The following is a 57,671-nucleotide window of genomic DNA, read 5'->3' on the forward strand; positions in this document are numbered from 1 at the left end:
ATGCTCTACATGTCAGAGCTGAGAAAGATTGTAGAGTCATGCAAAGATGCTTCTTCAACCGCCATCAAATCAGTGCAGGCAGAGAGTTTTGACGAGCTTATCGCCAAAGCTTGGATTGGCAGAGAGAGTCTAAATTACAGCACTTTTAAAAAGTGTTTTACTCCCGTGATGGATGAATTGTTATTTAAGATACAAGAGGCTCTAAAAAATCAAAACAGAGCCAAAGAGCAGAATTTCTTTGCAGCCCTAAAAGAGCTGAGTGACATATACAAAAAGAGCAAAAAAGCACTTTACATGGATGATAGCGAGCTTAGTTTTAGTGATGTGACATACCTTGTTTATGAGATTCTAAACCTTATAAACGACAGCGAGTTTTTATACTTTAGGCTTGATTCCCAGATTGAGCACATGTTACTTGACGAGTTTCAAGACACTAGCATTTTGCAGTATGAGATTTTAAAACCGCTTATAGATGAGATAACATCCGGCAAGGGCATTTTTGACAACGGAAGTTTCTTTTTTGTCGGAGATGTAAAGCAGTCCATTTACAGATTTCGCGGCGGGGTGAGCGCTCTGTTTGATACGGTAAGAAGTGAGAATAACACACATGTAGAAAAACTTCTGACAAATTACCGCTCACAAAAAGAGATTGTCGAATTTGTAAACAGTGTTTTTGTAGATAAAATAAAAAACTATACTCCTCAGTTAGTTAAGGCAGATGCAAACGGCGGCTATGTCGAGGTTATACAAAACGATGAGCTTTTAGAAGAGGTAACGACTCAGGTAAAGAGACTTATAAGCTTAGGTGCAGATATTAACGAGATAGCCGTTTTATGCGCTACAAACGGCGACGGCGAAGAAGTAAAACAGACGCTTCACTCTGTGGGCATAGATGTCGTGACCGAGACGACTACAAAACTTATCAATCAAAAAAGCGTTAAAGCCGTTTTAGAGTATCTAAAGTACCAATACTTCGGCGAAGATATCTACATGTACAACTTTTTTGCTCTTATCTCTGGGGAAGTAAAAAGCATTAAAAGAGTTGATTTTAACAAAGTAAAAATCTTAGATATTGTTAAAGATGCCATAAAAGAGTTTGGTCTTTTTAGCGATGATTTTAATCTTGTGAGATTTTTAAATGCACTCTCAAATCAGAGCGATATAGAAGCACTTTTGTTTGAGTACGAGAGGCTTGATATGAGTGCTGCGGCTTCCGAGTTAAGCGGCGTGCGAGTCCTTACCGTGCATAAATCAAAAGGTTTGGAGTATGAACATGTAATCGTTATGGACAGACTTAAAAAAGCTCCGCCTTCTCGTGATGCAATTATCTATGAGTATGAGGGCATAACTCTAAAAAATATCTATCTCCGCATAAAAGGAAGAGATGAGATAGACAAAAATTATGCAAATGCGCTCAAAAAAGAGAAGGCTCTTATTTACGAAGACAGTCTCAATGCTTTGTATGTCGCATTTACGAGAGCCAAAAAAAACCTGTTTGTTGTTTTAAAATCAAAAGACTCAATGTTTGATATTTTAGATTTAACCCTAAAGGCCTCATGTATAAAACTCGGAATTTTGACATGTAAACAAAAGAATACAAATTTAGCAGTTAAAACAGAGTTTCAGCCTTTAGATTATAAGCCGCTTTATTACGGAACTCAAAGCGATATTTTGGCACTTGAACAGGAACAGTATGAAGATTTAAAGTCTATAAACTTCGGTCTTGCAATGCACTACATGTTAGAGATGCTAGGAGAGTTTAAGGAGCAAAATATACCTCATGCAAAAGATATGATGATGAATAAATACGGTTATACTTTAGAAAATGATGAGATTGAGGAGATACTTGGCAGAGTAAAAATGCTTTTAGAAAATAAGGAGTTTATCTCTTTGGTAAACGGCGAGTGTTACAGAGAAAAGGCGATTAGATATAAAAAAAATCTCAGATACATAGATTTATTGGTAAAAAATGAATCACGATGGAGCGTTATTGACTATAAAAGCTCTCTATCATATGCACGACATCATGTAAAACAAGTTTCATATTACATAAACGCCGTAAAGGAGATTACGGGGGATGAGGTAGATGGTTATATCTGTTATTTATTAGAAAAAAGTGTAAAAATAGTTAAAATTTTTTAATTCGGTGTAATCTGTATCAAAGTTTTGTAAGTCTATAATTATCGGCAAATATAAAGAACAAGGGAGCAAAATGAGAAAAAAATATCTATTAATAGCTCTTTTTGTTCTTTTTGGAACTCATCTTGATGCTAAAGCGCATCATAAAACCCGCTTTAAATCCCCGTATCTTCTTATAGATAAGATAGAAGAGAAATCATCAGAAAAAAATAAAATTATTTCAAAAGCTGAAGAGTATTTAGGTGCATCTTATGGATTTGGCAGTAAAAATACTTCTAAAACAGATTGTTCCGGATTTACAAAACAAGTTTTTGAGCAGCTTGGATTGTCGCTTCCTAGGTCAGCGGCAGAACAGTCAAAATATGGTTTTAAAGTCGATGTTAAAGATTTGCAAGTCGGAGATTTGCTCTTTTACCGTACATATAAAAAGAGAGAACCATCACATGTAGCAATTTATGCAGGAAACGGGCAGATTATACATGCTTCGTTTAGAAGTAAGCGAGTTCAATACGATACGATAAATAAAAGATACTATAAACAACGCTTTATGTATGCAAAACGACTTGCTGTTGGTGAGCAAGAGTTATCAAGCAGACAAAACTAACTACACTCCGATAAACCTTAAAAAAACCATAAATTAAGTTTCTTATAAGCAAAAGAAGATATACTTTCGCCAATTAAACAGGCATTAAATATGTTGATGTTAAGAAAATTACTTGAAAGGTTCAAGAATGAAATTTACGAAAATTGCAACTCCTGAACAAATCGATCAAAAATGGGTTTTGATTGATGCTGAAGGTAAAACTTTTGGTCGTATTATTACTGAAGTTGCAACAATACTTCGCGGTAAAAACAAACCATGTTTTACTCCAAATATCGACTGTGGAGACTATGTAGTAGTAGTTAACGCTTCTAAAGCAAAATTCAACGGTCTTGGCAAAATTGCTAACAAAGAGTATTTTTCATACTCTGGCTACTTCGGTAGTGTTAAAAGTACTAAAATGACTGAACTTTTAGAAAAAAATCCTGAGAAGCTTTACAAATTAGCTACTCGCGGTATGCTTCCTAAAACTAAGCTTGGTGCTAAAATGATTAAAAAATTAAAAATTTATGCAGGTGCTGAGCATCCTCACTCTGCACAATTAGCTAAGTAAGGATAACCAGATGGCAAAAATATATGCAACGGGACGTCGTAAGGCATCAATAGCAAAAGTATGGTTAACTCCAGGTAGTGGGAATATGAGCATAAACGGTCTTTCATTAGATGCGTGGTTAGGCGGATTAGAGGCAAAAAAACTTCGTGTTAAACAACCTCTTGCTCTAACTAAACAAGATACATCTGTTGATATCGTAGCTACAACATTAGGTGGCGGTTTCGGTGGTCAAGCAGACGCACTTCGTCACGGTATCTCTCGTGCATTAGTTAAATTTAACCCTGAGTTGAAAGCTATACTAAAACCTGAGGGTATGATGACTCGTGATTCACGTGTTGTTGAGCGTAAAAAGCCGGGCAAGCGCAAAGCTCGTCGTTCTCGTCAGTTCTCAAAACGTTAATCGTTACAAGAACTTTTTTTACAGTGCTTTTTGCACTGTAAAACTTCTTTTTCTACTTTTCATTAACAACAACTCTAAATTATCTTTGGTATAATCACTCAAAAAAAGAGTAATTTTGCGATATCTTCTAATTCTATTTTTATCACTAAATCTTTTCTCTTCTACGCTTCATTTAGCTACATCTACAAATCCGGCAAGGTTAAACCCTATTTTAGCAACTGATTCAAGTTCATCAGAAATTACCGGCTTTTTATTTAACGGGCTTGTTAAGTATGACAAAGATTTATCTACGATTATAGGCGATTTGGCAGAAGAGTTCTATTTTGAAGATGATAAAACTCTTATTTTTAAACTTCATAAAAATGTTAAGTGGCATGACGGAGAAAAATTTAGTGCAAAAGATGTAGTCTTTACATACAGTGTACTTGTTTCTCCAAAAATAAGCTCACCGTATAGTGCAAGTTTTAGGTTTGTCCGTAGTGTAGAGGCGCTTGATGATTTTACGGTAAAGGTTAGATATAAAGAGCCATATTTTAAGGCATTAGAGACTTGGATGATGGGGATTTTACCGCAACATGTATTAAAAGATGAGCAAAACCTAATGAACTCAAGTTTTAATGCAAATCCAATAGGAACGGGTGCATATAAGCTAGAGCAGTTAGAACACTCTAAAAATATTATTCTTGGAGCATTTGATGAGTATTTTGAAGGCAGAACAAAGATAGACAAAATTTCTTTTCATGTCATAGCAGACCCGATGACACGTTTTTTGATGTTAAAATCATCCGCTTTGGATGTCGGAAGTATTGAACCTATGCAGTATGAGAGACAGCTAAGCGATGACTTTTTTAAAAAATTTAATATCTATGAAAATATTTCACAATCCTATACTTATCTAGGTTTTAATTTACGCTTAGAAAAATTCAAAAATTCAAAAATAAGAGAAGCACTCTCATTAGCAATAGATAGGGAAGAGTTGGTTAAAATTCTTTTTTTTGGTCATGCAAAAGTGTGTACAGGACCTTTTTTACCGGCAACAAAAGCATTTAATGAAGACGTAAAAGCACCTGTTCAAAATATAAAAAGAGCAAAAGAACTTTTAAAAGAGGCGGGTTATGATGAAGAGAATCCATTTACATTTGAGATAGCAACTTCAAACTCAAGTGAAATAAGACCTTATGCCGCTCAAATACTTCAGCATCAGTTAAAAAAAGCGGGTGTAATAGTTACACTTAGGGTTATGGAGTGGCAGGCATTTTTAAATATGGTGGTTTTTCCTCACAAATTTGACAGTGTGCTTCTTGGATGGGGACTTTCTCCTACGCCAGATCCGTACATGTTCTGGCACAGCGATAATGACAAGCAGGGCGGTTTTAATTTGGTCGGTTACCACAATCCAAAAATAAACAAAATGATTGAAGAGTCTCAAAGTATGATAGATGCTCAAAAATTATCTGCTCTTTGGAGGGAGATGTTTAAAATAATTACAGATGAAAATCCGTATCTTTTTTTATTTATTCCAAACTCGATAACTACTGTTAGCAAAGAGATAAAAAATATTCAGCCAAGCCCTAGTGGAATCTGGCATAATTACATAAAATGGGAGAAATAGAGAATTTATGATAATATTATTTGATTTAGACGGAACGCTTATTGACTCAACTGAAGCAATTTTGGAGTCGTTTCACCACTCTTTTGATTTTCACAAACTTCAAAGAAGAGATGATGAAGAGATAAAATCGCTTATAGGTTATCCGCTTGATATCATGTATGAAAATTTAGGAGTAGAAAAGGGTGTGATTTCTGAAATTATTTCTACATACAAAAAGCATTACAGCGACATATCAACTAAAAAAACTGAGCTTTTAAAAAATGCCAAAGAGGCTGTAGAATTGGCAAGTCAGTTTGCCACTTTGGGAATAGTTACAACAAAAACAGGACGATATTCAAAGGTATTAATGGAGCATTTTGAAATAATGCACCATTTTGAGGTACTAATAGGCAGAGAGGATGTGCAAAACCCAAAACCTCACGCTGAGCCAATAATAAAAGCTTTAGAAAAATTAGATACAAAAAATAGAGAAATTTGGATGATTGGCGATACAAAATTGGATTTAATTGCCGCTAAGGCGGCAAATATTAATTCAATAGGAGTTTTAAGCGGTTACGATAAGCTAGAAACATTGAAAATGTTCACAAATGTTATATTGAATGATGCACTAGAAGCGGTAGGATATCTTAAAAATAGGAAAAAATAACACACTTCATACAGTTATTAAAAAAGAGTAAAGTATCAAGCTATTTTTAAGAGCAACTTGTCTAAAATAAGGGGTAAAATAGAATCAAGGTTCGTATATATTTATTAAATAGAAGGAGAGTTTATGCTAGAAATAAGATGGCATAGTCGTGCTGGACAAGGTGCTGTTACTGGTGCTAAAGGTTTGGCGGATGTTATTTCTACGACCGGTAAGCACGTTCAAGCATTTGCATTTTATGGATCTGCAAAACGTGGTGCTGCAATGACGGCTTACAACCGTGTAGATGATAAAGTGATTATGAATCATGAAAAATATATGAGACCCGATTATGTTTTTGTTATTGACCCTGCATTAGTATTTACGGCAGACGTTACGATAAATCATAAAGATAGTACAAAATATATTATTACGACACATTTAACTACTGAGGAGCTAATTAAAGCTCAACCTAAACTAGAAGGTAAAGAGGTTTATACGGTTGATTGTATAACGATTGCAAACGAAACTATAGGTCGTCCAATTCCAAATACACCGATGCTCGGTGCATTTATGAAAGTTTCCGGAATGTATGAGATGGATTTTTTTAAAGAGAGTATGCAAAGAATTCTTGGAAAATTACCACAAAAGATTATTGATGCAAATATGATTGCTATTCAACGCGCTTTTGATGAAGTGAAATAAGGGATTTAAGATGACAAAAAAAGGGTGGGATGAATTTGAAATAGGGGCCATGCTTCGTACTTTCAATGGAAAAATAGATGATATAGCAGGAACTCAGCAACAAGACCGTGATTATTCACAAAGCAGTTCATATACTGCAAGTGTAGCTGATTGGAGACTTATTAAACCTATATTCAACAAAGATTATTGTATTGATTGTCAATTTTGTTGGGTTTACTGTCCGGATGTTTCAATCATCTCAAGAGATAAAAAATTAATAGGTGTGGATATGGATCACTGTAAGGGATGCGGTATCTGTGTAGAGGTTTGTCCTACAAACCCAAAATCGTTGTTGATGTTCCAAGAACAATCAGACGAAGAGTCAGAGATTGCAAACTGGCCTAAAAAAGATGAGGGGGAAGCATAATGGCATTTGATAAAATGGAACTAAAAGACATAGAAGTATGGGACGGTAATCATGCGGCTGCTCAGGCTTTGAGACAGTGTCAGATTGATGTTGTTGCTGCTTATCCTATTACACCATCAACTCCTATTGTTGAAGGTTATGCAAAGTTTCTAGCAGATGGTTACGTAGAAGGCGAATTTGTAATGGTTGAATCCGAGCATGCTGCAATGTCAGGATGTATAGGTGCAGCGGCAGCCGGTGGACGTGTTGCAACTGCAACATCTTCTCAAGGTCTTGCTCTTATGTCTGAGACTCTTTATCAAGCTTCAGGTATGCGTTTGCCAATCGTGCTCAATCTTGTAAATCGCGCACTTGCATCGCCGCTTAACGTTAACGGTGATCACTCAGATATGTATATGGTTCGTGACAGCGGTTGGATACAGCTTGATGCATTCTCTCCTCAAGAGGCATACGATTTAAACTTAATAGCATTTAAAGTTGCAGAAGACCATGATGTTAGACTTCCGGCAATAGTTAACCAAGACGGTTTTATGACTTCTCACACGGCACAAGGTGTTAGCCCGTTGAGTGATGATGTTGCTTATGGATTTGTAGGTGAATATAAACCTATGAATGATATGCTTGACTTTGAACATCCGGTAACTCACGGTGTTCAAACTGAAGAGGATTGGCACTTTGAGCATAAAGCTCGTCAACATAATGATTTAATGACAAAAGTTTTACCTAAAATTCAAACAGCTTTTGATGATTTTGAAAAATTAACAGGTCGTAAATATAATTTAGTAGAAAAATACGATATGGATGATGCAGATATCTGTGTCGTGTGTATGGGTTCTTCAGTGGAAACCGCTCGTGAAGTTGCAACTGAGATGAGAGCAAAAGGAATAAAAGCAGGTGTTGTAGGTATTAGAGTATTAAGACCTATTCCTTTCTTTGAAATCATCGATGCATTAAAAGATGTGAAAGCTATTGCAGCACTTGATCGCTCATCTCCAAACGGTGCAGCAGGTATGTTGTTTAATGAGCTTGCAGGCGCACTTTTTAATACTGACACAAAAGCTCTTTTATCTGGCTATGTATATGGTCTAGGCGGTCGTGACTTAACTAAAAAACATCTAGTTGACTTATATACTGAACTTCAAGCGAATGTAGATGCCGGTAAAGTTACCACAAAATTACAACAATTTATCGGTGTTCGCGGACCGAAATTAGCATATTTATAAGGAGAAAACTGTGAGTGAAATGAAAAAAATTAAAAACTTAAAAGAGTTTTCAACATCAGCTGACCGTTTTGAAGGTGCAAACCTTTTGTGTCCCGGTTGTGCACACTCCATTATCGTTCGTGAAGTATTAAATGCTACAAATGATGATATGGTTCTCTCTGCATCAACAGGATGTTTAGAAGTTTGTACTGCCGTTTATCCATATACTTCTTGGGATGCTTCATGGATTCATATCGGATTTGAAAACAGTTCAACTGCAATTGCGGGTGCTGAGACTATGTATAAAGCGTTAAAGAAAAAAGGTCGCCTAAAACAGCCTGAAAGAACTCCAAAGTTTGTCTCTTTTGCAGGTGACGGCGCATCATACGATATCGGCTTTCAATGGATTTCAGGATGTATGGAGCGCGGACATAACATAATGCATGTTGTTCTTGATAATGAAGTTTATGCAAATACTGGTGGACAGCGTTCAAGTTCGACCCCGATAGGTTCTTCTGCAACGACATCTCCTGAAGGACGTAATAGTTACGGTGAGAAGAGAAATAAAAAAGATATGCTATCAATTATGGCTGCTCATGGGATACCTTATGCTGCTCAAGTTGCTCCAAATAAATGGAAAGATATGGTAAAGAAAATTCAGCACGGTTTAGCAGTTGATGGACCTGTATTTATCAATGCTGTTTCTCCATGTACTACGGAATGGAAATTTGACCCAAAAGACACTATGAACATAGCCGATTTAGCAACTGACTCTTTAGTATTTCCTCTTTATGAGATTATTGACGGACATGAGTTAAACATTACGTACAGACCAAAAAATGTTGTTCCTGTTGAGGAATATTTAGCTGCTCAAGGGCGTTTTAAACACTTATTTAAAGATGAGTACAAATACTTAATTAAAGAGTGGCAAGAGCGTGTAGATGCTAAGTGGGCGTACTTGCAACGCCGTGAAGAAGCTAGAGTTTAAAAAGCTTTTATCTTCATCGCACTTTGCGCCTAACTCAGACACGGCATACTGGAGTATAGCCTTAGTCTGAGTTAAACACAAATTACACTAAATCTAAAACTTTTAATAACTACTTTTAAGTTTTAAATTGACTAAAAATCTTAAAACAAATCCGCATGTCCAAAAAATATTTCCTGATTTGGATTTTTACGCATACTTTCCAAAATCTCTTTAGCTTTTAGTTTTGTCTCTTTATCGAAATATATAAGCATATTTCTTGAAAATATAAAGTCAAATTTTCCAATATTTTTAAAGGATGAGTCAAATAAATTTGTAAGTTTAAATGTTACATGTGACTTTATTATATCTTTTAGGATAAATTTCTCGCCATCTTTTTGAAAGTATTTGTCAATTAACAGAGATGATAAATTTCTTACATTTCTCTCTTTAAAGAGAGCTTTTTCTGCTTTATCTAGTGCATCTTGGTTTATGTCTATACCGACTATATGAAAACTGTGTTGTGGGATGTCGGATTCTAGTAATGCAATAACTATGCTATAAGGTTCTTCTCCCGTTGCAGATGGTGCACATAAGATATCCACTTTCTTATCTGTTTTTTTGACCAGTTTTACAAGTTCTTCAATTTGTTTAAACTCTCTATAAAAAAATGTCTCATTTGTTGTTAAAGTATCAATAAGTTCTTGTTTAAGCTCATTGTCATGCTTAACATTATGCAAAAGTTCTAAAAATGATTTTATTCCTCTTCGTCTGCAAAAAGCAGTAACTTTATTTTTTAAAATAGATATCTGCTTTTCAAATGTTACGCCTGTCTCATTCTTAAAATACTCTGCTACAGGCACTACATCCGCATAATCTTCGTCTTTTGCTACTCTTATCTCAATATTTTCAATTGCTTTTTTTTTCTTAAATATACTAAACATTAACTGCAAAACCTCATAATTTTATCTCTAATCTCTACGATATCCAAAACTTCAATATTTGGTACTTCTGCTCTTGCTCTAGCAGTCATACCATCAACAATAGCGCTAGATTCTGTTTGTGTAACAGCTTTTGCTCCAGCTTGTGAGAGCTGTTTGCATCCATCTACTCCATCATCGCCAATTCCTGTTAGAATGACTCCTAGAATTTCTATATTTTTAGCAAACAAGACAAAAGAGTTAAAAATGGCATTTATATCTGGGTTATATTTATGTGCTTTTGAAGGGCTAGTTTTAAAATTTAGTATAGAAGCATTTTTTTTAATAATGGTACTCCCAAAACAGAGATAGACATTGCCGGATTCAAGCAGAGTGTTATTGTTTGCTAAGGTAACAGAGTTTAGGCTATGCTCTTGCAATCTTTTTGCAAAACTAGGTATAAAATCCATCGCCATATGTTGAGCAATTATGACGCTTGTATTTCTTAGTATGGGTAGTGATGAAATTATTTTTTCTATCTGTCCCGGACCTCCTGTAGAGGCTCCTATTAGGACGATTTTGCTAGGTATGGAATAGTTCGAGTTTTGCATGAAGCTCATCAGTCATGGTATTTAAATGTTTTGCCGCAGCAGCAATCTCTTCGACATTTCTTGCATTTTTAGAAGATATTTCGTTTATTTGTGAGACTTGAGATACCACATGCTCTATATCTCTTCCTGTTTTTTCAAAATCACTAACCGTTTTATCGCTTGCATCTGCCGCATCATTAACTATAGTAACACTCTGATTTATTTTCTCTTCAACGTCTATTGCACTGTTTGATAACTCTTGAATCTCCTGTGAATTTAAGCTCATTTGAGTGCTTACGTCCATAATTGATTGAACTATCACGTTTATAGTAGCATTAATTTCCGTAAGTGATTTTTGAGTTCTCTCTGCAAGTTTACGAACTTCATCGGCAACAACCGCAAATCCACGTCCGTGCTCTCCTGCACGAGCAGCTTCTATAGCGGCATTAAGTGCTAGAAGATTTGTCTGGTCTGCAATGTCTGAGATAATCTCAAGAACGTTCTTAACCTCATTTGCTTCATGCGAAAGAGACTGCATCTTGTCGGCTAGTTCAATTTCCAACTCTGCAGAATTTTGAACTTTATGAGTTAGATTAACTATCTCTTCCCTTGCAAACTTTAGATTCTCATTTGCCTTAACGATATCTTTTTTACTATCCTGTGCATCATAAATTGCTCTTTGGATTTCATCTTTTATTTGATTTGCTTTTTGTGTAGCTTCATTTATGACAACAACTGAGTTTTCTACATTCTCTCCAACACTCATTGCGGTAGTAGAGAGTTCATACGAGATAGATGCGTTTTCGCCGGAGCTTTGTTTAGAAGTTTCTATTAAGTTTTTTAGATTATTTAACAGTGCGTTAAAACTATGTGCCATTTGGGAGAGTTCAAGCGGAGTATTCTCGTTTGCAGGTATAGTTAAATCATGATTTTTACTTATTTTAAGCAGTGTTTCTTTAAACTCTTCTATCGGTTTAGATATAGCAGTTTTAGTTAGATATAGTATGAAAGTCGTAAAGATAATTATACCTACTGAAACAAGAGCAATAATCTCTATAATAGCATATGATGCATCAGAGAGCTTTTTTTCAATAGAATTATGAGTTGTTTTATAGAGTTTAAGCTCAACGTCTCTAAGCAGGTCTATTGAAGCAGTGACTGTTGAAAACCAGAGTGATGATTCTATCCCAAAATCGCCGTTCATACCTTTTTCTTTTGCAATATTCATCATTGACATTGTTTTATCTACAACTTCGCCTTTAAAGGTAGCTTCATAGAAGTTTTTTAATTCAGGCGATGTTAAATTGTTAAACTTGCGAATATTTACATCATAAGTATTAATGCGACCCAAAAATGCAAAATAATCTTTTTCTACAAAAGCATCTTTGTTAAAAGCAACATTTAAATTAGCTCTTATCTGCCCTAGAGACTCTTTGGCTGAAGCCATATGTGTATATGCTTGAATAGTATTTCTAATCTCTTTGTTCTCTATAAGAGATGGAGCATGTGTGGTTGTATCGATAAGAGTTATAATAATTTGTGTAAAATAAGTTCCGGTCTCAGGCGCACTTATGCTTAGGGAGTCAATAGAGGTTCTTTTTTTAGCTAATTCGCTAAAAGAGTCTAAAACAGAGCTATCGCCCTTTGTTTTCGCATAAACGTCTCTAACCTCTGTGATTGCACTGTCCACGTTTAGCCTAGCTGCTGGAATAGCATTAGCGTTATTGGTGCCTTGTGATGCCGCAAAACCTACACTAAGACCTCGCTCTATTTGCATATAATGAACTGCTTTTGCCAAAGACTCGGTTTCTAATACATAATTTTTCGTAGCTTCCAGACTGCTCTTTTCATCTACCGTTTTTGTGATTAAAATAACTGATAAAAATAATATGGCTACAGTAGGAAGAATTGTCAATAGTAGCAATTTGGATTTTATACTCGATTTTCTCATAACTCTCCTTTTAATTTAAAAAACAGATGTTAACATATAAAATTAACATTTAAGATTAATAACAAAAAATATTAATATATTTTTTTAAAAGTTAATTAATCTTGTATTGTTTTAAAAAAGGCACTTTAAATCAAGTAGTATAACTTAAGTATAAAAGAGTTCTAGTTTTACATGTAGTTCATCCGTCATAGAGTTAAGGTGTTCGGCTGCCGCGGCTATCTCTTCGACGCTTCTTGCGTTTTGTGAAGAAATTTGATTTATCTCTGAAACTTGAGATACTATATATTCTACATTTTTACCAGTTTGCTCAAAATCTCCTACTGTTTTATCGGTTGCCATAACGGCCTTTTTAACTATCTCAACGCTTTCGTTTATCTTTTGTTCTGCATCCGATGCATTAACTGCCAATGCTTGAACTTTATTTGAATTGGAACTCATTTGTGTGCTTACATCGACTATGGATTGAACTATCACATTTATGGTAGCATTTATCTCCGCTAAGCTTCTTTGCGTTCTCTCTGCAAGTTTGCGTACTTCGTCGGCAACAACTGCAAATCCACGTCCGTGTTCTCCTGCACGTGCTGCCTCGATGGCTGCATTTAGTGCCAAAAGATTGGTCTGATCCGCTATATCGTTTATTATTTCTAATATACTTTTTACTTCATTTGCCTCTCTGGATAGAAGCTCCATTCTTTGTGCTAACTCGATTTCAAGTTGTGCTGAATTTTGAACATTATTTGTAAGAGTAACTATCTCATCTCTGGCACTGTTTAAATTTTCGTTGGCTTTTATAATCTCTTGCTTGTTTTTTTGTGCTTCTTGTATAGCAAGAGTTATATTGTCTTTTATATCATTTGCTTTTTTGGTAGCTTCATCCACAACTGTTACGCTCTTTTCAACGTTTTTGCCTACCCCCAAAGATGTTGTAGATAGCTCATGAGAAATGGATGCATTTTCGCTTGATGATTGTTTAGAAGTTTCTATAAGATCTCTTAGAGTTTTTATAAGAGCATTAAAACTAGATGCCATTTCTGACAACTCTTGTGGAGCATTTTCGTTTGCGGTTAGAGTAAGGTTGTTCTCTTTTGCTATCAATATAACAGTCTCTTTAAAATTTTCTATAGGGTTTGTAATAGATGATTTTATAAACCAAAATATAAAAATCGTAAAAAGAGCAATACCGATAATCAATGCTACCGACAATACCGTTATGTTAAAAGATGCTTCTTCTATCTTTTTATCCGTTAATTTATAAAGATTATCATACAGTTTAAGTTCTACTTCCCTAAGTAAATCTATAGAAGCGCTTACTGTAGGAAACCATACCGAAGAATCTACTCCTAAACTTCCTGTATTTCCTTTTTTTAGAGCCGTATCTATCATGTTAAATGTTTCGTTGACACTCTTTCCTTTAAAGGTGTTGTCGTAAAAATCTTTTAACTCTTTGGAAGAAAGAGTTAAAAATTTTGTAGTATTTATGATATAGCCGCCGTAACTTTTTCCAAAAGCAAAGAACGTATCTGACGCAAATTCGTCTTTTATAAAAGCCCCGTTTAAAATTGCTCTTATCTGCCCTAAAGTCTCTTTAGCTTGTGCCAAGTGAGTATATGCTTGAATTATATTTCTAGCTTCTTTATCATTCATTAAAGAAGGGACATAGGCCGCATTTAAGAGCAAAGAAGCTATAGTTTTCGTATAGTACATTCCCACATCAGGCACGCTTATGCTAAAAGAATCTATGGAGTTTCTTGTTTTAGTAAGATCTTTTATGCTGTTAATAACTGAATTATCGCCTTTTGTATTTGTGTAAACTGTTTTTATATTATCTATAGTTTCATTGACTTTTTGTCGTATTTGTGGGAGTATATTTTTATTCTTTTTGCCTTGGCTTGCCGTAAACCCGACGCTTAAACCTCTCTCTATCTGTATATAGTGAATTGCTTTTGCTAAAGCTTCGACCTCTTGTACGCGATGCTTAGTCATAATTAGATTATCTTTTATGCTTATATCGTAAAATACTCTGTTTACGGATAGTGCTAAGATAACAAAAATAGGTATAACGGTTAGTATCAATAATCTTGTTTTTAAACTTACTTTTTTCATTTTTTTCCTTATAGGGTGCTTTTTACGGGAATGGTCAATGTATTTTTAGGCTCGGAGAAATAATAACCTTGTGAATAATCGATATCTAGCTCTTTTACTATATTGAAAATTTGTTTATTCTCTACAAACTCGGCAATAGTTTTCATATTTAGTTTCTTTGCAAACTCTACAATTGCCGAGACGACAAGATATGAGTTTTTGTCGGTAGCTATATTTTTTATAAGAGAGCCGTCTATTTTTAGATAATCTGCCTGAAGTTTTATCAGATACTCAAAGTTGCTATATCCTGTTCCAAAGTCGTCTATGGCTATTTTAGAGCCGTATGTTTTGACCTTCTTGATAAAATCTGAAACCTCTTCAAAATTTTGTATATACTCAGATTCTACTATTTCAAAAACAACTCTTTTGCCTATGTCATAGTTATCAAGCATCTTAAATATAAATAGTGTTATATTTTTGTTTAATATATCTTCAATTGTAATGTTTATAGAAAATTCTGCATTACTCTCTTTAAACATCTCAAAAGATTGTCTAATTACGATTTTTGTTATATCAAAATATTTTTTTGTTTTTTTAGCTACCTCTAAAAAGAAAAAAGGTGAAATTATTTTGCCATCTTCATCTATCATTCTTATAAGGGCTTCAAATTTTTCATGCTTTAAAGTATCATTATTTACTATAGGCTGGTAAAAAGTTATAAACTTATCATTTTGTAAAGCGGTTGTTAGTCTTTTTGCACACTTTATATTATTTTCATATTTATCATTTAGTGAGTTTTCTTCATCATAGACTACAAAGTCGCAGTTTTTTTGTTTCGCCATTTTTAGTGCCATATCAGCACTAATAAGAAGATTTTTTTTATCTTCAAAAGATATACCGCAACTACATGAAAGCACTATCTCTTTCTCGGCAAAAATAAAAGCATCTTTTAAAAGAACAAGAATATCTTTACATGTAAGCAAAAAACTATCTTTCACATCTACTGTGGATAAAATAGCAAATTCATCACCTTGAAGTCTATAAAAAAAGAGATTTTTTTCTTTGGAGATAAAATTATAAATCTTTTCCGCTACTGATTTTATGATACGGTCTCCACATTCATGTCCATAAAAATCATTTATCTGCCTAAAATCATCAATATTAAAAAGAGCAAGTGATAAGTTTTCTTTTGCTTTTATGTCACTATTTAACTTATATCTATTTCCATAATTTGTAAGAGCATCGGTTTTTGCTGCTTTTTCAAAAAGAGCCTTTCGTTCAACTATATTTGTTATATCTGTTCGTATTCCTATGTACTCTAAAATATCCCCATTATTATTTAAAATAGGTTTTATATATGCCTTTACCCAATAAAAGCTGCCATCTTTTTTACGGTTTTTTATCTCTCCGCACCATGCTGTTTTTTTATCTTTTATAGTTTGCCATAAATCTTCAAAAATTTCTTTTTTCATATCATGATGCTTAATAATACTATGAGGTTTTCCTATAAGCTCATGTTCTACATATCCGCTGATTTTACAGAATTCATGATTTACATAGGTTAAAATACCGTTTATATCTGTTTTTGAGACTATAGAACTCTCATCAACAGCTTCTTTGTATTGTTTTAACAAAGACAAAGAGCTAACATATTCCTTTTCCAATAAATCCGTAGAAGATAAGATTTTTTTCATCATTATTGTTATTAATACAATAATCATTATTATTGTTAAAGCAAAAAAAATCATAACAACGAAAATTTTATATGACAACACTCTTAATTTTTGAGTGATAGACTCATTTACAATCTGATATAAATCAAAATCTATTTTATGAAGGAAATCTATAGATTTAGTACTTTTTTCAAACCAAGAAGAGGGTTTAACATTGAAATTTTTTCGAGCTTCATGTTTAATGACAAAATCAATTATTTCAAATGTTTCGTTTATCTCTTTTGTGGTAAATCCTGTTTTATAAAAGTCCAGTACCTCTTTTGGGGCTATCGTCATAAAATTAAGTATATTTGCATTATATACTCCAACATTCTCTATAAATAAAAAGAAGTCATTATTTGTATATGAGTCTGCTATAAAAACTTCATTGAGTATAGCTCTGATTTGCCCTAGTGCTTCTTTAGCCAAAGTAAGATAACTGTATGATTGGATAAGATTTCTATTATCTTTGTCGTCAATAACCGAGGGTAGAGTTTTGATGATATTTATAAGAGATGCTATCTCTTTTGTGTAGTAGCTTTTTACATCCGTCGTAGAGAGATCTAAAAGATAGATTTGTTCCCTTTTTGCTTTTAGCTCTTTTATTATATTTTCTATAATATCGTACTTATCACTTTTGTTGGAAAAGGTTAATTCCGCATTTTTTATAGCATCGTCCACATTTTTTCTTGACAAATGAAGAGAGTCGTTTTTTTTAAAATTCGCTATGTATCCAACGCTAAGACCTCTTTCGATTTGCATAAAGTGAACTATTTTTGCTATTGCCCCGGCTTCTACTATATGTTTTTTTGAAAATTCCAGATTATTTTTCTCTTCAAAAATCTTATCTAAGATTACATATGAGAATATGGCTATGATTGTTAGAGGAACTAAAGATAAAAGAAGTAATTTAGATTTTATATTTAAACTTTTCATAAAGTTCTTTTAACCTCTAGGTATTAATTTTAGCAACAAATGCTCTAAAATCGATTGTATAAAATCTATAAAACGGTGCATATGAGCAATAGATACTCAATAAATATTAATCTACTTTTATATAAAATAGAATCATTGTTTTTTAATAAAATTAACAAATAACAAAGTGTCTTACAAGTGTCTTTTTAGGTACAGTGGATTATATTGAAATTATTTCACTAAGTCAATAGTTTTTTAGTGAAAAGATATTTTTTTGCTACAGTAGTGTAAATTGGAGGTTCGATGACGGGTGAAGAATTGAAAACAATCCGAAAAGAGTTGGGTTTCTCCCAACAAGCGCTATCAAAAGAGTTTGGGGTGTCTGCAAGACAAATTGTAAATCTAGAGAAAGGATTAACTCCTATCAAGGAAATATATATTGAAAAAATTTCACTATTAAAGATGAAATTAGAAGCTCAAAAAAATATGAAAAATCATATGGATGATTTAGAAAATTTGGATATGTCTGAAAAAGAGTATGATGGGTTAGTTGCATATAGAGAACTTGATGATGATGAACAAGATATTTTTTATTATGAATTAAAAGCTGCAGCAGCAAAAAAAAGGAAAAGGCTAAAAGAAACTTCTCTGTTATCATAAAATTATAACTTTTTTATTATCTTTAGAGAAATAAAAAAACGCTACAATAACTCAATTTTTAAAAGGATATTTTTATGCCATTATTAGACAGTTTTACGGTTGATCATACAATTATGCCGGCACCTGCAGTTCGTCGTGCCAAAGGAATGAAAACACCAAAAGGGGATGATATAACGGTGTTTGATTTAAGATTTGTTCAGCCTAACAAAGAGATTTTATCCTCTGAGGGTATTCATACTTTAGAGCATCTTTTTGCCGGTTTTATGAGAGACCATTTAAACAGTGATAAAGTAGAGATAATCGACATCTCCCCAATGGGTTGCAGAACAGGGTTTTACATGAGTTTGATAGGTACTCCGGATGAGAGAGTTGTAAGCGAAGCATGGAGAGCCTCTATGGAAGATATACTACATGTAAAAGAGCAAAAAGATATTCCCGAACTTAATGTTTATCAGTGTGGGACTTATAAGATGCATTCGTTAGCGGATGCAAAAGCAATAGCTCAAAAAGTGCTAGATAGAGGTATAGGCGTGATGAACAACGAAGATATTGCGCTTGATGTGACAAAGGTAAAATAGTACATGTATATTTTAATTCCGATGGATAGCGATAATTTACAAGACTCATCTATCTGTAAGATAAATGAGGCAAAATGTTGGACTCAAATCCTTTTAGAAGAGGGCAGAGTCGTAGAGACAAAACATAGCGAAGATAAAGATAGTTTTGATAATTTTAGTGAAGTTTTGATTGTTATGGATGAGAGCGAATACGTGTGGCCGTTTATTGAGCTTGGAATGATGATTTTAGTAGCTCACACGCAAAGAAGTGTTGATGACATTATGGAAGCATTTTTATTTAGAGAGTTAAACGAGCTTACCTACTAAAAAATGAAAAATCTAGAACAATTTAGAGCGTTGTTTAAGCCGCTTCCGGGTAATCATTATCTACATGTAACAACAAACGTTGATGAGATATCGCTTCTGTTTCAAGAGATGATGCAAAGAGTTGATGGTAGATTTGACATAGCTCTTTATGCAAAAGAGAGTATAAATGACATGTTAAAACTCTCAAGTTCAAATATTCAACATGTTGATGATTTTTCAAAACCGTTTCGTGCACTGCCGCGAGACCATGACATGGTTGTTTTAAAAGATATTTTTTATGCGCATAAAAACAAAAAGATGATTTTGAAGCACTCATATTTGACACTTGCAAACACTGCAAATATTATCATTATGGAGAAAAAAGGTGTTATGGATATCAAAGCAATTAAAGAGATGCTTGAAGAGTATGAATTTCGCGCACCAAATGAGATAGATATCGTTGACGGATATGACTTGGTAATGGCTAAAAAAATGCACATGTGGGGCAACGGTTTGTAAATGAAAAAGTTTGACGATGAACTTCATGAGATGGTTTTAAGCGAAGACGGAAGCTATACGGCTTACTCAAAAGAGTATGATGAGCATTACCATTCTACAAAAGACGGTGCGTTTAGAGAGTCGCTGTTAAAACATGTAAAACCAGCTTTTAAAATTAAAGAGACTTTAGCAGAGATATCTATTTTGGATATCTGCTTTGGTTTAGGTTTTAACACTTTGGCAACTATTTACTATCATAAAAAAAACGCTCTGGCTTCAAAACTCAATATTTTTTCTCCCGAGTTAGATGCATCTTTAGTAAAATCGTTGAGTAAATTTAACTATCCAAAAGAGTTTGATGAATTTAAACATATAATTACAAAGCTTTCAGATAACGGGTTTTATAGCGATGAGAATCTACATGTAGAGGTTTTTTTGGGTGATGCTAGAGAATATATACTAAAATTTAACAAAGAGACGTTTGACATAGTTTATCAGGACGCTTTTTCTCCAAGTGCAAATCCTGCTTTATGGACAAAAGAGTATTTTGAAGATATCAGAAATATCATAAAAAAAGATGCTATTTTGACTACATATTCAATTGCACTGCCTACAAGACTTGCCCTTTATGAGAACGGTTTTAATGTTTACGTAAATCAAGGGGATGGTTTTAGAGATGCGACGGTTGCTTCTTTAAGCGAGCTAAAGGAGTTTATACATGTAGATATGAAACATAAAATTTCATGCAATCCACATGTAAAATCTCTAAGGGATTAGGTTTTAAATTTATTGAGTTGGGTTTTTAGTGTTTGGCTTACACCATAGAGTTTGTTTGAGCTTTGAGAGATATTTATAGCATTGTCTCTGTTTTGACTGACAATTTTATCAATTGCAGCTATATTGCTTAAAACTAATTCGGCTTTTTCCTGAACAGCTTGCGTGCTTTGAAGAGACGATGTTGCCAAATCAGCCGTTGAGGTTATGATGTCTTTTGTGTATTGAAGCTTCTCTCTCATGATTTCCGAGTTGTCGCTTAACTCCCTTGTTTTTTCTACGTTACCGTTCATCTGGGTACTTGCATCTGTTATCGATTGGGTAATAACACTAATATTTGCATATATCTCACTGATTCCTTTTTGTGTACTCTCTGCAAGTTTTCTCACTTCATCGGCAACTACTGCAAATCCTCTTCCGTGTTCGCCGGCACGAGCCGCCTCAATAGCGGCATTGAGTGCTAAAAGATTTGTTTTATCCGCAATATCTTCTATTATTCCTAAAACATCGTTGATTTTTCGTGCATCATTTGTGAGTTGATTTAGGTGAGAGGCTATATCTTCCTCTACTTGAGCATTATGCTGAATTTTATCTACTATATCCAATATATCTGCTTGAAGCTCCTGAAGATTCTCCTCGGCTTTTGATGTTACCTCTTGAGTTTTTTGAACATTTTGAGCAGTATTTAAAAGCTTCGTTTTCATATCATCACTCATATCTTTTGTAGCATGTACAATTTCAAACTCTTTGTTTGATGCATCACTGATAGAAGACGCACTATTTTTCATCTCTAGCGTAAATACACCGTTTGAGTCTGATGAATTTTTTGCTTCATTAATAGCTTCTTGAACCTCTTTGATAAATGTTTTAAAAGCAGTGGAAACCTCGCCGAGTTCGTCACTGTTTTTATACCCTGAATCATTATCAGATAAATCGAGTGTTTTTACCGTAGAAACAATAGTATCTCTTATAGTAAGTATGCTCTCTTTTACAAATGCATAAAGTCTAAAGTTTAAAAGCGCAGAGACTAAAATGAAAAATATAATAAGTATCAAAATATTGTAAAAACTTTTTTCTAAAGATGAAAAGGTCTTGTCGTAAATAGCTCTAATCTTATTATTCACTTTTTGTTTTATGATATTAAACTTTTTATTTATTATGGCACTTGATAAAGCCCACTCATTGGATGCTATCTTTGCTAAAGTTTCCATGTCTTCTTTGTTATAGGCATTTTCTATACTATTTAAAATTTCTGTTGAATTTTTATATTCTGTTATGATTTCATCAAAAGAGCTTTTTATATTTTTATCTTGATAAAATGATGTTTTCACTACATTTTCAATAATATAATCCATATTTTTTCTTGTCTCTAAAAGAGCGATTCTAGCACCTTCAAAAGCAATAATTCCTGTTAATGCATTTGAAATATTGTTTTGAATAGAGTTGAAGTCATTGATAGCATGTAAAAGCTCATTTTGTGGTTTAAAGTTATCCTCATATATTATTTTTAGAGCATTTTCTCCGCCGTTTGAAGCTACGAGTGAAAAGTATCCTAAAAATGACATACTTATTATTACCACAAAGATATTGCTGACAAGCTTTTTTGATATAAGAAGGTTGTCTTTATAAATAAGTATTTTAAAAAGAAAAAAGAGTCCTATGACAATAACAACCGCTATTGATGACATCAAGATAATATATGTAGATAAATTCTCCTTTAAATACTCCTCTTTATCGATATTTATCTCATTAATACCGTCAATCTTTAGTCCATTCTCTTTCCACTTTGTTATTCCGTTTTGAAGCCAAAAGACATTTTTATAGCCGGCTTTTGCACTGAAAACGGCAGCCTTGTATGATTTCCAACACTTAACCCCGTTACAGTAAAATATAAGTTTCGTATCTTTGTCCGATGGAATTCTTGAGTTGTAAAAAGTATCGTTTGAAGCATCAAAGTTTTCAATCTTATTTTCATTTCCTCCTTTCTCATCATAGTAAGCGGAGAGAGCTCCATCGATTTTTTCAAAAGCATACTCCGGAACTTTTCTAGTATCTATAAACAAAGCACCGTTTTGCTGTAGTGACAAAGCACTTGCGGTATCTACTAATTTTACTCCATACTTCGCAGCGGTTTGAGCATCAGGAGTGTTTGGTTTTGCAAAAAGAGTAGTTAAAGAAAAAGCGATTAAAAGTAAGAAAAATTTTAAAAAGTACATAATGTAAGCTCCGATGAATTAAATTTACGCGTAGCCAATAGTATAGCAAAATGTAATTTAATTGTTTAATGTTTGTTAAATTTTTTCTCGTTTTTCATAAGCCATACAAAAACATCCACGACGGCACTATAAAGTTCGCTGGGTATCTCATGGTCTATTTCTAAATTTATAAGCGAGTTTACAAGAGCCTCATTTGCAAATATCGGAATATCAAACTCTTTGGCTTTTTGTACTATCATTTGAGCAATATTGCCTTTGCCCGAAGCTATGACTTTTGGAGCACCACCGCTTGTTTTATCATACTTTAAGGCAGCTGCTTTATCACTCATTTTCTAATATATCGCAGAGATAGATTCTACTTCATCCCATGTCAGAGAAGCTTTTTGATGTGAAATAATATGTGCAACGTATCTGGCAAACATATCGGTTTCGATATTTACATGTGAGCCTTTGCGGTAGTTTCTAAAAAGTGTCTCTTTCATCGTATGCGGAATTATAGTAAGTCTAAAACTATCCGCAAACACTTCATTTACGGTTAAGCTTACGCCATCAACGGTTATAGAGCCTTTTGGAATAATGTACGGGATAAATTTTTTATCTACATGTATAAAAACATCATATGAGTTGCCGCTGTTTTTTATCTCTTTTATCTCGCCGATACAATCAACATGACCTTGAACGACATGTCCTTCAAACCTGTCGCCCATCATCATGGCAGGTTCTATATGAACTTCGTTTTTGTAGTTTTCCATCGCCAATACTTTTTGACTCTCAGGAGAGAGCTCAACGCTAAAACCGTCGCTGTTTACTTTTACAACCGTTAAACATGCTCCGTTGATTGCGATAGAGTCGCCGAGTTTTGCTTTATGTTTTGCTCTGATACTCAATGTACTTCCGGCTAAACTTTTTACATGTGCTATCTCTCGTATTAATCCAGTAAACATCTACTTTCCTTATTTTCTGCCTCAAAGAGGCAAGCTTTAGTGCCTTAGCGGCTAGCGTAGTCAAGCGGGACTTGTTCCGATTGACGCATAAATATTAAAATACTATTTTACCCTCTTCTTGAAGACCTTTGATAATCTCTTTTGCTTTGGCATGTCCATTGTATGCGGCTTTTCTGCACAAGTCAAGTGCTTTGTCATGGTCTTGCTCGCATCCGACTCCCTGATCATAAAGCAGACCAAGATTATAAAGCCCTTCTGCCAGACCGCCATCAGCTGCTCTTTTAAAACATGTAAAACATCTGCTTTCGTTTTTTGCGACACCGTGCCCGTCTTTGTATAAAACTCCGAGATTGTTAAAAGACTCTAAGTGACCGCGTTTTGCTCCCTCTTCATACCAAAAAGCGGCTTCTGAAAAGTTTTGAAGACATCCCAAACCGCGCTCAAGCATAAGTGCTACCTCATACATAGCCTGAGGCACTTCTCTAATAGCCGCTTGCATGTAAAGTTCATGTGCCTTAAACTGGTCATGAGAAACTCCGCCGATTCCGTTCATGTATAAAATCGCCAAATTATAAAGTGCATATGGCTGTTTTAGCTCTGCCGCCTTTTCGTAAAGCTCTACTGCTTTTGCATCATCTTTTTGACAATATTGAGAATTTTGATACATGTAGCCAAGAGATGTCATCGCATCTGCATCATTTTTATCTGCCAACTCGGTATAGAGTTCAAAGGCAGTTTTAAAATCCTGCTTGTTGTATGCTTCATGTGCTTTTTTTATCATCTGTTTAAACCGTATTAAAATATATTATGCAAATGATACTCAAAAATGATAAAATTCGCTTTAATGAATCAATTAAATAAAAACTGGAACTATATATGAATTATGATGTAATAGTAGTCGGCGGCGGACATGCCGGAGTAGAAGCGGCTCTCTCAAGTGCTAGAATGGGTAGTAAAACTTTGATGATTTCTATGCTTGCCGAAAATGTTGGAGCAACTAGCTGTAACCCTGCAATAGGCGGTTTGGCAAAAGGACATTTAGTGCGAGAGCTTGATGCTCTAGGCGGCGAAATGGGGCTTATTACCGATGAAGCCGGAATTCAATTTAGAATACTCAATCATACAAAAGGCCCTGCCGTTCGCGGAAGTCGCGCTCAAATCGATATGGACAGATACCGTGTTATTGCAAGAAACAAGGTTCTAACAACTTCAAACCTTGATTTGGTTCAGGAGATGGTGGAGTCTCTTATTGTTGAAGATGCAAAAGTCAAAGGCGTAAAAACCAATTTATTAAATGTTTATATGGCTAAAAAAGTGATTATCACAAGCGGAACATTTTTAAAAGGCGTTATACATGTAGGCGAGATAAAGCAAATCGGCGGACGTTTCGGGGAGCAGAGCAGTGTCAGTCTTAGCGACTCGCTAAGAGAGTGCGGTTTAGAGATGGGCAGACTAAAAACCGGTACATGTGCCAGAATAGAGAGTTCGTCTATAGATTTTTCCGTTATGGAAGAGCAGGGCGGAGATGAGATTCCAAGTCCTTTTAGTTTTAGAACCGACAGAGAAAATTTTAGAAAAACTAAAAAACAGATTCCTTGCTTTATAGCTTATACAAATGAAAATACCCATAACATCATAGAGAGTAATTTTTACCGTGCGCCGCTTTTTACGGGACAGATTGAGGGAACGGGACCAAGATATTGCCCAAGTATAGAGGATAAGATAAATCGTTTCAGAGATAAAGACAGACACCATCTTTTTATTGAGCCTCAAACTATGGAAAATACCGAGTGTTATATAAACGGTATGAGTACTTCGCTTCCGCCAGATGTTCAACAACAGATGATTCACTCGGTAAAGGGACTTGAGAATGCAAAAATAGTTCGCTATGGATATGCTATCGAGTATGATTTTGTAGATCCAAGAGAGCTTAAACATTCACTTGAGACAAAAAAAATCAGCGGATTATATCTTGCAGGACAGATTAACGGAACAACCGGTTATGAAGAGGCTGCTGCTCAGGGCTTGATGGCAGGCATAAATGCGACACTTGCAATTCAAAATAAAGAACCGCTTGTCTTACGCCGTGATGAAGCATATATCGGTGTTTTGATAGATGATTTGGTAACAAAAGGGACAAAAGAACCTTATCGCATGTTTACATCTCGCGCAGAATACAGACTTCTGCTTCGTGAAGAATCAGCAGACACGAGACTTAGCCGTTACGGACATGAAATAGGACTTATTAGTGATGAGGTATATGAAAAAGTCAAGTTGAAAAATGAGCATATTCAAGATGGACTTAGAGTTTTAAATGAGACCGTATTTACGCCTAACAGAGAGTTTATAGAGTTTTTGGAATCAATCGGAGAAGAGAAGATAAAAGACACTATTACCGCTCAACAGCTAATCTCAAGAAAAACTTTCGATATAGAGAAGATGATAAAAATAGTGCCTGAATTAGACAAGTATGAAGATTATATAAAAGAGGAGATTTTAGTAGAGGGTAAATATGCCCGCTATGTCCAAAAGCAGAGCGAGGAGATAGAGAAGATGAAAAAATATCTCAAAGTAAAAATCCCGCAAAATTTTAACTTTAGAGCAATAAGCGGTTTGAGCAAAGAGATAGTTGAAAAACTAGAAACCTTCAATCCTCCTACACTTCAAGCGGCTTCTCAAGTTAGCGGTATAACGCCAGCGGCGATAGAGATACTTCATATACATATAAAAATTGATTCTAAAAAACAAAAGTAAATGAGAAAATACATAAGTTCTCAGGAGAATAAATTTATATGATTGAAATTTTATTATTGTCATTTGCGCTTTCTATGGATGCATTTGCAGTTTCAGTCGGGCTTGGTGTGAAATCACAAAATTTTAATAAAGAATTAGCTTTTAAAGCAGCACTTTTTTTTGGTTTTTTTCAAGCTTTAATGCCACTTGTCGGCTATTTGGCAAGTATTGGTTTAGGAACTTTTATAGAGTCGATAGATCACTGGATTGCATTTGTTCTTTTGTCGGCAATCGGCGGAAAAATGCTTTATGAAAGTTTTCAAGAGGGAGCTGAAGACGAGATAGCTCAAATAACAAATAAAGTACTTTTATTTTTAGCAATTGCTACAAGCATAGATGCAATGGCAGCCGGATTTACTCTTAATTTACTTGAACTTGATCCTTTTGTATCTATGGCACTTATTGGCATAGTGACATTTGCATTTAGTTATTTTGGAGTTTATATGGGAACAAAAGGCGGTTCATTTCTTGAAGATAAGGCTGAAAAAATCGGCGGAGTTATTTTAATAGGAATTGGACTGAAAATATTGATAGAGCATTTATTTTGAAACAACTATATTTTTAGTACGATATGTATTCTCGGATAATTTGAGTTTTACTAAGTATTATCATTCTTTGTTTAGTGTTTAATCTCTTTAATAGTACAATTCGCGAAAAAATTGAAAAAGAGATAGTTTTGAAAATATATTATTATGTACATACCGGGCACCGTATAGGGCTTGACAGATTTAGAAGAGCGTGTAGCATAATTCGTTTGCTAAAAGATGTGGATATTACCCTTCTTTGCTCTGATTTTCGCATTGCTAATGAGGCAAGAAACTTCGGAGTGGATAAAGCCGTAGGAATAGACGTTGTAAGAAATATCCCTAAAATTGCAAATCGCGGAGATAAAATAATTTTTGATTCAGATGAAGCAAATTCTATAATGCTTGAAGATATGCGTAGTTATTTTTCTACTTTTATACGTGTCAGCGATGATAAAGATGACGTAAAAGCGCCAAATGAGTTTCTAATATCTCCATATTTAAGCGGAGAGGGTATTTGTAATGCCATTGTTGTGGATGACAAATATTTTCAAAAAGAGGAAAAAAATATAAAATTGTCTTACTTCTTTGGAGATGATGATTATGAAAAAGATTTAGAAAAAAATATCTCTTTTATTGAAGAACTGAACCCAAATCTGCTTCTAGGTTTTTACTATTTTTTAGATTATGAAGACATGTTAAAAGAGAAGTTTATAAATCATCAAGAGTTTGAAAATTATGATGAAGTAATAAAAAAATCAGAGATTTTAGTAACAGCGTCCCCTCAAGCTGCTTTGGAAAATTTAGCATCCGGTGGAAAACCGATATATTTTCAAAGAGATGATTATAATTCAAATTTTCAAGAGTTGTTTAATAAATTAAATATACCTATAATAAAAAACTATGAATATTGTCAGCTTTTGACAACATTAAAAAGCCTTGAAAACCGCGAATATTCCGAAATGGAACATATTAGTAACAAAATCGAAAAATTCATAAAAGAAAGCTTAACTTTATAATTACTTAAATATATTTTAGTATATAATCAGCATTTAAATTTTACAAGAAAGAGAGAGCAAACATGCATAACAGTAGCCGTAGAGGTTTTATGGGTAAAGCATTTGGCGCCGTAGCAGGTGTTGGTGCAGTTGGTTCATTGGTTGCAATGAAAAAGACTTGGGATCCGCTTCCGAGTGTTAAAGCTGCCGGTTTCACAACTCTTGATATGACAATATATCCAGAGGGTGAGTTAATAACGGAAAAATGGAGAGGAAAACCAATTTTCGTTTTGAAAAAAACTCCTGAAATGGTTGCTAGTCAAACAGAGAGCCAAAAAGCCAGAGATGTCGTTGTAGGCGATTCTCATTTTATGTTAGCTATCGGTTTATGTACACACTTAGGCTGTATTCCAGGGTATAACGCTGCAGAGAAGTCTTTTTTATGTGCTTGTCACGGCGGTCAGTTTAACTGGGCAGGTGAAGTAACAAAAGTTCCACCACCACGCGCATTTGATATTCCTCCATTCAAAATTGAGGGTACTAAAATTGTTCTTGGCGAAGTAGGTCCGGAATATAAAGCTATGAAAGATAGCGGCATAACGCTTTAAGGGGGAGGAATTATGGCACATTTTACAAAAGCAACAAGTGTTAAAGATTGGTTGAACCAACGTTTAGCAGTTGAAAAAGTTGAAAAAGTTATGGCATCTGAGTATTGGATTCCAAAAAATATTAACTTTTTATGGGCAATGGGTATGGTTTTAGCGATAACTTTCGCACTACTGTTAGTTTCAGGTATTTTCTTGTTAATGTACTATCAACCAGATGTTAAAGATGCATTCTATAGCGTAAACTATACGATTATGAGAGATGTTGATTTTGGATGGTTATGGAGACATGTTCACGGTGTTGCTGCATCAGTTGTTTTCTTAGTTATCTATATTCACATGTTTACAGGTATCTATTACGGTTCTTACAAAAAGGGTCGTGAGATGATTTGGATTTCAGGTATGCTACTTTTTGTTACTTTCTCGGCTGAAGCGTTTTCTGGTTACATGTTGCCATGGGGACAAATGAGTTACTGGGCAGGTATGGTTATTACAAATATTTTTAGTCTTGGCGGATTACATATGGACGGTTTAGTTGAGTGGATTCGTGGAGATTATGTTCCGGCACAAGCATTCTTAACTCGTTTCTTTATGCTTCACGTACTTCTTTTACCATTAGCAATTATGGGATTAATCGGGCTTCACTTCGCAGCTTTACGTATTCCACATGTTAATAATCAAGACGGTGAAGAGATTGATTTTCATGCAGAGAGTAAAAAATATTTAGCAGGTGATAAAGCCGGTTCAAAAGTTATGCGTTTTGCTAACGATTTTATGAGTAAAGATATGATGGTTGTAGGTATCTACTTAATTTTTTTCTTTTATCTTGTATTTTTCCAATATGGATTTGCACTTGACCCTGTAAACTTTGACCCTGCTGATGGACTTAAAACTCCTGCGCATATCTATCCTGAGTGGTATTTCTTATGGTCGTACGAAATTCTTCGTCCATTTTCTGTAAATATCGGTCTAATAGCATTTGGTTTTGCACAAGTTATCTTTATGTTGTTGCCATGGTTGGATTTAAGTCCAAATGCAGTTCCTGCAAGTCGTCGTGGAGCGTTTAATATATGGTTTTGGATACTTTTGGTAGATATGATTGTATTAACAGCTATGGGTAAATTACCTCCAGAAGGTATATTTAGTACTATAGGTTTAGTTGCGGCACTACTATTTATTATATTATGGGTAGCTCTTCCATTTATAACTAAAAATGAAAAAAAAGCGTAAGGAGAATAGGATGAAAAATAAAGAACCTTTAATACTGGTTGTTGTTGTTGCTTTTACTCTCCTAACTTATTGGTTAGTTGAGCCGTTTGCACACTCTCAAATGCATAAACATGTAGAGGGAGAAAATTTTGCTTATGCAGATTTGTCGCCGATTAGTAAAACAGGTAATGCACAAAACGGTAAAGTTTTAGTTACAGGGGCAGCAGGATGTACTGGTTGTCACTCAATTAATAAAGAGAGTATGCCTGCAGCAATGGACGCAGTTACAGCTGCTGGAAGTTATGGTGTAAATCCACCTGATTTAAGTAATGCTGGAGTTGTATATGATGCTAAATTTTTGGCAGATTTAATTAAAAATCCTGCTCATGCACTAAAAGTAGAGCATAAGTTTGATGCTGCTAAAGGTCAAATGCACCCGATGGTTCCATTTTATGGTGCTGGCGGAGACATAGATCAAGAAATTGCGGATATGGTTACATACTTACAATCTATTGCTGTGAGCAAAGAGGAATTGACTCCTACTATGGCATATGAAAATGCTTGTGGAAGATGTCATGCAGTCTCTTATGAAAAATGGACTCAAATTGGTACAAAGCCTGAGTTCAAATTTGAAAAAGAGTCTTTGGCATTTGATATAAAAGTGTTAGAGTATCAAGAATCACTTACAAAATATATGGGTAAATTGCCTCCAGATTTAAGTATGTATATTCGTTCTCGCGGAGAGCACTTCATAAGCACTTTTGTGGAAAACCCTCAAAACCAATTAGCTGGTACTGCAATGCCTAGAGTTGGTGTTACTGCTGATACTGCTGAGAAAGTTATTGAGTATCTAGCAGATGCTGGCGATACAAAAAGACATGAGAGAGCGTCTGTTGGTAAAAATGTAATGATTTTTGCTATCATATTTGCTATTTTCGCACTGCTTTGGAAAAAACAAGTGTGGAGAGAGTTGCACTAATTTAAAAAATCTTACCTCTTCTTGAGGTAAGATATAATTTTACTACTTCCTATGTCTCCCAATTTTATACCATTACAAATCTTTAGTCATCGCAAACTAAGTGAAGCAATCTAAAAGAATAGTTATCAAGAACTCTATTGTCTCTTTATTACTACAACAATTGTATTGCTAATTAAATCATGAAGAGCTTTTTTGTCTTTTCTATAAAAAGGGATAAAAAGTCCTAAAAGTGTAGTTGCAGTAAATAAAAAAGCAACAAATCTTAAAATTGCTTTAAAAAAACTTATATTATTTCCTGTTTTATCATCAACAACTTTTATTTCGTAAGCTTTTTTTCCAGGGGTCTGTCCGAACTTGCTTAAAAGTGTCGCATAAATAAGCCCATAAAGAGAAACTCCTACAAAAGGTGCTAGCTGCGAGGATTGAAAATCATCTTTCCCATTCATTGCTACATAGGCTATACCATAAAGTATAGGTGCATATATCATAAACATATCTGTTATGAACGCTTTAACCCTATAGTTATATGGCGCATAAAAATACTTTTGCGCTAACTTTACATCTAATAATTTGTTGTTTTTTTTAAGTTTTCTAAATCTCATAGCGTAATTATAACAGATTAAAGAGTCATTTAAATGCCTAGAATATGCAAAATATGACTTAAAATGTATAATTAATAACAATAAGTAAACAAATTATGAATAAAAGAGTTGGTTTAAACTTAATTTAAAAATTGGGGGTGTAGAATATGTCAAGTCGTAATTTTTCACATAATTAGAAGTGATACTTGAGTGATAATTTTATCACAAAGGTATCACTTCTATATGGGTGATAAAGAGACAAAAACAGGAGAAATAAATGAGAAAAATAGTAAAAATGTCAATAGTAGCAGCGTCACTAATTGCAACTACAGCAATGGCTGCAGATAAGGGTATCGATATTACAACAACTGGTCAAGCGGTAGTTTACTATCAAACACTAGCTAATAACGGTGCAGGTTCGCCAGACCTTTTTGATCAAGCAACAGGAAGAGCTAATGCTGGTCTTCAATTAAATTTGGATGCAGATCTTAAAAATGGCTTTACTTTTGGTTCACAAATCAACTATTTAGGAACATTAGGTTTAGAGAAAAATATTGTTTCTAATACTATGCAAAATGTTAACGGTGGAATAACTGAAAACAGTATTTCTGATGATGTTTATTTAAGCCAATTGTATGTTGCTAAAAAAATTGCTAATACAACTGTAAAACTTGGTCGTCAAGAACTTCCTCAATCTCTTTCACCGTTTGCATACTCTGAGGGATGGAATGTATTTAAAAATACTTTTGATGCTGCTTTAGTTGTTAACACTGATATTCCAAACACTACTTTAGTTGGTGCTTATGTTGGTGGAGGAAACTACAACAATGTTGGATCAAATATGTCAGCATTTGGAGATCTTACTACAACAGCAGGTACTGTAGATGGTACAGCTTATATGCTAACTGTTCAAAATAAATCTATTCCAATGGCTACTGTAACAGGTACATACTATTCAGTATCAAATGTAGCTGGATCTGTTGATGCAGATATTTTTTGGGGTGATGTAGCTATAGCTGGTAAAGATTTACCAATGGGACTTAACTTTGGTATTCAAGGTGGACAAATTTCACCGGATGCTGCTGGCTTAACAGATACTAGTGCTTTAGGTTTAAAAGTTGGTATGAAAGTTGATGCTCTAACTTTAATGGCTGCTTATACAACTGTTGATGACGGAACTGTAGGAATAAAAAATACTGGCGGTGTAAAAACTCCACTATATACTCAAATGATTCTTAATCAATCATCTTTATATTCAGACAATGACACTTACATGTTAAAAGCTGCTTATAGTCTTGGTAGCGCAGGTACAATTATCGCTCAAGGTACAATGACTGATGATAACCGCAATATTGCTGTTCCAAAAGATTTAACTGACTTAGAGTTAATTTACAAAGTTAAAGCTGGCGGTGTAGATTTCTTAGCTGCTTACGTTAACCAATCTTGGGATGCTGCAGCTGGTGCAGCTGATGGTCAAGATTTAGTTCGTCTTGTTGCTCGTTACAACTTCTAATAAACATTTTATATTATAGATGTTTATTCTCTCAAGCTTTTGCTTGAGAGTATCTATTTAAATCCTCTTTCTCTTATATAATATTTAACTCATTATGATATAATTTAATCTAATCAAAATAAAAAAGAGTACAGATGAAAAAAATCAAAATATTAATAACTGCGGTCTCATTGTTACTAATGACAGGATGTGGAAGTAAAGTTCCTTTCAAAGAGAGTGCGCCGGTTGAAGATGCTTCCATAGCTTACATATATATGCCAAATTATAGTGAATTAGCAGATGGTAGTTCTAGCCAGAACTTCACAATCAGAATAAATGATAAAAGTGTTGAGGGTAGAATTAAAAGCAATGAGTACATGTTATTTGATTTAAAGCCTCAAAAGATTAAATTTTCCGCAACAAGAGATAGTATCGAGGAAAAATCTGTTACTTTGGACTTAAAAGTCGGGGAAACTTACTATCTTAGAATAAGAGATAATTTACAAAACGGTGGCTTTAGCTTTGAAAATATCTCAAAAGAGATTGCTAAAGAAGAGATTGTTAAAACAGGACTTGCCGGTTCAGTTTTGGAAGATGTAAACAACGTTATTACTGAATTAGTCGGCACAAGTGAGTCAAAAAAAGAGGAACCAAGTGTTCAAGTCTCAACAGTTAAATCTACATCAAAGATTGATGAATTGGAAAAAGCGTATAAATTAAAAGAAAAAGGCGCTTTAACTGACGAAGAATTTAAAACTCTAAAATCTCAAATAATCTCCAAATAAAACTACTTCGACAGTGCGAGCGAAGTGAAGCAATCCACTTCCTCGCAGTTTTCAATTTTTATGATTCTCATCAAACTTTATTTTAGCTCTAAAAGATATAATACATACAACAATTAAATAGGAAAATTAATGCTAATAGATAGCTATGAGAGAGTTGTTGATTATCTTCGTATCTCCGTAACTGAGAGATGTAATTTTAGATGTCAATACTGCATGCCTGAAAAACCGTTTTCATGGGTGCCAAAAGAGAATCTTCTTACATTTGAAGAACTTTTTTTATTTGTCAAAGTTGCAATTGACGAAGGAATTAAAAAAATCCGTATTACCGGCGGAGAGCCGCTTTTACGTGAAGATTTAGATAAATTTATAAAAATGATTTACGAGTATGAGCCTAACATAGATTTGGCTATGACTACAAATGCATTTCTTCTTAAATCAACAGCACAAAAATTAAAAGATGCAGGACTTAAACGTTTAAATGTAAGTATTGATACACTAAAACCTGAAGTTGCACAGAAAATAGCAGGTAAAGATGTTTTAAAAAATGTTTTAGAAGGCGTTGAAGAAGCAAGAGCCGTTGGGTTAAAAGTAAAAGTAAATATGGTTCCTATGAAAAATGTAAATGCTGATGAAATTTTAGATGTTTTAGAGTATTGCAAAGAGCGAAATATGTCGATACGATTTATAGAATACATGGAAAATCAGTTTGCCGCAAAAGAGATTAGCGGATTGAAATCTCCTGAGCTTTTAGGAATTTTGGCAAAGCAATATGAGTTTGAAGATGAGGGATTTGACGGTTCATCCCCTTCACACTATTATCGTATGAAAGACGGTTATAGATTTGGAATTATAGAGCCTTATGAAGATGATTTTTGTAAACAGTGCAATCGTATTCGCTTAACGGCAGAAGGACAGCTTATACCATGTTTATATTTTGATGAGGCACTAAGTATTGGAAAAGCGATAAAAGCAGGAGATATAGAAGGTGCTGCTGAAGTTTTAAGAGAAGTGGTAAAGAATAAGCCTGAAAAAAATCGCTGGGGCGGAGATGATGGTGAAGTCTCTTCTCGTGCATTTTATGAGACTGGCGGCTGATGATATATTTGGTTGAGCATTTTTACTCTATTCAAGGCGAGGGGAGATATACCGGTACTCCATCACTTTTTTTCCGATTTGGCGGTTGCAATATGAAGTGTGAAGGTTTTGGTTGTGAAGAAATAGCGCCTAACGGTACTCAAGTTTTAGGGTGCGATACGGTATATGCCGTTAACAAAGAGCACTTTTTACAAAACTGGATACCCATAAAGAGCTCTAAAGAACTGTTAAATATTTTAAATTTGTACGAACTGCCAAAAAAAGTAGATATAGTTCTAACAGGCGGAGAGCCGCTAATATATGCTAGCGAGCCGATATTTGTAGAATTTTTAGAAGCATTACATGTACAAGGGCATAAAATTACTTTTGAGACAAACGGTTCTATACATGTAGATTTTGAACAGTATCCGATTTATAAAAAATGTATATTTGCACTTTCTATAAAGCTTTCAAACTCAAATGAATCTTTTGGAAAAAGAGTAAGAGGTAATGTAATAAACTCTATTGCAACCAATGCAAAAGAGGCTTTTTTTAAATTTTCAATTGATGCCGAGTCTATTAATTTGGGACTTGAAGAGGAGATAGAGGAGATAATTATTCATTCGCCTACAACTTCGGTTTACTGCATGCCTCTTGGCGGAAATAAAGAAGAAGTCGAAGCAAATACCGAGCCGCTTATCGAGTTTTGTAAATCAAAAGGATATAATTTTAGTGACAGGCTTCATATAAGAGTTTGGGATAAAAATAAGGGTGTTTAGGAGAGTAGATGATAATTAGAAAAATGTTTAAATTCGAAAGCGCTCATATAGTCAGAGGCTGTTCTACCGTTAAATGCAGAAGTTCGCTTCACGGACACTCTTACAAAGTGGAACTTCTTTTTGAGTCAAATTTTTTGGATAACGGTCAAATGGTTTATGATTTTGGACTAATGAAGCAAAATATGAAAGCATTGATAGAGAGTTTTGACCACTCAATTGCTATCTGGAGCGAAGATAGCAAAGAGTATATAGAGGATATGAAAAAACACTCTTCAAGATGGGTTGTTATTCCGGTTTCTCCTTCAGCCGAGCAGTTTTCACGCGTTATATTTATACTTATAGACAAGCTTTTAGAACTTACGACTACGGTTAACGGTGAAAAAGAGGTAAAACTTAACAGTGTAATAGCGCATGAGACGGATACCGGATATGCTCAGGCTTTTAGAGAGGATGCATACTCTCTAAATATGGGCTTAATTGATTTAGATGATATTATCTTTAGCAGTGAAGTTCAAAACAGTTGGCATGATAGCAAATTATTTGAGAAGATAAAAAACAAGGAGAAATTTATAAACCCAAAAAGTGTATAAATTTCTAACTGTTTATCAGATTTACTGCTTCTTTGGAGTTAAAACTAAATCTGGTCGGGATAATTTTAACTTTAGCATCTTTTTTTAATATTTCGCAATTTTCATCGACTATAATGTAAGAGTTAGATACTGCAAGCGGTGATATCATTCCCGGTGAAAAGCTTATTTGAGGTTCAAACGAAGAGCCGTCAAAATATCCTGGGATAAGAGTTCTTCTTCCTGATTTTAACATGTAGTCATTTGTCATTTTTGTCTCAATAATGCCTATATATTTAGCCTCATCTCCGCTAAGGGCTAGAATAATGCTTTTTGCAAATAGCTCAAAATTTAGAGCTGCCGCAAGTGGATTTCCGGGTAGATTTAAAACTAAAGTCTCTTTTATACGTCCAAAAGTAGTCGGTTTACCGGGTTTTATTTCTATTTTGTCGAAAAATATCTCATAGCCAAATGCTCCAAATGCCTCTTTTGTAAAATCAGCATCGCCCACGCTTACACCGCCTGAAGTTATAATTAAGTCGCTATCAATAGCACTTTTTATATGTTCATGTATATCGTTCAAAGAGTCGCATGCCGTTCCTATAAAGTCAACTTCACATCCAAGTTCCAATGCTCTTGAGAAGAATGTAGGAGAGTTCGTGTTATAGAGTTGATGAGACTTTACATTTTCAAAGTGCATTTTAAGTTCATTCCCTGAGGCAAAAATAGCAATCTTTGGTTTTTTGTAAACTTTTACATGACTGATTCCCTGTGAAGCCAAAAGCGTAATATGATGTGCATAAATTCTCTGACCTTTAGTTAATAGAGTAGCGCTGCTTTTAATATCTTCTCCGCAAAGTCTAATATGTTTGGAAGATTTTATAGTTTGCGGAAGTTTTATAGCACTGTCTATTGTTGTTACGTCTTCAATCGGGACAATAGCTTCGCATCCATTTGGAATTTTTGCTCCTGTCATTATTTTAATAGCAAATCCGCAGTTTAGTTCCTCTTTTGAGTCATCCCCTGCAAAAATAGTGTGGTTTACTTTTACCTCTTTACCTGCATCTTCAATTTTTACTGCATATCCGTCCATTGCAGAGTTATCATAAGGAGGAAGATTGTGTGAAGCTACAACGTCCTCTGCTAAGACGTATCCTAAAATTTCTTCAATCGGTAATATTTTGAGTGATTTTGCCGTAGTATTTGCGTAAATATATGTAAGAGCTTCTTCTATCGTAACAGCCATGTTTCTTCTTTAATTAAATTTATTGTAGTATTTCACTATGAATGAAATGTATGATATGAGTATTGTAACACATAACTACGGTGTTATGACTGTTTTGGGAGTGATTTTAATAAATATTTTTATGCTTTTTGGTATAAAAAACTTAGCTAAATACACAAGGGCAATGTCGCTTTTTACACCTATCGGTTCAACAGTAATTGGAGTTGTAATCTTTACCGGTATTGTTATGATGGCATCAAAACATCTTGATTTTACAGTTCAAAATATAGTTATGATAATTTTTGCCGTAATTTTTATACTTATTGAGGTAAAACGCTCTCTTAACTTAAAGAATTTAAATAAAAATGATGAGAGAATATTTAAAGATTATAAAATTTACGCACTGAAACTTATGCTATTAGAAATTTTTCTAATTTTAACTATATCTTTTTGGATGTTGTTTTGATATATATTCTTGATGATGAAGCAGGCAAAGAGACTCTACATGTAAGAGGTGATTTGCATAAATATCTAATAAAAGTTCGCCGCCATAAAGAGGGTGATATACTTAATTTCAGATCAAGAGAAAATATAGAAGTTTTGCATACTTACAAGATTGAAAGTGTTGAACCAAGAGATGCAGAATTGTCTTTAATCTCTTCAGTGCCGCAAGAAGTAAAGAGTAAAAAATCTTTACATGTAGGCTGGTGTGTAATTGATTCAAATTCCGTAGAAAAAGTTCTCCCTCTGCTTTGTGAAATCGGAGTTGAGAGAATATCATTTATATCGTGCGAACGAAGTCAAAAAAACTTTAAACTTGATTTTAAAAGATTTGATAGAATACAAGAAGCTTCAATGCAGCAAAACGGAAGAAGCACATATATAGAGTTTGAGATATATAAAAACGTGAGAGATTTTATAACTAAATTTCCTGATACGAAAGTGTTTGATTTTTGCGAAAATATATTAAAAGACAGCTCTGATTTTAATACCGTATTAATCGGCTGCGAAGGCGGCTTTTCAAATGCCGAAAAAGAGATGCTCTCTTCTTTGGAGGTCTTTAGACTAAATACGCCTATGGTATTACGCTCTGAGAGTGCCGTTGTTGCCGTAGCTAGCAAAATACTACTTTAAGATAATTTTTGATATAATCCGCTTTCTAAAATCCGCACCCATACGGATTTAAAAAATATATAGATATTCGCAAATTACCGAGTATCAAAAGGCAAAAAAATGAAAAAAGATATTCACCCGAAATTAGTAACATGTACAGTAAGTTGTTCATGTGGAAACTCTTTTGAGACACAGAGTCAAAAAAGTGAAATGAGAATAGATATTTGTAACGAGTGTCACCCGTTTTTTACAGGTTCTGAGAGAATGGTAGATACGGCTGGTAGAATTGAAAAATTCAACCAACGTTATGCAAAAAAATAATCAAGACTTTTCTTGCTTACACTTATTCCAACTCCGATTGGAAATATCGGCGATATATCGCTTAGAGCAATAGAAGCTCTAAGTGAGGCCGACACGCTTCTTTGTGAAGACACCCGAGTTACAAAAAAACTAATCCACATCCTAAAAGAGCGATATAACACCTCTTTTAAACCCAATCAAAATTTTATTTCGCTCCATTCTCACAATGAAAAAGAGTTTATAGAAAAGCTTGAACCTTCCTTTTTTGAACAAAATGTTATTTATGTAAGTGATGCAGGTATGCCCGGTATAAGTGATCCAGGACAGGCACTTGTCAAATATTGTCAAGAAAATGGCATAAAATATGATATATTTCCGGGAGCAAATGCACTTTTGACTGCATTTGTAGCAAGCGGATTTGTTGAAACTAAAATGCTTTTTTGGGGATTTTTACCGCACAAGGGTAAAGATAGAGCCGCTTCGCTTCAAGGTGCATTAAGCAGCGGACATACGACAATATTGTACGAGTCTCCGCATAGGCTTGAGAAACTTTTAAATGAATTATCATGTGAAGAGCCTTTGCGAAAAATATTTTTGGCAAAAGAGCTTACAAAAAAGTATCAAAAATACTATTTTGGAACTGCTGATGAGGTTAAAGTAAAGCTTGATGCAAATCTTAGAGGAGAGTGGGTTGTGGTAATTGAAGCAGGTAGCATTCAAAATAGCAGTGCAATAACTCAAAATGATATTTTAGAGCTTGATTTGCCTAAAAAAGTACAGGCAAAACTTATCGGTAAAATAACAGGTGAAAATACTAAAGCTTGTTATGAGAGACTGTTAAATCTCTAAATGTTTCGTTTTTTAATTTTTTTTAGATAGAATGGCTATATGTTAATTTATGCAAAACAACCGGTTAATTATATTATAAATAATCATCCAAATAAAATAAGAACACTTTATTTAGCGAAAGAGATAGATAAAAAAGAGTATTCGCGTCTTATGAAAATGGATTTTGAGATTAAAAGAATTCCGCCTGATGCTGCGGGAAAAATGTGCAAAAATGCTTCCCATCAAGGAGTATTGGCAGAAATAGATGAGTACAAACTACATGATTATAAAACCTTTTTAAATTATGAATTTATACTTGTTTTATCTGGTTTAACCGATGTAGGAAATATAGGGGCAATTATTAGAAGTGCCTATGCTTTAGGTGTTGATGGAGTTATTGCATGCGGAATAAAATCACTTCCACTAGAGGCTGTTGTGCGAACAAGCACGGGAGCACTTTTAGATATGCCTTTTGCAATAGAGACAAATATTCATAATGTTATGAATGATCTTAAAATGTCAGGATTTTGTACATATGGCGCAGATATGGGTGGTATAGACATTCGTGATATAAAAGTTAAACCAAAAAGAGCACTCTTTTTAGGAAGCGAAGGAGAAGGACTTAGCGCTAGAGTTAGTACAAAATTAGATGAAATCATAAGCATAAAAATGTCACATGAGTTTGATTCTTTAAATGTTAGTGTTGCGGGAGCTATTTTGATGGATAGGATGAGGATATGAGTGAAGGGTTTAACAAGTTAAAAACTATAGGCGCGCAGAAGATTCATGAATCTACGCATATCGCAAGGATTTATGTCCAAGGGATTTTGCATGAGAGCTTTGAAGGGATGAGCAGCGTTCAGTTATCTGGTTTTATATCTATACTCGAGAGAGAGTACTCGGTAGATTTAAGTGAGTTAAGAGAGAGCGCTAAAAGATATTTTGAAAAAAATGCACCGGCAATTAAAAAAGCTAAAATCGACAAAGTTTTTCTTGCACACAACAGAAGAAGGGATTTTACAGCTGCATATATGATTTTAGGTGCGGCAATATTTATTTTTTTTGCATATTATACTATTCAACCTTCCCAGAACGAAGTTTTAAGAGTTGATAACACTACTATAAACAGCGCTCAGAACAACATATCCGTAGCAGAAAATAATATATCTACAATTGACAGCAATATCTCTATAGGCGAAAATAATATATCTACAATTGAGAACAATGTTTCAATAGGTAAAAGCACTACTGTTGCAGATGAAAATAATATTTCAACAGAAGAAAATGAGAAAAAAAGCAGCATAAATACTCAAGAAGAAAGCGAGCCGCCGATTGAAACAAAAAGTAAAGAGATTACTATGGATAATACATCCTTTAAGATAAAATCAAAAAACAATCTTTGGATAGGCTATATTGATTTAAAAACATATGAGAAACATAATAAAACCTTTTCAGGTGAATTTATTTTAGATGCTCAAAAAGATTGGCTTTTATCTTTTGGGCACGGCTATATAACCATAGAGATAAATAATGAGATTAAAAAATTTAACAATGCTACAAATATGAGATTTTCATATATAAATTCTGAGTTAAAAGAGATAGATTTTGAAGAGTTTAAAAGCTTAAACAGAGGCAATAAATGGTAAAAATAGTTTTAATTTTTACTTTAGTTTTCTCTTTTTTACATGCGGATAAACAAAAAAGTTTACCTAGTGACGATGTTTTAATGAAGAAAATTAAAAGTTTGGTAAATCCTGCTACATTTGCAAAAGACAAAGCGTACATAGACATCATTTTTACTCCTAGGTCTGATTATTACGGTAATGATGGAAAAATAAACAGTGTTAAGGTTATAAAAACTCTTAAAGACAACGGAATTCTAAACCTCTTTTTTAAAAAGCCGCGTGAGATAGATATTAGTTTTAAAACTAGCGGAGAACCGCTTTTTTTCATAAAAATTATGAGCGATTCGCTGAGAAATATCGGTTACTACAGGTATGTTACAAAAGAGTCAAATCTGAATGATTCAGAGTTTACATGGATAATTAGTTTAACATCAGAGTATGCTGCCGATCCTATAATTCTAAGTCAAGAACTTGAAAAAAACGGCTGTAAAATTATTGATATCAGTAGGGAAACACAGAGCGACTGGGCATATGTTATAGATATGCAAAATGCAAAACTAAATGTTGATACAATTTCAAATGACGATGAACTAAGATTAAAAAGGTCTCTTTATGCATACTGGCTAGATGTTTCCAAAGTAAATAAAATAGAGGTTTCAAGCTCTACTAGAAATGATTGGTATCCATATATTGCATATTACGATAAATCTTTAAAACTACTAAGAGTTACCAAAATAGATACAAAAAAAACAAATATAACTTTAAATATGGGTGAGAATACATATTATATAAAGATTTCTGATATATATACGCTAAAAAATATCAAAGATGATTTAGTTTTAAAACCCACTATGAAAAAAGTGGATTAATTGTAGAATTTTTTTGATAGAATGTCATCAATTATTTAATCAGGAATATTGATGTTTGATGAGATACAGTTTGACAGAATAAAAAAATTGCCGGAGTACGTTTTCGCCGAGGTAAATGCACTTAAAATGGCTGCTCGCAGAGCAGGTGCGGACGTTATAGATTTTTCAATGGGAAATCCGGATGGAGATACGCCTGAGCATATAAGAGAAAAACTAATTGAGTCTGCCCAAAAAACAAAAACTCACGGTTATTCAACCTCTAAAGGTATTCCGAAACTTCTTGTAGCAATTTCTGATTGGTACAAAAGAAGATACGGCTGTGATTTAGACCCTATGAGTGAGTGTGTTGCTACAATAGGCTCAAAAGAGGGTTATGCGCATTTAACTTATGCTATAACAAATCCCGGTGACGTTGCCGTTATGCCGGATCCTACTTATCCTATTCATGAATATTCTTTTATCTTAGCCGGCGGAAATGTCGTAAAATTTGCAATTGAGTTCGATGAAGATTATAAAGTTAAAGAGGATAAATTTTTTGAAGATTTAACAAGAGTTTTTAGAGAGTGTTCGCCAAAACCTAAATATGTTTTAGTTAACTTTCCTCATAATCCGACAACTGCGACAGTGACACAAGAGTTTTATATTAAATTAGTAGCAATGGCAAAAGAGAAGAGATTTTACATAATCAGCGATATTGCATACGGAGATATAACTTTTGACGGATATGTAACACCTTCTATTATGAGTGTTGAGGGCGCAAAAGATGTTGCGGTTGAGAGCTTTACTCTTTCAAAAAGCTACAATATGGCAGGCTGGCGTGTCGGTTTCTTTGTTGGAAATAAAAAGCTTATAGGTGCTCTTCAAAAGATTAAATCTTGGCTTGATTACGGGATGTTTACTCCTATTCAAGTAGCGGCTACGATTGCGTTAAACGGAGATCAGCAATGTGTTAGAGATATTACCGATAAGTATAACCATCGTCAAGAGATACTTTTAGAGGCGTTTGATAGAGCAGGATGGCATATACGAAAAAATCAGGCAAGTATGTTTGTTTGGGCAAAATTGCCTGAGTGTTGTGCACACCTAGGCTCACTTGAATTCTCAAAAAGACTTTTAACTGAAGCTCATGTAGCAGTGGCTCCTGGAATAGGCTTTGGCGAAAGCGGTGACGGATACGTTCGCATCGCACTTATTGAAAACGACAATCGTATTCGTCAAGCGGCAAGAAATATCAAAGAGTTTTTAAAACAATTTCAAGACGAAAACAAATAGTATGATAAAAGTCGGAATAATCGGTGTAGGAACGGTCGGAGCAAGCGTTGTCAACATTTTAAAAGAGAATGCCGATGTTATCTCTGCAAGAGCGGGCGTTGACATAGTAGCTAAGAGCGGAGTCGTAAAAAATTTAAATAAAGACAGAAGTTATTTAGGTATCAAGATTAGTGACAATGTGGATGATATTTTAAATGACGATGAGATAGATATCGTAGTTGAACTTATGGGTGGTGTCGAAGAACCGTTTGAAGTAGTTAAACGTGCATTAAAGAGCGGCAAAGCAGTAGTTACGGCAAATAAAGCTCTTTTGGCGTATCATCGTTATGAACTTCAGGAAATGGCGCAAGATATCGCTTTTGAGTATGAAGCAAGCGTTGCAGGCGGTATTCCTATTATTAATGCTCTTCGTGACGGTCTCTCGGCAAATCATATAGAATCTATTATGGGCATCATGAACGGTACATGTAACTACATGATGACAAAGATGACAAATGAAGGCGTTGCATATAACGATATCTTAAAAGAGGCTCAAGAGTTAGGTTATGCCGAATCAGACCCTACTTTTGACGTGGGCGGGTATGATGCCGCACACAAACTTTTAATCCTTGCAAGTATTGCCTACGGAATAGATGCAAAACCCGAAGATATTTTGATTGAGGGCATACAAAACGTTTCACAAGACGATATCTCTTTTGCCAAAGAGTTCGGTTATGTTATAAAACTTCTTGGAATTGCCAAAAAAGATAAAAATGAAGTTGAACTAAGGGTTCATGCATGTTTAATCAAAAAACAAGAAATGATAGCAAAAATTGACGGCGTTATGAACGGTATAAGTGTAGTAGGCGATAAAGTAGGCGAAACACTATACTATGGACCTGGTGCCGGCGGAGACGCTACTGCTAGTGCCGTAGTTGCAAATATAATTGATATTGCAAGAAGCGGAAAAAGCAAACCTATGCTTGGCTTTGACAAACCGATGGAAGGCAAGCTTACTCTAAAAGCAACGGATGATATAGAGTCAAAATATTACATTCGTATAAATGTTTCGGACAAAAAAGGTGTTTTAGCACGTATAACTAAAATTTTTGAAGATAACAATATCTCGGTAGAGACTATGCTTCAACGTCCATCTTTGGCAAACTCTGCAAATCTTCTTATATCTACGCATATAGCGTATGAAAGAGATATTCAAACAATGATGAAAGAGATTGAAAAGTTAGAGTTTGTAAATTTTGCCCCTGTTATGATTAGGATAGTGTAAAAAAGAGTTGAAAATCTTAATTACTGGTGCAAGCAGCGGCATAGGCGAAGCTCTTGCTAGACTCTATGCCACGAAAGAGAATGAACTTATTTTGTTAGCTCGCAGAGAAGATAGATTACTTCAAATAAAATCCGAACTTCAAAATGCCAAAAATGTTGAAATATTCACAGTAGATGTTTGCGAATTTGATGAGCTTAGAGAAAAAATTAAATCTCTTGACAATATTGACATGGTTATTTTAAATGCAGGAATGTCGCTTGGACACTCTTTAGAGATAACTCCGTTTGAAGATTTTAAAAAATTATATGATATTAACTTTATATCAAATCATGCAATTTTAGAAGTATTACTGCCACGATTTAAAGCCCAAAAAAGCGGAAAGATTGTTTTTATCTCATCCCTTGCTTCATTAATAAGTATGCCTACTTCCGTTGCTTACAGCTCATCAAAAAGAGCTATGAATGCTTATGCCGAGGGAATAAGGTACAAGTATAAAAAATACGGTATAAAAGTTATAAATATTTTACCCGGTTTTATAAAGAGTGAAATGACCGATAAAAACAGCTTTAAAATGCCGTTTCTTTTAGATACCGACAAAGGTGCAAAAATAATTTACGATGCTATCGGTAAAGAAAAAAGATTTTATCCCTTTCCTTTTAGATTTTATTTAATAATCCGATTTTTAAATTTGCTTCCGCAATTTTTAAGAGATAAAATTGTAAACTCTCTAAAATAATATTGGACTTCTTGCATAACCTAGATTGCCGCGGCTAAGCCTCACAATGACAAGTAAAGCAATCTAAAAAGAGTAGTTATGAAAGAAGTCTATTGAAAGTCATATATGGAAAATGTTGAAACGATAGACAGTGTTTGTACTTATTGCGGCGTAGGGTGTGATATAGCGGCAAATGTCAAAGATAATAAAATTCAGAAAATTTTTGCTCACAAAGACGGTGTTGTTTCTCAAGGAAAGCTCTGTATAAAAGGCAAATACGGTTTTGATTTTGTTGACTCAAAAGAGAGACTCCGCACTCCTAGAATCAAAAAAAGCTTTTTGGATAAAAATCCGACAATAAAAGAAGCCATATTTTCCTCTTTAGTTGAGTATGATGATATTTGGTATGAGAGTGATTTGGATAGTGTGACTACTGCCGCGGCTATGAAACTTAAAGAGGTTCAAGAGAAGTATGGACGAAAAAGCGTAGCTTCCATAGGCGGGGCAAGAACTTCATGCGAGAGCGTATATCTTTTTCAAAAGTTTACCCGTCATACTCTAAATTCTCCACATGTTGATAATTGCGCAAGGGTTTGTCACTCTCCCTCATTAAAAGGTATGAGAACTACTATCGGCGAGGGTGCTGCTACAAATCCGTATAACGACATTTATAACTGCGAGTTTATGATAGTTATAGGCTCAAACACGACTGAAGCTCATCCCATAATTGCTAATCGTATAGTTGATGTAGCGGCAAAACATGATAACTTGGCGGTATTTGATGTTCGCGATATTAAGCTTCATAGATTTTCAAAATATAAAGCAATTATTCCACATGAAGCAAATCTACTTGTTTTAAATATGTTAGCACATGTAATTATAGAAGAAGAGTTGTATGATGAGAGTTTTATAGCCGAGAGAACAAAAGGTTTTGCAGAGTTTAAGGAAAAGATTTTAAACGACCCTTATGCTAATCCAAAATATTTTGAGCAGATTGAGGGTTATGAGTACTTGAGCAAAATGATTCCTCGTGTTGCAAGAGAGTATGCACTTAAAAATTCTATGATATTTTGGGGTCTTGGAATAACCGAACACACAGACGGCTCTTACGCGGTAATGGCGATAACCCATCTTGCATTAATGACTGGAAACATAGGCAAAAGCGGTGCAGGACTTATGCCTTTGCGCGGTCAGAATAATGTTCAAGGTGCATGTGATATGGGAATGCTTCCATACTTTGCCCCAGATTATCAAGAGCCAAAAGAGGTTGGTCTTATGACTCCCCGTCTTGTTAATGAGATGTTAGATGGCAAAATAAAAGCCATTTTAAATATAGGCGAAGACTTAACGCATATTCATCCAAACATAAACAAGATAGACAGAGCTTTAGAAAATCTGGAATTTATAATGGTTCAAGAGCTTTTTATAACTGATATTACTTCAAAAGCAGACATTATTATTGGCGTAAAATCTGCTTATGAAAAAACAGGTGTCTATGTAAATGCTATGAGAAGATTGCACCTCTCTCAGCCTTTAGTAAAATCAGATTTGCCCGATGATTGGGAAGTTATACAGCTTCTTGATAATAAGATGGGTGGAGATTATGCCTATGAAAATTCAAACCAGATTTGGGATGAAGTACGAGAAGTAGCATATCGTCGCTTTAGCGGAGCATCCTATATAAGACTTGAGAGACATCGTAAACGTGGACTTCAGTGGCCTGTTCATACTGAAGATACGCCTATCTTACATCAGTTGGATTTTAGAACGGATGATGGCTTGGGCGAGTTTCATTATAAACAGTACAGACTTCGTAACATGATAAAAGATATAGTAGATAAAAAACTAGAGGGTTATTACTTGACAACAGGCAGAACTATTGCCATGTACAACAATGCCGCTCAAACAAAACAGACGCCGAGTCTGATGGATAGATATAGTGAAGATTTGCTTTTGGTAAACGAGGATGATGCGGCTGATTTTACAAGCCAGAGTGTTATTTTAAAGACAAAAAACGGGCAGACGACTCCTCTTAAAGTCAAGTTTACGGATAAAGTCCAGCCCAAAACTCTTTTTGTAACGTTTCATCATGCAGACTCTAAAATAAATGCGCTTTTTGGTGATGAGTGTGACGAGCTAATTTTAACCGCCGCTTTTAAATCAGTAAAAGTAGAAGTGATAAACTGCTAAATGAGCAGAGCTAAAGGAAACGCGGCAGAAGATATAGCATGTGGGTTTCTTTTAAACAATGGCTTTAGCGTAATTGAGAGAAATTTTTACTCACGCTTTGGCGAGATAGATATAATTGTTATAAAAGAGGGAGTGTTACATTTTGTAGAGGTAAAGAGCGGACTTGATTATGAGAGTGCAGTTCAAAACATAACACCTAAAAAACTATCGCGTCTTATCAAAACGGCAAATGTATATATGAAAAAAAATGCTCTACATGTAGATTTTGTTTTTGATGCTTTGATAGTTATAGACAAAGATATAGAGTTTATAGAAAATATAACGCTTTAGTTCTCTTTTTTTAGACTTACTTCATCAAGAAGAGTAAAAAATCCTTCAACCTCTCTACTTCCTCTATCTGCATGTATTACCTTGCCTTCATTTGTCAAAAAGTAGTGCCTAGGCACACCTTTTACTTCAAAATGTTTGGGTATCTTGTGCCTATCTCTTGAGAGGTATAAAAGGACATACTCTTCTCTTAGTCGTTTTATTACATGTTCTTTTGATAACGTCATGTCCTTAAATTTATCACACCATCTGCAGACATCGGCACCTATAAAAAGATAAACCCCTTTTTGCTCTTTTTGTGCCTGTTTAAGCGCTTCATCATAGTTGTGAGACCAATCTAGCTCCGCACCAAAAAGTGTAGAAAATAGGAAAAATAAAGATAGTAAAAATTTATTCATACTATGCATTTAAGCAATAACATCTAAAAGAGACGTTGAAGCTACAGTAGGTTTAACCTCTTGTGTTTGAGTCGCCTTAAATGTTTCTGCACTGCTAAGAGATTTATTTGTTGATTTAAGAAGCGCAGAGTCATCTTGTGAATTTTTATCGCTACCAACACTAGAAGTATCGGGTCTGCCTATCTGAATCTGGCTAGAGTAAGGCGATTGAAATAAATATCGAGTGACTTCCATAATGTCCTCCTTCTTACTTTTACACTATAATAACATAAAAATAAAAAACATAAAATAAAAATTAGGAGCCATATTATGAGAGCAAATATATATTTAGGTTCACAAGAGATAATAGCAAAAGATTACGTTCAGAGAATAAATCCATATAGTGCTAAAGTGGTTTCAGAAGCGGCTCTTTGTAGTGCGGATGATGCAAAAAAAGCACTGTTTATTGCTAAAGAAGCAGCTAGAGAAGCTAAGAAAAGTACAATTTCTCAAAGGTGCAACTGGCTTTTAGATGTTGCAAAAAAGTTAAAAGATGCAAAAGAGGATTTGGCAAAAACAATAACCGATGAGGTTGGCAAGCCCATAACATTTGCACGTATTGAAGTGGATCGATGTATAGAAACAGTTACATTATCAGCAGAGATTATGCGAAGTATGCACGGCGAGACTATAAATACGGACGCAATGCCAAGTGGTAAAAAAACTACGGCGTTTTTTACAAGAGTACCGGTAGGAGTTGTCGTTGCAATTACACCTTTTAATTTTCCACTCAACTTAGTTGCTCATAAGTTGGCACCTGCTCTTGTTGCAGGAAATGCGGTTGTGTTAAAACCAACGCCAGAAGCACCTCTAACCGCTTATAAGTTTGCCAAACTTTTTATAGAGAGCGAATATGCCATAAAAGATGTCATTAGTCTGGTTTACGGAGATGCTGAAGTGGGAAATATACTTGTTACGAGCGAAATACCAAGAGTTATAAGTTTTACGGGAAGTGTTGCGGTAGGAAATATAATTACAAAAAACGCAGGAATAAAGAAAATCTCACTAGAACTCGGCGGAAATGCGGCAACTTATATTGATGAGAGTGCAGATTTGGATTTGGCTGCTTCAAGATGTGCAATAGGAGCTTTTGTAAACTCCGGTCAAGTTTGTATTTCGCTTCAGCGCATTTACGTAAATGCAAAAATATATGATGAATTTGCTTCAAAAATGGCATTTGAGAGTAAAAATCTAGTTGTCGGCTCACCGTATAACGATGATACTTTTATGGGGCCGCTGATTGATGATGAAGCATGTTCTAGAGCAATGCATTGGGTTGAGAGTGCCATAGAAGAAGGTGCTGTACCGATGCTTGCTCCACGGGTTGAAGGAAGACTTTTTTATCCATGCGTAATGGCTGATGTTAGAGATGACATGTCAATAGTTTGCGAGGAGGTATTTGCTCCGATAGTCTCACTTATAAAAGTAGATAATTTTGACGAGGCTATAACAAAGATGAATAACTCGCCGTATGGGTTGCAGTTTTCCGTTTTTACAAATGATTTAAAATTGACTCAGCGTGCTATTTATGAGCTTGATGCAGGTGGTATAGTAATAAATGACATGCCTACTCTTCGTTTTGACATTCAGCCTTACGGCGGTGTTAAACTTAGCGGTGTTGGACGTGAGGGACCAAAATTTGCCATTGAAGAGATGAGTGAAATAAAAAGTGTAGTGATTTGTTAGAATGTCTAGTAAAAAGGTCATCATCTCTGCTTGCTTACTTGGCGAGAATTGTCGCTATGACGGTAAAACAAAAAAAGTAAATGAAATAGTAGAAGCTTTCAAAGAGTATGAAATAATACCTTTTTGTCCTGAATCGCCTATATTTGGAACTCCAAGAGAGAGGATAAACGTGGTTGAGGTAAATGGAAAAAATAGAATTGTAACGGATGAGACAAATATAGATGTTACGAAACTTTTGGAAGATGAAATAAACTCTTTCATAAAATCAAATCCAAAAGCAGATGCGATAGTGCTCAAGTCTAAGAGTCCGAGTTGCGGAGTTGGAACTACACCTATTTTAAGCGAAAAAAAAGAGATAATCAAATTTGGAAACGGTCTAGCTGCCGAGATATTTTTAAATAGATATAAGGGTATAAAAATTGAAGATGAGCTAAACTTTGATGTAATGAATCTTAGAAATAAAAAAATAAGAGGATAGATTTTATGTTTAAATATTTTATATTTTTGCTGTTTCTCGTTTTTTCTTTGGAGGCAAAGAACGGGGATAGAAATGCAGTTGTTGTATTTGCGTCCGGAAACAATAAATTTGTTTTGCCACAAGTGATTAAAAGCTTTAATCTTTTGTATCCTGATACGAAAATTATAGTTGAGTACGGAGCTACAGGCGATTTGGCAAGTGCTATTTTAGACGGTGTTTATTATGATATATTTTTTGCGGCGGATATGGTTACTCCGGAGGAAATTTATATTGCAAAAAAATCGGCAACTCCTGCAAAAAAATATGCGCAAGGGATTTTGGTTTTATTTGTTCCTCCTGATAAAACTTTAGGTCAAAAAAAATTAAATATATTAAAAGATAAAAAAATTATAGATATAACAGTAGCAAATCCAAAAACAGCTCCGTACGGCAAAGCGGCAATCGAGGTGCTTAAAAATACAAAGCTATTTGACTCTTTGTCCGATAAAATCAAGTATTCTACGGATATATCTACGGTAATTAAAAATACAATCTGGTATGACGCTGCCGGATTTTTGTCAAAATCAGGGATATATTCTCTTCCGAATGCTTACAAAACAGAGGATTTATACTGGATAGAGATAGAGCAAGCTTTATATACGCCTATAATTCAAGGTTATGTCGTCTCAAAAGCAGGGTTGGAGAATCAACATGTAATAAAATTTTTAAATTTTCTTTTGTCTAAAGATGGTCAAAATATATATAAAATAAACGGTTATAAGTAGGAAAACAATGAGTAATACGCAAAAAAAATTACTCTTTTTTATATCTTTATCCGTGGTTGCGTTTGGTGTTATTTTTTCTCTTTTGCTCTATAATAAAAACTCCGAGATTAACGAAGCGCTGAAAGAGCCGCTAAAACTTCTTCGTATGAGTTATAATCAAGGGCTTGACAGATTTGAAGTTATCTCCAAAAACGTATATAATTCATTCCAAAAAGATGATGTTTTTTTAGAAATGTTATCAAATGCAAACGGCGCAACCAAAGAAGAAAAAGCAAATTTACATAATCAGCTATACAATCACTTAAAAGACGAGTATGAAAAACTTAGAATGCTTGAAGTTATGCAGTTGCAGATAATATTACCAAATAATGAAAGCCTATTAAGAATGCACAAACCGGATAGTTTCTGTGATAACTTGACGGAGATCAGATATAGTATAAAAGAGTCTAATAAAGAAAAAGTATCAATAAGCGGATTTGAACAGGGAAAGGATGGACATGCATTTAGATATGTTTATCCGCTTTATATAGACGGAAAGCATATAGGCGCGTTAGATGTATCTTTTTCATCGACAATGCTTCAAAACTATACCATGCGAGCTAGTAATATACACACGCATTTTATAGTAAATAGAAATGTTTTTAACTCTTTAGAATGGAAAAGTAATAATCAAGAACCTTATGAACAGAGTATAGAGCATGAAGATTTTATGTTTAGCATGTCGGACCATATTGATCATAAACGTCTTGATGAGAGCCAACGAACATTAATAAATCCACTTCGTAAAACAATAGAGAATAAAATACAAATAGGTAAAGAGTTTGCAATGTATAAAGAGCTAGATAATGTGGTCAAAGTACTCTCTTTTTTGCCGATAAAAAATGTAAAAAACGATAAGACGGTTGCCTATCTAGTCTCTTATACTGATTCTGAGCGTATAAAAACCGTTATTAAAGATTTCAAATATTTTATCTTGATAACCGTCGTAATTATTCTGCTTTCATTAGTAGTAATATACAAAATTATAAGAGAGAGTGCAGTGCTTAAAAAAGAGGCTCAGTATGACGAACTTACAAAACTGTATAACCGTAAATATTTTTTAAAAGCTGCAAAAGAGGAGTTTGAAAAATCAAGCAGGTTTGGGCATAAATTTTCTATTGTAATGGCTGATATAGACCATTTTAAACTTGTAAACGATTTATATGGACATCAAGCAGGCGATATAGTACTCGAAGAGGTAGCAAAAATTATACGTTCACATGTAAGAAAATTTGACATAGTAGCAAGATACGGCGGAGAAGAGTTTATTATGCTGATATTGGCAAATGCGCAAAACAGTTATGATGTTGTAGAGAATATACGTAAAAAAATAGAGGATTATAGTTTTTGTAATGAGCTAAATCTCAAAGAGACAGTATCATTTGGTATTGCAGAGTTTAAAGATGATGTCTCAATTGAGAGAATTATAAAACGAGCCGATGAAGCACTTTATCGCTCAAAAAATGAAGGACGAAACCGTATAACTATCTACTAGTCTTTAGCATAATTACTTAGCATTTAAAGAGTTATATTGCTATTTTAAGATATAATCGCCCAATTTTATACTAAGAGATATGCCCATGGATATTAGAGAAGAATTTTTAAGATTTTTTGAATCAAAAAACCACAACAGAGTGGCGAGTGCGCCCCTCGTTCCAGATGATGCGACGCTACTGTTTAACAATGCAGGAATGGTGCCTTTTAAGTCTATTTTTACGGGCGAAATACCGGCTCCGCAAAATCCTAGAGCAGTTTCCTGCCAAACATGTATTCGTGCAGGCGGAAAACACAATGACTTAGAAAACGTAGGTTACACGGCAAGACACCACACTTTTTTTGAAATGCTCGGTAACTTCAGCTTCGGAAACTATTTTAAAGAGGACGCGATTGATTATGCGTGGGAATTTATAACAGAAGTTTTGAGATTTCCTAAAGATAAGTTGTGGGTAACCGTTCATGAGAGCGATGATGAAGCAGAACTTCTTTGGCAAAAACATGTAAGCATAGATAGAATTATGAGACTGGGAGATAAAGACAACTTCTGGCAGATGGGCGATACCGGACCTTGCGGACCGTGTAGCGAGATTTTTTATGATCAGGGCGAAGAGAATTTTAGCGGCTCTGAGGATTATATGGGCGGAGACGGAGACAGGTTTTTAGAGATTTGGAATCTTGTATTTATGCAGTATGAGAGAAGCACAGACGGAACTTTGACTTCTCTTCCAAAGCCTTCAATAGATACCGGCATGGGATTGGAACGTGTAGTGGCAATTAGCGAAGGTGTTACAAGCAACTACAGTTCATCTTTATTTATGCCAATCATAAAAGAGGTTGAAAAACTTTTAGACGCTAGTTATGTTTATGCACAGGGAGCATCTTATCGCGTAATTGCAGACCATATTAGAACTGCACTTTTTCTTCTCGCGCAAGGCGTTAACTTCTCAAATGAGGGGCGTGGTTATGTTCTTCGTCGTATCTTGCGTCGCGCCGTTCGTCATGGATATCTTTTAGGTTTTCATGAGCCGTTTATGTATAAGCTAGTAGATGTCGTTGTTTCCATTATGGGTAGCGAGTATGACTATTTGGCTCAAAAAGCTCCTGCGGTAAAAGAGCAGATAGAGCTTGAAGAGGCTAGATTTTTCAAAACTATTGCATCTGGAATAGAGCTTTTTAATGCAGAACTTGAAAAAACAGCGGACGTTTTTAGCGGAGAGGTTGCGTTTAAGCTGTATGACACTTTTGGATTTCCGCTTGATTTGACGGAAGACATGTTAAGAGAGAAAAATCTTATGCTTGACTCTGCAAAATTTGAGGAGTTAATGCAAGAGCAACGAACTCGTGCAAAAGCTGCTTGGAAAGGTAGTGGAGACGACGCTGTTCATGGAGATTTTAAAGAACTTTTGGAAAAATTCGGCGAGAATAGTTTTGTCGGATATGAGAGCCTAAGTCATACAAGCAAAGTTTTAGCGCTTTTGGATGAGAACTATCATCATGCGGATAAACTCTCCGGCGGTTCTAATGGTTGGGTATTTTTAGACGTTACTCCTTTTTATGCTGAATCAGGCGGACAGAGTGGAGATAGCGGAGAGCTTGAAGGCTTTGCAAAAGTAAACGATACAAAAAAATTCTTCGGGCTTAATCTTTCTCAAATTTCGGTAGAAAAAGAGTTAAAAGTCGGAGACGTCGCTACGGCTGTTGTCGATATTTCAAGAAATGAGATAACAAAGCATCACTCGGCAACTCACCTTCTTCATGCCGTTTTATTTGATGTTTTGGGAGACCATATTTCTCAAGCAGGCTCACTTGTTGAAGCCGATAGACTTAGATTTGACTTTTCTCATCCAAAAGCTCTTAGTGTTGAAGAGTTGGCTCAAATCGAAGCAAGAGTAAATCATGAAATTCTAAAAGCGATATCCGGAAAAACGGAAGTTATGAGTATAGATATGGCTAAAAAATCAGGTGCAAAAGCGCAGTTCGGCGAAAAGTACGGAGATGAAGTTCGTGTTGTAAGTTTCGGCGATGCAAGTGTTGAATTTTGCGGCGGTGTACATGTAAATAATACGGCGGTTATCGGCTCGTTTATTATCACTAAAGAGAGCGGTGTCAGTGCCGGAGTAAGACGTATTGAAGCAGTTTGCGGACATGCGGCTTATAAATACTTTACGCAGCAAAGAGAGCTTGTTAAAGAGGTTCAAGCGGAAGTTAAAAATCTTGATGTTATAGCAGGTATATCAAGACTGAAGTCAAATATATCAGAGTTAAAGGCAGAACTGCATGAGGCTCAAAACAGCATAAAAGTAGAGATAAAAACAAATGAAATCAACGGTGTAAGTGTAGTCGTAGATGAACTTACAAGCGGCGATATCAAAGATAAAATCGATGAACTCAAAAATCAAAACGAAAAACTTTGTGCAATACTTTTTCAAGTTAAAGGCGACAAAGTTATGATGGCAGCAGGTGTTAAAAATGCCGATGCAAAAGCCGGTGATTGGATAAAACATGTCGCTCCGATACTAGGCGGCGGCGGCGGTGGACGTCCAGACTTTGCACAAGCAGGCGGAAAGGACGTAACAAAACTTCAAGAAGCCAAAGAAGAGGCTATGAAGTTTATAACTAAAGCTCTCTCGTAATGCAAGGTATATTTTTAGAGTATAAGCTTTTTATAGTTTTTTTACATGTAATAAGTGCAGTAGTGTGGGTCGGCGGTATGATAGCTATGCGCTATGGGGCACACTACTCTTTTATGGAAATAGAGTCTCCTCAAAAAAGGCTTGAGAGAATTTCTCACGGACTCAAAAGACTTTTTTATATAGTACTTCCTTTTGTAGCTATTTTACTTATAACCGCAATTTTTATGATAAAAGGGTACGCTCTTTCTCAAAGCGATTTTTCAATGTTTACTTATATAAAAGAGGGAATCTGGACTATTATGTTTCTTAATCTTTCTATAATGATTTATAGAAGAAACAAAGCAGACAAACTATTAAACAGCGGCGATTTTTTAGGTGCAAAAAATCAGCTTGGATTAATCGGAAAATATATGGTGCCGCTAAACATAATTTTAGGTGTAAGTGCAGTATTTATAGGAACTTATTTTTCAAGCAGACTATAATGATAAGACTTGCCTCATCATCTCAAACACGCGCAGAGCTTTTAAAAGCTGCAGGCATAGAGTTTATCCAACAAAGCATTGATTTTGACGAAGAGAGCATAATAGCCTCCTCTCCTAAAAACTTTGTATATCAGGCAACATTAGGAAAATATAAGGCAAATGTTGAACACTTTGGTTTTATGGAGTATCCGCTTTTAGTTGCAGATACCGTTGTCGCGTCTCAAGGTCAGATTCTTAGAAAAGCAAAATGCGTTGATGATGCAAGAAATATACTGCTAACTCAAAGCGGTAATACTACAAGCATAATTACATGTATGATTTATCACTCCATCGATATTAAAATTATAGATATCTCTACAACAAATTATGTTTTTGACGATTTTGGTCTTAATGATATAGAGAGTTATCTGCAAAGCAAAGATTGGCGTGGCAAAGCCGGAGCGTGTATGGTTGAGGGCTTTTGTAAAAAATATATAAAAAGTACAAAAGGTAATGAAAGTACGGCTATGGGTCTAAATGTAGAGTTGCTACAAAAATTCGTTATAAATTGATAACGCTGTAATAAAATCAAAAAAAAGTATAGGACTTCACATTTTAAAAACTAATAAAATATATTTGATTGTTGCTGTTATAGTTTTACTGCTTACTACATGGTTTTATGTTGGATTTTCAATTAATGAGAGAAAAAAACTAAAAAATGACGGATATAGGGCAGAAGCCGTGTTTATGCAAAAAAAGGCGGATGCTTTGATTGCAGCGAAGCAAAAATCTACTCTTAGTGTTGCACTAAGTATTGCAAACGATAAAAATTTGCTCGATGATATTTTACATAAAAGTATAGACAAAGATTATTATCAAGATTTGATTTCAAAATTCAATGAAAACGCTATAGAAAAAGATATCCAAATAGAAATATTAGATGAAAATTTAACTTCTATTTACGGGATAAAAAAAGCACAAATTTCTATGGAGAAAAAAGCAAATAATATATTTATAAAGGCTATTGTTCCACTCTTTAAAGATGAAAAAATAGTCGGGGTATTAGAAGTGGTTTCCGATTTTAATCAAATAGCAAAAGAGATGAAAGTTTTTGATATAGACTCTATGCTTATAAAAGAAGGAATTGATAACTATTTTGAGATGCCATATAAAATAAACAAAGGCAGCATAGTTACATCATATGAGATAAAAGATATAAACGGCACCCTAATAGCTTACTATGTCATGTCAAAAAAAATAGATAAGATAGCTAACAAAAATCTAGATTTTTTTATGTTTAAGTGGATTACTTTTTCTGTTCTTGGTATTCTTATTTTTGCGGCGATTGTAGGAAATATAATCTATTTTAGAAATAAGAAACAAAAAAGATATTATAAAAATATTATAGATTCATCATCAAATATCGTAATGGTGGTGGATAAAAAGAGCATAATTGACGTAAATAAAAAGTTTTTTAAATATTTTGACAAATACACTACTCTTGATGAGTTTAAAAAAGAGAATAACTCTATATCAGATTTTTTTGTTTATGAAGAAGGGTGTTTTTTTAAAGACAACGATGGACTTAATTGGCTAGACTATTTAATAAAAAACCCAAACGACAACCAAATAAAAATAAGATGCAATCAAAAAGAGTACTATTTTACGGTAGGAGTCTCTTTAATATCTGAGCAAGACGGTCACTACAGCGCTATTTTTTCAGACATAACAAAAGAAAAAGTCTATCAAAAAGAGTTGGAATACACAAATATAACCGATCCGTTAACAAAGATAAGAAATAGATACTACTATAACGAACAGATAAAAAAAGAGGTCTCTAATGCAAATCGCTATGATTATGCGTTGTCTTTAGTAATTTTTGATGTGGACTATTTTAAGAAAATTAATGACGGATATGGACATGATGTCGGAGACAAAGTTCTAATAGAATATACAAAATTGATAAATTCGTCTCTTAGAAAAGGTGATATTTTTTGTAGAATCGGGGGAGAGGAGTTTGCTCTTATACTTCCTCACACGGATAAATTGCATGCATATCAAATGGCAGAAAAGCTAAGGGTAGTGATAGAAGAACATAAAGAGATACTTCCTATAACAATGAGCTTCGGTGTTGTCGAGTATGATAAAGAGGATAATTTTGAAGTTACTTTTAAAAGAGCGGATGAAGCACTGTATGAAGCTAAAAATAGCGGTCGTAATATGGTAATTGCAAG

General features: G+C 34.5%; 59 protein-coding genes (2 of these 59 cut by a window edge). 46 read left to right on the forward strand and 13 right to left on the reverse strand.

All coding sequences use genetic code 11. From position 1 onward, the window contains the following. From A2530_RS06245 to A2530_RS06290, 10 genes are all read left to right on the forward strand, one after another. A protein-coding gene (locus A2530_RS06245) for a RecB-like helicase (RefSeq protein WP_294885023.1) crosses the window boundary here: on the forward strand, positions 1 to 2,142 show its 3' portion. The gene continues 588 nt to the left of window position 1, outside the view; the window shows 2,142 of its 2,730 coding nt (coding positions 589–2,730); its start codon lies off the left edge, out of view; its stop codon occupies positions 2,140 to 2,142. A gap of 70 nt (positions 2,143 to 2,212) precedes the next feature. Continuing rightward, entirely contained in the window at positions 2,213 to 2,743 is a 531-nt protein-coding gene (locus A2530_RS06250) for a C40 family peptidase (protein WP_294885022.1), read from the forward strand. Positions 2,744 to 2,870: 127 nt separating this feature from the next. After that, complete coding sequence (gene rplM / locus A2530_RS06255; protein WP_294885021.1) at positions 2,871 to 3,293, forward strand: 50S ribosomal protein L13; 423 nt, start codon at positions 2,871 to 2,873, stop codon at positions 3,291 to 3,293. A 10-nt stretch (positions 3,294 to 3,303) separates the two neighbouring features. Further along, positions 3,304 to 3,693 (forward strand): 30S ribosomal protein S9, encoded by a 390-nt coding sequence (rpsI, locus tag A2530_RS06260; protein ID WP_294885020.1) that lies wholly within the window; start codon positions 3,304 to 3,306, stop codon positions 3,691 to 3,693. Positions 3,694 to 3,808: 115 nt separating this feature from the next. After that, on the forward strand, positions 3,809 to 5,305 hold the full coding sequence (locus A2530_RS06265) for a peptide-binding protein (RefSeq protein ID WP_294885019.1): 1,497 nt from the start codon (positions 3,809 to 3,811) through the stop codon (positions 5,303 to 5,305). 7 nt (positions 5,306 to 5,312) lie between these two features. Beyond that, positions 5,313 to 5,951 carry an HAD family hydrolase gene (locus A2530_RS06270; RefSeq protein WP_294885018.1) on the forward strand — a complete coding sequence of 213 codons (639 nt, stop codon included), beginning with the start codon at positions 5,313 to 5,315 and terminating at the stop codon, positions 5,949 to 5,951. Positions 5,952 to 6,074: 123 nt separating this feature from the next. Continuing rightward, positions 6,075 to 6,632 (forward strand): pyruvate flavodoxin oxidoreductase subunit gamma, encoded by a 558-nt coding sequence (locus A2530_RS06275; RefSeq protein WP_294885017.1) that lies wholly within the window; start codon positions 6,075 to 6,077, stop codon positions 6,630 to 6,632. A gap of 10 nt (positions 6,633 to 6,642) precedes the next feature. Next, the gene (locus A2530_RS06280) at positions 6,643 to 7,038 is read left to right on the forward strand and encodes a 4Fe-4S dicluster-binding protein (RefSeq protein WP_294885016.1); all 396 of its coding nucleotides are present in this window, start codon (positions 6,643 to 6,645) and stop codon (positions 7,036 to 7,038) included. Continuing rightward, positions 7,038 to 8,261 carry a 2-oxoacid:ferredoxin oxidoreductase subunit alpha gene (locus A2530_RS06285; RefSeq protein WP_294885015.1) on the forward strand — a complete coding sequence of 408 codons (1,224 nt, stop codon included), beginning with the start codon at positions 7,038 to 7,040 and terminating at the stop codon, positions 8,259 to 8,261. Before A2530_RS06280 ends, A2530_RS06285 begins: the two co-directional genes overlap by 1 nt. A 10-nt stretch (positions 8,262 to 8,271) precedes the next feature. After that, positions 8,272 to 9,228: a thiamine pyrophosphate-dependent enzyme gene (locus tag A2530_RS06290; protein ID WP_294885014.1), complete on the forward strand. Its 957-nt coding sequence runs from the start codon at positions 8,272 to 8,274 to the stop codon at positions 9,226 to 9,228. Between the two features lie 140 nt (positions 9,229 to 9,368). Here A2530_RS06290 and A2530_RS06295 read toward each other — a convergent pair whose 3' ends face one another. From A2530_RS06295 to A2530_RS06315, 5 genes are all read right to left on the reverse strand, one after another. Then, positions 9,369 to 10,148: a CheR family methyltransferase gene (locus A2530_RS06295; RefSeq protein WP_294885013.1), complete on the reverse strand. Its 780-nt coding sequence runs from the start codon at positions 10,146 to 10,148 to the stop codon at positions 9,369 to 9,371. Continuing rightward, complete coding sequence (locus A2530_RS06300) at positions 10,148 to 10,735, reverse strand: chemotaxis protein CheB (protein ID WP_294885012.1); 588 nt, start codon at positions 10,733 to 10,735, stop codon at positions 10,148 to 10,150. The genes A2530_RS06295 and A2530_RS06300 overlap by 1 nt, the downstream gene beginning before the upstream one ends. Continuing rightward, a complete protein-coding gene (locus tag A2530_RS06305) occupies positions 10,707 to 12,665 on the reverse strand; it encodes a methyl-accepting chemotaxis protein (protein ID WP_294885011.1) in 1,959 nt (652 codons plus the stop codon). Before A2530_RS06305 ends, A2530_RS06300 begins: the two co-directional genes overlap by 29 nt. Before the next feature lie 144 nt (positions 12,666 to 12,809). After that, the gene (locus A2530_RS06310; protein ID WP_294885010.1) at positions 12,810 to 14,768 is read right to left on the reverse strand and encodes a nitrate- and nitrite sensing domain-containing protein; all 1,959 of its coding nucleotides are present in this window, start codon (positions 14,766 to 14,768) and stop codon (positions 12,810 to 12,812) included. Positions 14,769 to 14,776: 8 nt separating this feature from the next. Further along, positions 14,777 to 17,395, reverse strand: coding sequence for an EAL domain-containing protein (locus A2530_RS06315; protein ID WP_294885009.1), 2,619 nt, complete (start codon positions 17,393 to 17,395; stop codon positions 14,777 to 14,779). A gap of 282 nt (positions 17,396 to 17,677) precedes the next feature. On the opposite strand from A2530_RS06315, the gene A2530_RS06320 reads away from it, so the two are divergent. The 5 genes from A2530_RS06320 (at position 17,678) to A2530_RS06340 (ending at position 20,172) form a co-directional block, all read left to right on the forward strand. Beyond that, complete coding sequence (locus A2530_RS06320; RefSeq protein ID WP_294885008.1) at positions 17,678 to 18,034, forward strand: helix-turn-helix transcriptional regulator; 357 nt, start codon at positions 17,678 to 17,680, stop codon at positions 18,032 to 18,034. 74 nt (positions 18,035 to 18,108) lie between these two features. After that, a complete protein-coding gene (gene luxS / locus A2530_RS06325; RefSeq protein WP_294885007.1) occupies positions 18,109 to 18,612 on the forward strand; it encodes an S-ribosylhomocysteine lyase in 504 nt (167 codons plus the stop codon). Between the two features lie 3 nt (positions 18,613 to 18,615). After that, positions 18,616 to 18,918 (forward strand): hypothetical protein, encoded by a 303-nt coding sequence (locus tag A2530_RS06330; protein ID WP_294885006.1) that lies wholly within the window; start codon positions 18,616 to 18,618, stop codon positions 18,916 to 18,918. Positions 18,919 to 18,921: 3 nt separating this feature from the next. Beyond that, positions 18,922 to 19,416: a hypothetical protein gene (locus tag A2530_RS06335; RefSeq protein WP_294885005.1), complete on the forward strand. Its 495-nt coding sequence runs from the start codon at positions 18,922 to 18,924 to the stop codon at positions 19,414 to 19,416. After that, positions 19,417 to 20,172, forward strand: a complete 756-nt coding sequence (locus A2530_RS06340; RefSeq protein WP_294885004.1) for an MnmC family methyltransferase — start codon at positions 19,417 to 19,419, stop codon at positions 20,170 to 20,172. Here A2530_RS06340 and A2530_RS06345 read toward each other — a convergent pair. The 4 genes from A2530_RS06345 to A2530_RS06360 all read right to left on the reverse strand — a co-directional run bounded on the left by A2530_RS06345 (position 20,169) and on the right by A2530_RS06360 (position 24,110). Further along, positions 20,169 to 22,385, reverse strand: coding sequence for a methyl-accepting chemotaxis protein (locus A2530_RS06345; RefSeq protein ID WP_294885003.1), 2,217 nt, complete (start codon positions 22,383 to 22,385; stop codon positions 20,169 to 20,171). The genes A2530_RS06340 and A2530_RS06345 overlap by 4 nt on opposite strands. A 65-nt stretch (positions 22,386 to 22,450) precedes the next feature. After that, entirely contained in the window at positions 22,451 to 22,714 is a 264-nt protein-coding gene (locus A2530_RS06350; protein WP_294885002.1) for an EscU/YscU/HrcU family type III secretion system export apparatus switch protein, read from the reverse strand. Positions 22,715 to 22,717: 3 nt separating this feature from the next. Then, positions 22,718 to 23,329, reverse strand: coding sequence for a riboflavin synthase (ribE, locus tag A2530_RS06355; RefSeq protein WP_294885001.1), 612 nt, complete (start codon positions 23,327 to 23,329; stop codon positions 22,718 to 22,720). A 94-nt stretch (positions 23,330 to 23,423) separates the two neighbouring features. Beyond that, positions 23,424 to 24,110 carry a tetratricopeptide repeat protein gene (locus A2530_RS06360; protein WP_294885000.1) on the reverse strand — a complete coding sequence of 229 codons (687 nt, stop codon included), beginning with the start codon at positions 24,108 to 24,110 and terminating at the stop codon, positions 23,424 to 23,426. 95 nt (positions 24,111 to 24,205) lie between these two features. Between A2530_RS06360 and mnmG the strand changes: the two genes are divergently transcribed. The 6 genes from mnmG to A2530_RS06390 all read left to right on the forward strand — a co-directional run bounded on the left by mnmG (position 24,206) and on the right by A2530_RS06390 (position 30,437). Next, positions 24,206 to 26,083, forward strand: coding sequence for a tRNA uridine-5-carboxymethylaminomethyl(34) synthesis enzyme MnmG (gene mnmG / locus A2530_RS06365; protein ID WP_294884999.1), 1,878 nt, complete (start codon positions 24,206 to 24,208; stop codon positions 26,081 to 26,083). Positions 26,084 to 26,121: 38 nt separating this feature from the next. Then, positions 26,122 to 26,670, forward strand: coding sequence for a manganese efflux pump MntP family protein (locus A2530_RS06370; protein ID WP_294884998.1), 549 nt, complete (start codon positions 26,122 to 26,124; stop codon positions 26,668 to 26,670). 128 nt (positions 26,671 to 26,798) lie between these two features. After that, on the forward strand, positions 26,799 to 27,665 hold the full coding sequence (locus tag A2530_RS06375; protein WP_294884997.1) for a hypothetical protein: 867 nt from the start codon (positions 26,799 to 26,801) through the stop codon (positions 27,663 to 27,665). 62 nt (positions 27,666 to 27,727) lie between these two features. Further along, positions 27,728 to 28,252 (forward strand): ubiquinol-cytochrome c reductase iron-sulfur subunit, encoded by a 525-nt coding sequence (petA, locus tag A2530_RS06380; protein WP_294884996.1) that lies wholly within the window; start codon positions 27,728 to 27,730, stop codon positions 28,250 to 28,252. A 12-nt stretch (positions 28,253 to 28,264) separates the two neighbouring features. Beyond that, positions 28,265 to 29,479 carry a cytochrome bc complex cytochrome b subunit gene (locus A2530_RS06385; protein WP_294884995.1) on the forward strand — a complete coding sequence of 405 codons (1,215 nt, stop codon included), beginning with the start codon at positions 28,265 to 28,267 and terminating at the stop codon, positions 29,477 to 29,479. Between the two features lie 10 nt (positions 29,480 to 29,489). Continuing rightward, positions 29,490 to 30,437: a c-type cytochrome gene (locus A2530_RS06390; RefSeq protein WP_294884994.1), complete on the forward strand. Its 948-nt coding sequence runs from the start codon at positions 29,490 to 29,492 to the stop codon at positions 30,435 to 30,437. Positions 30,438 to 30,571: 134 nt separating this feature from the next. Here A2530_RS06390 and A2530_RS06395 read toward each other — a convergent pair whose 3' ends face one another. Next, positions 30,572 to 31,039, reverse strand: a complete 468-nt coding sequence (locus tag A2530_RS06395; RefSeq protein ID WP_294884993.1) for an RDD family protein — start codon at positions 31,037 to 31,039, stop codon at positions 30,572 to 30,574. A 256-nt stretch (positions 31,040 to 31,295) separates the two neighbouring features. Between A2530_RS06395 and A2530_RS06400 the strand changes: the two genes are divergently transcribed. The 5 genes from A2530_RS06400 (at position 31,296) to A2530_RS06420 (ending at position 35,738) form a co-directional block, all read left to right on the forward strand. Continuing rightward, on the forward strand, positions 31,296 to 32,531 hold the full coding sequence (locus A2530_RS06400; RefSeq protein ID WP_294884992.1) for a hypothetical protein: 1,236 nt from the start codon (positions 31,296 to 31,298) through the stop codon (positions 32,529 to 32,531). A gap of 134 nt (positions 32,532 to 32,665) precedes the next feature. Further along, the gene (locus A2530_RS06405; RefSeq protein WP_294884991.1) at positions 32,666 to 33,295 is read left to right on the forward strand and encodes a hypothetical protein; all 630 of its coding nucleotides are present in this window, start codon (positions 32,666 to 32,668) and stop codon (positions 33,293 to 33,295) included. Between the two features lie 129 nt (positions 33,296 to 33,424). Next, a complete protein-coding gene (gene moaA, locus A2530_RS06410; RefSeq protein WP_294884990.1) occupies positions 33,425 to 34,390 on the forward strand; it encodes a GTP 3',8-cyclase MoaA in 966 nt (321 codons plus the stop codon). Beyond that, the gene (locus A2530_RS06415) at positions 34,390 to 35,148 is read left to right on the forward strand and encodes a 7-carboxy-7-deazaguanine synthase QueE (RefSeq protein WP_294884989.1); all 759 of its coding nucleotides are present in this window, start codon (positions 34,390 to 34,392) and stop codon (positions 35,146 to 35,148) included. The genes moaA and A2530_RS06415 overlap by 1 nt, the downstream gene beginning before the upstream one ends. An 8-nt stretch (positions 35,149 to 35,156) precedes the next feature. Further along, positions 35,157 to 35,738, forward strand: coding sequence for a 6-carboxytetrahydropterin synthase (locus A2530_RS06420; protein WP_294884988.1), 582 nt, complete (start codon positions 35,157 to 35,159; stop codon positions 35,736 to 35,738). A 4-nt stretch (positions 35,739 to 35,742) separates the two neighbouring features. Here the strand turns inward: A2530_RS06420 and A2530_RS06425 are convergent, their stop codons facing one another. Beyond that, complete coding sequence (locus tag A2530_RS06425; RefSeq protein ID WP_294884987.1) at positions 35,743 to 36,960, reverse strand: molybdopterin molybdotransferase MoeA; 1,218 nt, start codon at positions 36,958 to 36,960, stop codon at positions 35,743 to 35,745. A gap of 37 nt (positions 36,961 to 36,997) precedes the next feature. On the opposite strand from A2530_RS06425, the gene A2530_RS06430 reads away from it, so the two are divergent. From A2530_RS06430 to A2530_RS06485, 12 genes are all read left to right on the forward strand, one after another. Next, the gene (locus A2530_RS06430; protein WP_294884986.1) at positions 36,998 to 37,405 is read left to right on the forward strand and encodes a hypothetical protein; all 408 of its coding nucleotides are present in this window, start codon (positions 36,998 to 37,000) and stop codon (positions 37,403 to 37,405) included. Then, positions 37,402 to 38,073, forward strand: coding sequence for a 16S rRNA (uracil(1498)-N(3))-methyltransferase (locus tag A2530_RS06435; protein WP_294884985.1), 672 nt, complete (start codon positions 37,402 to 37,404; stop codon positions 38,071 to 38,073). Before A2530_RS06430 ends, A2530_RS06435 begins: the two co-directional genes overlap by 4 nt. 99 nt (positions 38,074 to 38,172) lie before the next feature. Continuing rightward, on the forward strand, positions 38,173 to 38,373 hold the full coding sequence (gene rpmE / locus A2530_RS06440; protein WP_294884984.1) for a 50S ribosomal protein L31: 201 nt from the start codon (positions 38,173 to 38,175) through the stop codon (positions 38,371 to 38,373). A 12-nt stretch (positions 38,374 to 38,385) separates the two neighbouring features. Next, positions 38,386 to 39,201: a 16S rRNA (cytidine(1402)-2'-O)-methyltransferase gene (gene rsmI, locus A2530_RS06445; RefSeq protein ID WP_294884983.1), complete on the forward strand. Its 816-nt coding sequence runs from the start codon at positions 38,386 to 38,388 to the stop codon at positions 39,199 to 39,201. Positions 39,202 to 39,240: 39 nt separating this feature from the next. Continuing rightward, complete coding sequence (gene rlmB / locus A2530_RS06450; protein ID WP_294884982.1) at positions 39,241 to 39,921, forward strand: 23S rRNA (guanosine(2251)-2'-O)-methyltransferase RlmB; 681 nt, start codon at positions 39,241 to 39,243, stop codon at positions 39,919 to 39,921. Next, positions 39,918 to 40,826 carry a hypothetical protein gene (locus tag A2530_RS06455; protein WP_294884981.1) on the forward strand — a complete coding sequence of 303 codons (909 nt, stop codon included), beginning with the start codon at positions 39,918 to 39,920 and terminating at the stop codon, positions 40,824 to 40,826. Before rlmB ends, A2530_RS06455 begins: the two co-directional genes overlap by 4 nt. Next, entirely contained in the window at positions 40,820 to 41,674 is an 855-nt protein-coding gene (locus A2530_RS06460) for a hypothetical protein (RefSeq protein WP_294884980.1), read from the forward strand. The genes A2530_RS06455 and A2530_RS06460 overlap by 7 nt, the downstream gene beginning before the upstream one ends. A gap of 51 nt (positions 41,675 to 41,725) precedes the next feature. Beyond that, entirely contained in the window at positions 41,726 to 42,946 is a 1,221-nt protein-coding gene (locus A2530_RS06465; protein ID WP_294884979.1) for an LL-diaminopimelate aminotransferase, read from the forward strand. Position 42,947: 1 nt separating this feature from the next. Further along, positions 42,948 to 44,210 (forward strand): homoserine dehydrogenase, encoded by a 1,263-nt coding sequence (locus A2530_RS06470; protein ID WP_294884978.1) that lies wholly within the window; start codon positions 42,948 to 42,950, stop codon positions 44,208 to 44,210. A 7-nt stretch (positions 44,211 to 44,217) separates the two neighbouring features. Beyond that, positions 44,218 to 44,946 carry an SDR family NAD(P)-dependent oxidoreductase gene (locus A2530_RS06475; protein ID WP_294884977.1) on the forward strand — a complete coding sequence of 243 codons (729 nt, stop codon included), beginning with the start codon at positions 44,218 to 44,220 and terminating at the stop codon, positions 44,944 to 44,946. Positions 44,947 to 45,051: 105 nt separating this feature from the next. Then, complete coding sequence (locus A2530_RS06480; RefSeq protein WP_294884976.1) at positions 45,052 to 47,115, forward strand: molybdopterin-dependent oxidoreductase; 2,064 nt, start codon at positions 45,052 to 45,054, stop codon at positions 47,113 to 47,115. Then, positions 47,116 to 47,445, forward strand: a complete 330-nt coding sequence (locus A2530_RS06485; RefSeq protein ID WP_294884975.1) for a YraN family protein — start codon at positions 47,116 to 47,118, stop codon at positions 47,443 to 47,445. On the opposite strand, the gene A2530_RS06490 is transcribed toward A2530_RS06485, so the two are convergent. Together A2530_RS06490 and A2530_RS06495 are read right to left on the reverse strand one after the other, a co-directional pair. Further along, positions 47,442 to 47,840: a thioredoxin family protein gene (locus tag A2530_RS06490; protein WP_294884974.1), complete on the reverse strand. Its 399-nt coding sequence runs from the start codon at positions 47,838 to 47,840 to the stop codon at positions 47,442 to 47,444. The genes A2530_RS06485 and A2530_RS06490 overlap by 4 nt on opposite strands. Positions 47,841 to 47,849: 9 nt before the next feature. Then, positions 47,850 to 48,074: a hypothetical protein gene (locus tag A2530_RS06495; RefSeq protein ID WP_294884973.1), complete on the reverse strand. Its 225-nt coding sequence runs from the start codon at positions 48,072 to 48,074 to the stop codon at positions 47,850 to 47,852. A 75-nt stretch (positions 48,075 to 48,149) separates the two neighbouring features. Here A2530_RS06495 and A2530_RS06500 point away from each other — a divergent pair, with 75 nt between their 5' ends. The 8 genes from A2530_RS06500 to A2530_RS06535 all read left to right on the forward strand — a co-directional run. Next, complete coding sequence (locus A2530_RS06500; RefSeq protein ID WP_294884972.1) at positions 48,150 to 49,565, forward strand: aldehyde dehydrogenase family protein; 1,416 nt, start codon at positions 48,150 to 48,152, stop codon at positions 49,563 to 49,565. 1 nt (position 49,566) lies between these two features. After that, positions 49,567 to 50,043: a DUF523 domain-containing protein gene (locus A2530_RS06505; RefSeq protein ID WP_294884971.1), complete on the forward strand. Its 477-nt coding sequence runs from the start codon at positions 49,567 to 49,569 to the stop codon at positions 50,041 to 50,043. Between the two features lie 5 nt (positions 50,044 to 50,048). Then, positions 50,049 to 50,807: a molybdate ABC transporter substrate-binding protein gene (gene modA / locus A2530_RS06510; RefSeq protein WP_294884970.1), complete on the forward strand. Its 759-nt coding sequence runs from the start codon at positions 50,049 to 50,051 to the stop codon at positions 50,805 to 50,807. A 7-nt stretch (positions 50,808 to 50,814) separates the two neighbouring features. After that, a complete protein-coding gene (locus A2530_RS06515; RefSeq protein WP_294884969.1) occupies positions 50,815 to 52,341 on the forward strand; it encodes a diguanylate cyclase in 1,527 nt (508 codons plus the stop codon). Positions 52,342 to 52,426: 85 nt separating this feature from the next. After that, on the forward strand, positions 52,427 to 54,976 hold the full coding sequence (alaS, locus tag A2530_RS06520) for an alanine--tRNA ligase (RefSeq protein ID WP_294884968.1): 2,550 nt from the start codon (positions 52,427 to 52,429) through the stop codon (positions 54,974 to 54,976). Then, positions 54,976 to 55,458 carry a hypothetical protein gene (locus A2530_RS06525; RefSeq protein WP_294884967.1) on the forward strand — a complete coding sequence of 161 codons (483 nt, stop codon included), beginning with the start codon at positions 54,976 to 54,978 and terminating at the stop codon, positions 55,456 to 55,458. The genes alaS and A2530_RS06525 overlap by 1 nt, the downstream gene beginning before the upstream one ends. Further along, positions 55,458 to 56,009: a septum formation inhibitor Maf gene (gene maf, locus A2530_RS06530; protein ID WP_294884966.1), complete on the forward strand. Its 552-nt coding sequence runs from the start codon at positions 55,458 to 55,460 to the stop codon at positions 56,007 to 56,009. Before A2530_RS06525 ends, maf begins: the two co-directional genes overlap by 1 nt. Positions 56,010 to 56,073: 64 nt before the next feature. After that, a protein-coding gene (locus A2530_RS06535; protein WP_294884965.1) for a GGDEF domain-containing protein crosses the window boundary here: on the forward strand, positions 56,074 to 57,671 show its 5' portion. It continues 4 nt past the right edge of the window; 1,598 of the gene's 1,602 nt are visible here — the first part of the coding sequence; its start codon is at positions 56,074 to 56,076; its stop codon lies off the right edge, out of view.

The organism is Sulfurimonas sp. RIFOXYD2_FULL_34_21, assembly GCF_001830805.1.
In the GTDB taxonomy this organism is placed as follows: Bacteria; Campylobacterota; Campylobacteria; order Campylobacterales; family Sulfurimonadaceae; genus Sulfurimonas.

Coding starts and splice junctions, on each gene's coding strand:
- A2530_RS06250 (WP_294885022.1), top strand. CDS start 2,213: ATGAGAAAAAAATATCTATTAATAGCTCTTTTTGTTCTTTTTGGAACT.
- rplM (WP_294885021.1), top strand. CDS start 2,871: ATGAAATTTACGAAAATTGCAACTCCTGAACAAATCGATCAAAAATGG.
- rpsI (WP_294885020.1), top strand. CDS start 3,304: ATGGCAAAAATATATGCAACGGGACGTCGTAAGGCATCAATAGCAAAA.
- A2530_RS06270 (WP_294885018.1), top strand. CDS start 5,313: ATGATAATATTATTTGATTTAGACGGAACGCTTATTGACTCAACTGAA.
- A2530_RS06275 (WP_294885017.1), top strand. CDS start 6,075: ATGCTAGAAATAAGATGGCATAGTCGTGCTGGACAAGGTGCTGTTACT.
- A2530_RS06280 (WP_294885016.1), top strand. CDS start 6,643: ATGACAAAAAAAGGGTGGGATGAATTTGAAATAGGGGCCATGCTTCGT.
- A2530_RS06285 (WP_294885015.1), top strand. CDS start 7,038: ATGGCATTTGATAAAATGGAACTAAAAGACATAGAAGTATGGGACGGT.
- A2530_RS06295 (WP_294885013.1), bottom strand. CDS start 10,148: ATGTTTAGTATATTTAAGAAAAAAAAAGCAATTGAAAATATTGAGATA.
- A2530_RS06300 (WP_294885012.1), bottom strand. CDS start 10,735: ATGCAAAACTCGAACTATTCCATACCTAGCAAAATCGTCCTAATAGGA.
- A2530_RS06305 (WP_294885011.1), bottom strand. CDS start 12,665: ATGAGAAAATCGAGTATAAAATCCAAATTGCTACTATTGACAATTCTT.
- A2530_RS06310 (WP_294885010.1), bottom strand. CDS start 14,768: ATGAAAAAAGTAAGTTTAAAAACAAGATTATTGATACTAACCGTTATA.
- A2530_RS06315 (WP_294885009.1), bottom strand. CDS start 17,395: ATGAAAAGTTTAAATATAAAATCTAAATTACTTCTTTTATCTTTAGTT.
- A2530_RS06320 (WP_294885008.1), top strand. CDS start 17,678: ATGACGGGTGAAGAATTGAAAACAATCCGAAAAGAGTTGGGTTTCTCC.
- luxS (WP_294885007.1), top strand. CDS start 18,109: ATGCCATTATTAGACAGTTTTACGGTTGATCATACAATTATGCCGGCA.
- A2530_RS06330 (WP_294885006.1), top strand. CDS start 18,616: ATGTATATTTTAATTCCGATGGATAGCGATAATTTACAAGACTCATCT.
- A2530_RS06335 (WP_294885005.1), top strand. CDS start 18,922: ATGAAAAATCTAGAACAATTTAGAGCGTTGTTTAAGCCGCTTCCGGGT.
- A2530_RS06340 (WP_294885004.1), top strand. CDS start 19,417: ATGAAAAAGTTTGACGATGAACTTCATGAGATGGTTTTAAGCGAAGAC.
- A2530_RS06345 (WP_294885003.1), bottom strand. CDS start 22,385: ATGTACTTTTTAAAATTTTTCTTACTTTTAATCGCTTTTTCTTTAACT.
- A2530_RS06350 (WP_294885002.1), bottom strand. CDS start 22,714: ATGAGTGATAAAGCAGCTGCCTTAAAGTATGATAAAACAAGCGGTGGT.
- ribE (WP_294885001.1), bottom strand. CDS start 23,329: ATGTTTACTGGATTAATACGAGAGATAGCACATGTAAAAAGTTTAGCC.
- A2530_RS06360 (WP_294885000.1), bottom strand. CDS start 24,110: ATGATAAAAAAAGCACATGAAGCATACAACAAGCAGGATTTTAAAACT.
- mnmG (WP_294884999.1), top strand. CDS start 24,206: ATGAATTATGATGTAATAGTAGTCGGCGGCGGACATGCCGGAGTAGAA.
- A2530_RS06370 (WP_294884998.1), top strand. CDS start 26,122: ATGATTGAAATTTTATTATTGTCATTTGCGCTTTCTATGGATGCATTT.
- petA (WP_294884996.1), top strand. CDS start 27,728: ATGCATAACAGTAGCCGTAGAGGTTTTATGGGTAAAGCATTTGGCGCC.
- A2530_RS06385 (WP_294884995.1), top strand. CDS start 28,265: ATGGCACATTTTACAAAAGCAACAAGTGTTAAAGATTGGTTGAACCAA.
- A2530_RS06390 (WP_294884994.1), top strand. CDS start 29,490: ATGAAAAATAAAGAACCTTTAATACTGGTTGTTGTTGTTGCTTTTACT.
- A2530_RS06395 (WP_294884993.1), bottom strand. CDS start 31,039: ATGAGATTTAGAAAACTTAAAAAAAACAACAAATTATTAGATGTAAAG.
- A2530_RS06400 (WP_294884992.1), top strand. CDS start 31,296: ATGAGAAAAATAGTAAAAATGTCAATAGTAGCAGCGTCACTAATTGCA.
- A2530_RS06405 (WP_294884991.1), top strand. CDS start 32,666: ATGAAAAAAATCAAAATATTAATAACTGCGGTCTCATTGTTACTAATG.
- moaA (WP_294884990.1), top strand. CDS start 33,425: ATGCTAATAGATAGCTATGAGAGAGTTGTTGATTATCTTCGTATCTCC.
- A2530_RS06415 (WP_294884989.1), top strand. CDS start 34,390: ATGATATATTTGGTTGAGCATTTTTACTCTATTCAAGGCGAGGGGAGA.
- A2530_RS06420 (WP_294884988.1), top strand. CDS start 35,157: ATGATAATTAGAAAAATGTTTAAATTCGAAAGCGCTCATATAGTCAGA.
- A2530_RS06425 (WP_294884987.1), bottom strand. CDS start 36,960: ATGGCTGTTACGATAGAAGAAGCTCTTACATATATTTACGCAAATACT.
- A2530_RS06430 (WP_294884986.1), top strand. CDS start 36,998: ATGAATGAAATGTATGATATGAGTATTGTAACACATAACTACGGTGTT.
- rpmE (WP_294884984.1), top strand. CDS start 38,173: ATGAAAAAAGATATTCACCCGAAATTAGTAACATGTACAGTAAGTTGT.
- rlmB (WP_294884982.1), top strand. CDS start 39,241: ATGTTAATTTATGCAAAACAACCGGTTAATTATATTATAAATAATCAT.
- A2530_RS06455 (WP_294884981.1), top strand. CDS start 39,918: ATGAGTGAAGGGTTTAACAAGTTAAAAACTATAGGCGCGCAGAAGATT.
- A2530_RS06460 (WP_294884980.1), top strand. CDS start 40,820: ATGGTAAAAATAGTTTTAATTTTTACTTTAGTTTTCTCTTTTTTACAT.
- A2530_RS06465 (WP_294884979.1), top strand. CDS start 41,726: ATGTTTGATGAGATACAGTTTGACAGAATAAAAAAATTGCCGGAGTAC.
- A2530_RS06470 (WP_294884978.1), top strand. CDS start 42,948: ATGATAAAAGTCGGAATAATCGGTGTAGGAACGGTCGGAGCAAGCGTT.
- A2530_RS06480 (WP_294884976.1), top strand. CDS start 45,052: ATGGAAAATGTTGAAACGATAGACAGTGTTTGTACTTATTGCGGCGTA.
- A2530_RS06485 (WP_294884975.1), top strand. CDS start 47,116: ATGAGCAGAGCTAAAGGAAACGCGGCAGAAGATATAGCATGTGGGTTT.
- A2530_RS06490 (WP_294884974.1), bottom strand. CDS start 47,840: ATGAATAAATTTTTACTATCTTTATTTTTCCTATTTTCTACACTTTTT.
- A2530_RS06495 (WP_294884973.1), bottom strand. CDS start 48,074: ATGGAAGTCACTCGATATTTATTTCAATCGCCTTACTCTAGCCAGATT.
- A2530_RS06500 (WP_294884972.1), top strand. CDS start 48,150: ATGAGAGCAAATATATATTTAGGTTCACAAGAGATAATAGCAAAAGAT.
- A2530_RS06505 (WP_294884971.1), top strand. CDS start 49,567: ATGTCTAGTAAAAAGGTCATCATCTCTGCTTGCTTACTTGGCGAGAAT.
- modA (WP_294884970.1), top strand. CDS start 50,049: ATGTTTAAATATTTTATATTTTTGCTGTTTCTCGTTTTTTCTTTGGAG.
- A2530_RS06515 (WP_294884969.1), top strand. CDS start 50,815: ATGAGTAATACGCAAAAAAAATTACTCTTTTTTATATCTTTATCCGTG.
- alaS (WP_294884968.1), top strand. CDS start 52,427: ATGGATATTAGAGAAGAATTTTTAAGATTTTTTGAATCAAAAAACCAC.
- A2530_RS06525 (WP_294884967.1), top strand. CDS start 54,976: ATGCAAGGTATATTTTTAGAGTATAAGCTTTTTATAGTTTTTTTACAT.
- maf (WP_294884966.1), top strand. CDS start 55,458: ATGATAAGACTTGCCTCATCATCTCAAACACGCGCAGAGCTTTTAAAA.